The sequence below is a fragment of the Methylobacterium brachiatum genome (assembly GCF_900113845.1).
Classification (GTDB): Bacteria; Pseudomonadota; Alphaproteobacteria; order Rhizobiales; family Beijerinckiaceae; genus Methylobacterium; species Methylobacterium brachiatum.
The window spans coordinates 1-55,319 of the sequence record NZ_FOQW01000016.1 but is presented as its reverse complement, the minus strand read 5'-3'; the positions used below and the strand labels follow the sequence as shown (position 1 = coordinate 55,319).

The following is a 55,319-nucleotide window of genomic DNA, read 5'->3' as shown; positions in this document are numbered from 1 at the left end:
GGCCTTGTTGCCCGCCCAGTCGATCTTGGTCGGATCGACCTCGCCGCTGGGGCCGAGGATGCGGATGTGGTTCCGGGCGAGGTAGCCCGGGTTCTTGCGCATCTGCGGGATGATCTCGTTCTTCACCACGGAGGCCGGCACGGTCCAGGTCGGGTTGAAGTTGATGTCGGTGATCCGGGCCTCCACCGTGGGTGTCGCCTTGTCGGGGGAGCCGACCACCGCGACGTAGCGGCGCGCCACCGCGCCGTTCTCCACCGCCTCGACATTCGCCGAGGGGATGTTGACCACGACGTAGCGCTCGCCGAACGGGAATTTCGAGCCCATCAGCCGGGAAGCGGAAGCCGCGAGCTGGCGCTGGCGGGTGGCGGCCGGCACGTTCAGGGCGTTGATCGTGAGCCGGCCCAGGATGCCGCTGTCGGGCAGGCCGTGGCGCGCCTGGAACGCCGCGATCGCGGCGATGAGCGGCGGGTCGAGCCGGTCGCTGGGCGGCGCGTCCACCGGCAGGTCGCCGGTCAGCGTCAGGTGGTGGCGCAGCGACGGGATCGCCGGGCTGCGCTCCCCGGGCTTCAGGCGGATGAGGTCGTCGGGCAGCCGCTCCCAGCCCCCGGCCTCCGCGAAGGCGGCGTAGCGGTCGGCGACCTTGAGCGTGTCCAGGAAGGTGCGGGCGGTGAGCGTCGGGGTCGGGTCGGTGGAGACCTTGGCGTAGACCAGCGGCGCCGGCTCCCGCGATTTCTTCGGCGTTTCCGGCGGCTTGGCCTCGGAACTCTTCGCCTCAATCGGACGGGGTTCGGGATTCTTCGCCGAATCCTGGGGCTTGGGCTCGGCATTCTTCGACGGATCGGGCGCCGGCGGCACCGCCACCGGGACGGCGAGCGGCGGGGCCGGTGCAGCCGCGGGTCCGGCCGGCGCTGCCGGAGCCCCCTGCGCCAGTGCGCCGACGGGGCCGCCGAGCAGCGCCAGCACCGAGAGACCCGCGCCGAGGCGGGCGGACAGGCGGAAACGGGCCGGGACCATACGCAACACTCCCGACGGCGCCCGGGGCGGCGCGGTCGGGCGGGATGATGGGGCGGTACGGTTACCAATCTCCTCCGATGGATCGCGCTGGCCGGGACCGGTATTCACCATCCGGCGAGGGGCGCTGCGCCCGGAGCCGTCCGCCGATATCGGTTGGCGCGGAAAGGGCGCACCCTGCGGGGCCGTGCCGTGAAGGACGATCAGCCGCCGCCATGCCGGATTCCGGATCCCAGCGCACCGGGGACGTCCCGAGTGCGATGCCGTACCTGCCGCAGCTCGACGGGGTGCGGGCGCTCGCCATCCTGATCGTGTTCGCGGCCCATTGCGGCTACAGCCACGTGGTGCCGGGCGGCTTCGGCGTCACGGTGTTCTTCTTCCTCAGCGGCTACCTGATCACGACGCTGCTGCGGATCGAGCGCGGGCGCACCGGCACGGTCTCGCTCGCCGCCTTCTACCTGCGGCGCAGCCTCCGGATCCTGCCGCCGCTCTACCTGACGCTCGCGGCCACCGGGGCGCTCTACGCGGCGGGGCTGCTCGACTGGATGCGGGTCGAGCCGGCGGCCGTGCTCGGCCAGGTCCTGTTCCTGACCAACTATCCCGGCCTGTTCGGCACCGAGGCGGTGCTGCCGGTGCCGCTGTGGAGCCTCGCCATCGAGGAGCATTTCTACATGGTCTTCCCCCTGGCCTACCTCCTGTGGCTGGGGCGCTTGCAGCCGCGCCGGGCGGCGCTGGCCTGCCTGGGGATCTGCGCGGCGGTGCTGGCGATCCGCTGCGTCAACGTCTGGCGGCTCCCCGATTACAGCCTGAACTATTCCTGGACCCACACCCGCATCGACGCGATCCTGTTCGGCTGCTGCCTCGGCCTGTGGAAAAACCCGGTGATCCCGGCCGACCGGGCCTGGCGCCCGACGCTCTGGCCTGTCGCCGCGAGCCTCGCGGTGATCCTGCTGACCCTGGCCGTGCGCGATCCCGCCTTCCGCGAGACCCTGCGCTACACGCTCCAGAGCGCGGCCCTGTTCGTGCCCTTCGCCTATCTGCTGCATGGGGAGGGCTGGGCGGTGCGGTGGCTCTCCGCCCGGCCGATGCGCCAGCTCGGCCTCTGGTCCTACAGCTTCTACCTCGCCCACATGGCCGTGGTGGCTTTGGTGCTGCACCTGGCGCCGGGCCTGCACGGGCTGACGCTGATGCTGGCGGCCTTCCCGCTGACCCTGCTCTGGTGCTGGGGGATGTTCACCTGGGTCGAGCACCCCTGCGCCCGCCTGCGCCGCCGGCTGCTGGCGGACCGCCCGCCGGAGCCCGTTCTCGGGACCGTGGGGCGCTCACACGATCCTGTGCGGAGCGCGACACGGCCCCCTCTCCCGAGCGGGAGAGGGCTGGGGTGAGGGATCAGGGTCTTCCGGAAAGGGCGCGCCCCTCACCCTGTCCGTCTCCCGCACGGGAGAGGGGACCCGCGCCTCGTCCGGCGCCGCCGGGTGGTCCATTGGCCTCTGAAGACCGGCACAACCGAACCGGCATCACCCCCGCCTGAGTCTTTCGCGCGCGGCCGTATGGTCCGGCGCCGCCCGGAAGCAGGCCTGCATCGCGTGCCAGAGCGGCTTGCGCCGGAACTGCGCGTCGAGCGGCAGCGCCCGCTGGGGCAGCCCGTCCGGCCGCTTGCGGTAGACGTGATCGTTCAGCCAAGTGTCGGGGTCGTAGATGTCCCAGGTGAGCACGTCGAGCAGGGCGGGCTCGGCCAGGACCACGTCGAGGTAGCGGCGGGCGAAATCGGCCACCATCCGGTCCCGGGTCGGCACGTCGGACGGGAAGGCCCGGTCGTCGATGTCGAGCTCGGTGACCGCGATCCCCAGACCCATCTGGCCGATCTCGTGCAGGAAGCGCCGGAGCTGGCCCTGGTCGATCGGCACCGTGCTGGTCAGGTGCGATTGCAGCCCGAACCGCCGGATCGGGACGCCGCGCGACCGCATCGCCTCGAGCTGGCGCAGCACCTTGGTGCGCTTGGCCTCCATCCAGGGGGCACCCTGCTCGACCGCGTCCTCGTTCCAGGTGCCGGCGGCCGCCGGGTCGGTCTCGTGCAGGATCCGGAAGGCGCGGTCGACGTAGCCCGGCCCCATCGCGGCGAGCCAGGGCGAATCGCGCAGGCCCCCGCCGCGGTCGGGATCGGCCTCGTTGCCCAAAATCTCATTGACCACGTCCCAGGCGACGATCTGCCCGCGGTAATGGCCGGCCACGGTCTCGATCCAGCGCCGCATGAAATCCTCGGCCTGGACCGGGCTCGCCCGGCCGAGCAGCGGCGCGACCCAGGGGGGCAGGGCGGCGTGCCAGATCAGCGTGTGCCCGCGCATCCGCTGGCCGTTGGCCCGCGCGAAGCGCAGGATCGCGTCGCCCCGGGCGAAATCGGTGCGGCCGGGGGCGGGCAGCACCTCCTCCATCTTCATCTCGGTGCCGCAGACTAGGATCCCGCATTCCCGGGCCACGGCCTGCCGGTAGGCCGGCGTCGCGTCGAACCGATGGAACGGCACCTCGCAGCCGTAGAGCAACCCCTTGGCGGCCGCAGTGGCCTGGAGGCTGTCGGCCGACCAGGACGGCTTGCCGAGGGGCCCGAAGCCGGAGGCCGCAGCCCCCGCAGCCGTGGCGAGGCCGGCGCAGGCCGCCCCGGCGAGGAGAGCCCGGCGGCTCGGCAGGCCGGGGGATGGGGTCATGCCAGGTTCTCGGTTCGAGGGCTTCGAGGGAGCGTTTGCCGCGGGCGTTATCAACGCCCGGAGGAATACCATTTCCTTATGCGATCGCCCCAGTTGCCAATGGCGCTGGCGGCGAGCCGATCGCATCGGTTCCAACTCGCCTTCGGCCCCGACGCGCCCCATCTTCGGGACGCCATCCAGCCGAGGACCGACCCATGAGCCAGCATCCCGCCATCAGCCCAGGCCGCAGCGCGGTCGTCACCGGGGCGGCGAGCGGCATCGGGCTCGCCGCGGCGAAAGCCTTCGCGCGGGCCGGCATGAATGTCTGGCTCGCCGACCTGCCCGGCCAAGCCCTCGAGGAGGCCCACGGCGCGGTGGCCGAGCTCGCCGCCGTCGAGGTCCGGGCTTTACCCACCGACGTCTCGGACCGGGAGGCCGTGGAGGCGCTCGCGGCCCATGTCGCCAAGGCCGGCCCTCCGGCGGTGGTGATGTTGAATGCCGGGATCGAGGCCGGCGGAAAACTCTTCTCCGATGCCGAGACCTGGACCCGGATCCTCGCCACCAATCTCGGGGGCGTGGTCAACGGCATCCACGCCTTCGCGCCCGGGATGATCGCGGGGGGCAAGCCCGGCGCGGTGATCGTCACCGGCTCGAAGCAGGGCATCACCACGCCGCCCGGCAACGCGCCCTACAACGTCTCGAAGGCGGCCGTGAAGGCGGCCACCGAGGCGCTCGCCCACGAGCTGCGCACCCGCGAGGGCTGCCGGACCACCGCGCACCTGCTGATCCCGGGCTTCGTCTATACCGGCCTGACCAAGGCCCGGGGCGTCGCCGAGAAACCGGCCGGCGCCTGGACGCCGGAGGAGACGGTAACCTTCATGCTGGAGCGGCTGGAGGCGGGCGATTTCTACATCCTCTGCCCCGACAACGAGACCACCCGGGCGCAGGACGAGAAACGCATCGCCTGGGCCGCCGGCGACATCATCGAGAACCGGCCCGCCCTGTCGCGCTGGCACCCGGACTTTTCCGAGGCGTTCCAGCGGTTCATGGCGGAGTAAGCGCCATCGTCCTTGCGAGCGGAGCGAAGCAACCCAGGGCTTCGCGAGGGAAGATGTTTCGAGCGAGGATGGAAGACGGTTTGTGCCGAAATTCCGCTCCGGGCAGCGTCACTGTAGGTGGGCCCCTCTCGACCCGCATCTCTCCGGATCCGTTCCGTCGAGCGGAACCATGTGCCGCGCGGAGCCCTGGGTTGCTTCGCTGCGCTCGCAATGACGGTGGATGCTCTCACGCCACCAGGAAATTCCTGAACGCCCCCGTGCCGAACCCAACCCACCAGCGTGGCGCAATCCAGCGGCGGCAAGCTCGCGCAGCAGCGCAAGCCTGAAACGCCTCGCGCGACGCATATTGACGCCCACCCCGTCATTGCGAGCGCAGCGAAGCAACCCAGGGCTCCGCGCGGCCGATCGTTCTGCTGGACGGGACTGCCACCATGCGCGCGCCGGCCGTCTACATCATGGCCAGCCGCCGCAACGGGACGCTCTATACCGGCGTCACCGCGGACCTGTCCCGGCGCGTCTACGAGCACCGCGAATCCCTCCATCCCGGCTTCACGCGCCGCTACGGATGCAAGCTCCTGGTCTGGTACGAGGGCTACCCGACGATGAACGAGGCCATCGCCCGCGAGAAGCAGATCAAGGGCGGCTCCCGGAAGAAGAAGCTCGCCCTGATCGAGGCGATGAACCCGGATTGGTGCGATCTGTATCCCGGCCTTGCGTGAAGTTCTCATGCGCAGCGGTTCCCTGGGTTGCTTCGCTGCGCTCGCAATGACGGGGCGCGGTTCACGGCCGGTGCATCGAGCCGCGACCGTTCCACAAAGGCATGCGCCGCGGGCCTTGCTGACGGCCGCCCCTCGTCTGGCGAAGCGTTTGCACCCAGGTTAGGTCAGTGCGGCGCGCCGCGCTGCAACCGCGCACGACACCAGGGAGCCGCTCTTTTGGCCACGATCATCCCCGTTGCCTCGTTCGACTGCGTCGTGTTCGGCGCTACCGGCGATCTCACGGCGCGCAAGCTGCTGCCGGCCCTGTTCTACCGGTTCCGGGACGGGCAGATCCCGGAGACCAGCCGAATCATCGGCGCCTCGCGCTCGGACCTGTCGGCCGACGCGTTCCGGGAGCACGCCCGGGACGCGCTCAAGCGCTTCGTGCCCGCCTCCGACCTGACGGAGGACGTGCTCCACAAATTCCTCGACCACGTGGATTACGTGGCGGTGGACGGCGCCGGCGAGAGCGGCTGGGCCGACCTCGCGGCCAAGCTCGGCGAGCGGCCCGACCAGGTGCGGCCCTACTACCTGGCGACCTCGCCGGACCTCTACGGCTCGATCTGCCGCAACCTCGCCGACCACGGCCTGATCGGGCCGAAATCCCGGGTCGTGCTCGAGAAGCCGATCGGCAAGGATCTGAAATCCGCCCAGGCGATCAACGACGCGGTCGGCGAGGTCTTCCCCGAATCGCAGATCTTCCGGATCGACCACTATCTCGGCAAGGAGACGGTGCAGAACCTGCTCTCCCTGCGGTTTGCCAACACCATCTTCGAGCGGCTCTGGACCTCGGACGTGATCGACCACGTCCAGATCACCGTGGCCGAGACGGTCGGGGTCGAGGGCCGGGCCGGCTATTACGACACGTCGGGCGCCATGCGCGACATGCTGCAGAACCACATGCTGCAGCTCCTGTGCCTGACCGCCATGGAGAGCCCGCTCAACCTCGAAGCGAACTCCGTGCGCGACGAGAAGCTGAAGGTGCTGCGCGCCCTCAAGCCGATCACCGCCCACGACATCCAGACCGTGACCGTGCGCGGCCAGTACGTGGCGGGCGCCGTCGACGGCAAGCCGGTGGAGGGCTACCTGACCGAGCTCGGCCACGAGAGCCGGACCGAGACCTTCGTGGCGATGAAGCTCGAGGTGCAGTCCGGGCGCTGGGCCGGGGTGCCGTTCTACCTGCGCACCGGCAAGCGCCTGCCCCAGAAGCTGTCCGAGATCGTGGTCCAGTTCCGGGCCTCGCCCTTCTCGATTTTCCCCGAGGAGGCGTTCGGGCGCGAGCCCAACCGCCTCGTCATCCGCCTGCAGCCGCAGGAGGGCATGAAGCTCGAGGTGATGACCAAGGATCCGGGCCCCGGCGGCCTGCGCCTGCGCCCGACCGACCTCGACATCTCCTTCGAGGAGACCTTCAAGCAGCGCTACCCGGATGCCTACGAGCGCCTGCTGATGGACGTGGTCCGGGGCAACGCCACGCTGTTCATGCGCCGCGACGAGGTCGAGGCCGCCTGGGCCTGGGCCGACGGCGTGCTCAAGGCCTGGGCCGACCGCCCGGAGGCGCCGCGGCCCTATCCGGCCGGGAGCTGGGGGCCGACCGCCGCCATCGCGCTGATCGAGCGCGACGGCCGGACCTGGCACGAGGAGCTGCGGTAACACCGCGCCCCGGCTTACGGCCAAGCTGCCTTGATGCGGTCAAGCCGGATGCCGAAGCTGCCCCATGCCGCCGGTCACCGCCCCGCGAGAGGGCGGGCCCGGCCTCGCACGAGGGATCATCGCATGCTGGACTCGAAGCAGGATTTCGCCGTCTCGGCCGAACGCCGCCTGGAGCGCTCGGTCGACTCCGCGTTGCGCGTCATCGCGGCCGCCCATGTCGAGCGGCAGGCGCCGCCGGTCTACGCCGCCCGCCGCCGCCTGAGCGAGGTCTACGGCGCCACCCGCCTGGCCAAGCGCCTGGAGCGCGAGCGGCGCAGCGCCTGAGGGGTGTTAGGCCCCGCGCCGGCGGATCGTTCGCGAGATTGGCGCGGGTCCCCTCTCCTGGAGGGAGAGGGACAGGGTGAGGGGTGTAACCTCTCCGGATAGGTCTCGACCCTCACCCCAACCCTCTCCCGCACGGGAGAGGGGGCGCGTCGCGATCGGAACGGACCGATACGCGAACGCTGTAGGTCACACCACCGCGTCCCAGGTCTCGCTCAACGGGGTCGTCCCGCGCACCAGCCGCGCCCGCAGGACGATATCCCCCGCCGGCATCGGCTGCGGCGGGCGCCACTCCACGTAGATGCGCCAGCCGCCGGTCTGCGGCACGAAGTTGGCCACCGGCTCGTGGAGCGTGCCGGCGCTGGCCGAGACCTCGGCGGCGACGGTCTCGTCCGCACCCTTCGGCAGGGACGGCCCCTCGAAATCGATCACGCAGAGCCGCCGGGCCGGGTTCGGCGGGTCGGTCGGGCGCAGGCGCTCGGCCGAGCCGAACCGGGTTTCGGTGACCCGGGCCAGCGCCGGTTGCGGGATCGCCTCCGTCGGTTCCGCCCCCACGGTGGTCAGCGTGTAGCCGAGGCGCAGGGCGGCGCCGGGCTGGACCGGTGCCGCCGGCACGTAGGCCGCCACGATGTTGTCCATGTACTCTTCGGCCGAGGGGATCTCGTAGAGCTGCACGGCGCCCTCCGCGAAGGCGCCGCCCGGCTCGGGCGCGATCCACAGGCCCGGCCGGGCCTCCTGGCGCGCCTCGACGTCGAGATAGGCGGCAAAGCGCCGCTCCCGCTGCAGCAGCCCGAACCCCCCGAGGGGCTTCGCCGCGAAGGCCGAGACCTGCGGCTGCTTGCGGCCGTTGATGAGGGGCCGCCACAGCCGGTCGGCCGCGGTGGCGACGCAGAGCCCGTCGGAATCGTGCACCTGCGGGCGGAAATCGTCGAACGGCTTGGCGTCCCGGGCGCCGGGCCCGTTCTGGCCGTACAGGAACATGCTGGTGAGCGGCGCGAGCCCCAGCCGCGGGATCGGCTTGCGGGGATAGAGCGCCGCCGTGACGGCGATCCGGGCCGGGTCGCCGGGGGTGATCACGAACCGGTAGGCGCCGGAGACGCTCGGGCTGTCGAGGAGCGACAGCACCGTGAGGCTGCGCGCCTCCGGCTCGGGCTCGCACAGCCAATGGGCGGTGAAATCGGGAAACTCCTCCCCCACCGGTGCGCCCGTGCCGATGGCGAGGCCCCGGGCCGAGAGCCCGTATTCCTGGCCCGCGGCGCGCAGCCGGAAATAGGAGGCGCCGAGGAACACCAGAAACTCCTCCTGGAAGCCCTTGGGCCGCCAGGCCGGCGTCTCCGGGAAGGCGTAGTGCAGGCGGAAGCCCGCGAAGCCGAGATCGGCCGGAAAACTCTGGCCGGCGAGCCGCCCGCCGAAATCGAACAGCCGGCTCTCGTAGGGGATCGGCCGGGCCGGGCCGCCGCGCGGCTGCAGGTAGAGCGCCACGCGCTTGCGCTGCAGGAAGCCGCGGTGGAACAGCTGCGCGCTGAAATGGCGGCCGAGATGGAGGCTCTCGGCGGGCCGGAAGACGATGTGGCGATAGCCGTCGTAGTCGAGGCCCGCGAGCGCCGGGGGCAGGTCGGTGGGCGGGGCCGCGTAGGGCGCAGACGCGCGGCGCTCGGCCTCGGCCGACAGGGTCTCGAAGGTCATCGCACCGTCCTGCGCGGCCCCGGGCGCAGGGCCCTGCGGCTGAAGCGCCGCCCCGGCCCATGTTCGGGCGCCATTCAGATCTATAGCGCTAGGTACAATACTGCCGGCAGCCGCGGTCAGGACGGTTCTGAGGACGCGGCGCCGGGAGGGGGGATCGATCCGTTCGGCCTCCGGCTGCCTGTGCGGCCGGGTCGGCTGCGTGTCCTCGCCCCGCATATCGGTGTCCACGCTCATCGGTTCCCGCCCGCCCGCGGCGAGGCAGCCGGCAGCCTTCCACGGTCGAGTTCCTCGCGCCATGTCCTCACGGGTCACCTCCTCCGCCGAGCGGCCGCACCGGAACGCCCATCCGGGCGCTCCCGATCCCGAAATCGTGACGAGTCCGGCCACGGCGCTCGAACCCGAGGCCTGGGCCGGCGGCAGCCGGGCCCTGCTGGCCCGGCGTCTCGCCCTGGCGATCCCGAGCCTCGCCGCCGCCGGCGGTCTCGCATGGCTGGCCGATCGTGCCTACCCGGCCGGCGCCAGCCCCCTGGCCTGGACCATCCTGATCCTGTTCGCCCTGGTGATGGGCTGGCAGGCTTTCGTCGCCTGCCAATACGTCTACGGGCTCGTGGCCGCCCTCCTGGGCGACCGGGCGAAGTCGGTGCTGGAGCGCCGGTCCGAATCCGCCCTGCGACCCGCCGCCGGGGGCGGGCGCACCGCCGCCGTGGTGGCGATCCATGCCGAGGACGCGGTGGCGGTCTTCGCCCGGCTGCGGGTGATGGCCCGCTCGCTGGCCGATGCGCAGGCGCAGAGCATCGATATCTTCGTCCTGTCCGACACGCGGGACGGCGCGATCGCGGCGGTGGAGGAGCACGAATTCGCCCGCATCCAGGCCTGGGCTGAGGCCGACCCGGCCCTGCCGCGGATCCGCTACCGGCGCCGGACCGAGAATACGGGCCGCAAGGCCGGCAATATCGGCGAGTTCTGCCGCAGCTACGGTGCGGATTACGCCTACATGATCGTGCTGGATGCCGACAGCCTGATGACCGGCGCCGCCATGACCCGGCTCGTCCGCCTGATGGACGAGAGCCCCCGCACCGGCCTGATCCAGACCGTCTCCTACGCGGCCGGCCGGGACACCCTGTTCGCCCGCATCCAGCAATTCGCCGTGCGCCTCTACGCGCCCCTGGCGTTGCGCTGCCTGGAGACCTGGCAGGGCCCGGAGGGCAGCTACTGGGGCCACAACGCCATCCTGCGGATCGAGGCCTTCGCCGAGAACGCGCAGCTTCCGGTCCTGCCGGGCCGGGCGCCGCTGGGTGGCGAGATCCTCTGCCACGACATCGTCGAGGGCGCCCTGATGGTCCGCGCCGGCTGGGAGGTACGCCTGCTGCCCGAGATGGGCGGCACCTGGGAGGAGATGCCCACGAACCTGATCGATCTGCTCGGGCGCGAGCGCCGCTGGTGCCAGGGCAACCTGCAGCACCTGCGGGTGCTGCCCTGGGCCGGGCTGCATGGCGCGAGCCGCTGGCACCTCGCGGTCGGCATCCTGGCCTACGGCATGCTGCCGCTCTGGATCGCCTTCCTGGGCCTGGCCTCCTGGCAGGCGGCCCGGACCGGCGATCTCGGCCTGCTCGCCTACGGCTTGACCGGTCACGGCGCGGCCGCCCACTGCCTCGCCGTCCTCAGCCTCGCCGTGCTGGCCCTGCCCAAGGTCCTGAGCCTCGGCCATGTCCTGGTCTCGCCGGAGCGCCGGGCTTCCTTCGGCGGCGCTCGGTCGCTCCTGGCCAGCGCCGCCCTGGAGCAGGTCGTGTGGGTGTTCCTGTGGCCGGTCCTCACCCTGTTCACCGCCGGCGCCGTGGTCTCGACCTTCCTGGGCCGGGTGGTGCGCTGGGAGACCCAGGATCGCGACGACCGGCAGGTCTCCTGGGCCGAGGCGTTCCGGCTCCAGGCCGACGCCGTGGTGGTCGGGGCGCTGATCGTCTTCGCCCTGGTCTGGGCCGGCAATGCCTGGCTCGGCCTGTGGCTGGCCCCGCTGGCCCTCGCGCTGCTGGCGAGCCCGGCCCAGAGCGTCTGGACCAGCCGGGCCGATCTCGGCCGCGCCGCCCGGGCCAGGGGCCTGTTCCTCACCGCCGACGACACCGCGCAGGCTCCGGAACTGGCCGAGCTGGCGCAGATCCGCGGCCTGCCCGCCGTCCCCGCGCTCATCCGCACGGCACCGCTGGAACCGGCCATCTGGCTCGCCGCCGACGAGGCGTGAGGTCTCGGCGGCCGGGCAGGTCGGGACACGCCCGACCGCCCAGGCCGATCCCGCGGTTATGGCTAAGCTGCCACAGTGTTGCCATCCCGTCACGGAGGGGCGGAACCGGCTAAGCGTGGCGGTTTCCGGCTTGGATTTGGGGCGCGAGCGTTTACCCCTTGGCGAGGATCGGCACGGCATCGTGCCCCGGTAATTCGCCGCGTTCCCAACCCATTTCGCGCCTGCCCCGAGAGGCTTTGATGCGTCGTTTCCTTCCCGCCCTCGTAGGGCTCATCGGCGCGGCCGCCTGCGCCGCGCCGGCACTGGCCTACGAGATCGACCCACTGACCCGCCAGCCGCTGAACGATGCGCTCACCGTGCGGGTGCGCCCGCAGGCCGTCGAGACCGTCGCGGTGCCGGTGGCCAACGCCTCGCTCAACCCCGCCGACCCGCTCGACGCGGCCGTGCCGCAGATGTCGGCGATCCCGCGCGAGACGGTCGCCTATAACGGCCCCTACGGCGCCGGCACGATCGTCGTCTCCACCGCCGAGCGGCGGCTTTACTACGTGCTCGGCGGCGGCCAGGCCCTGCGCTACGGCGTCGGCGTCGGCCGCCCGGGCTTCACCTGGGGCGGCGTGCAGACCATCACGATGAAGCGCGAATGGCCGGATTGGCGCCCGCCGTCGACCATGCTGCGGCGCCGGCCCGACCTGCCGCGCTACATGAAGGGCGGCATCGAGAACCCGCTCGGCGCCCGCGCCATGTATCTCGGCGGCTCGATCTACCGGATCCACGGCTCCAACGAGCCGGAGACCATCGGCACCGCCGTGTCCTCGGGCTGCATCCGCATGACCAACGACGACGTCACCGACCTCTACACCCGCGCCAAGGTCGGCACGAAGGTCGTCGTCCAGCGCTGATTTCTTCGGACCGTTTCGGTGAGGGCCGGCCGCGAGGTCGGCCCTTTTGCGTTCAGGCTTCGGGCAGCGTCACCAGCGCGTCGGGGCGCTTCACCTCGATCTCGATGAACGCGATCGGGTGCTCCGACCCGTTCATCACATCGTGCCGGATGCCGGCCGGGCGCATGTAGGATTGCCCCGCTGCGAGCGCGGTCTCGCTGACCGCTGCCCCGTCATGGACGCGCAGCACGCCGGCCACCAGCATCACCACGAAATACGGCCAGCCATGCTCGTGCCAGCCGGTCACCGCCCCGGGCGGGAAGTCCCAGCGGGTGATCCGGACCGTGGCATCGTCCTGCTGGACCGTGGGCAGAGCGGGGATCGTGCAGGTGAAGGCCATGATGGCTCCGGGGCTGGTGCTGTTGATCAACAAAGATCCAAATCGCCCCCTCATCCTGAGGCGCCCGCGTCAGCGGGCCTCGAAGGAGCCCTCCGGAAACCTCGGCGAATCCTGGAGGGCTCCTTCGAGGCCTTCGCTACGCTTCGGCACCTCAGGATGAGGGGGAGGATGGGACGGCTACCGAGCCCTCAATGGCAGCCGCACGAGCCCGAGCCGCAACCGCCGCCCTGCTTGGCCGGGGCGGAACGCGCGGTCTCGCGGTCGAGCCCGCGTTCGGCCAGCTCGGAGAGATAGGTCTGCCAGCGGGATTCGTATTCGCGGCCCAGCGTGTGCAGGTATTCCCAGCCGTAGATCCCGGTGTCGTGCATGTCGTCGAAGCCGAGCTTGACGGCGTAGTTGCCGATCGGCTCCACGGCCAGGATCGCCACGGCGCGCTTGCCGCCGATCACCTTGCGCTCCAGGGGCGAATGGCCCTGCACCTCGGCCGACGGGCTCGATATCCGCAGATACTCCGCCGGCAGGGCGAAGCGGGACCCGTCCTCGAAGGCGACGTTGAGCACCCGCCGATCGGCCGACAGGCGGATCTCGGTGGGCCACAGATCCTCGTTCACAGGTCACACTCCTCAAGCATTCCGGGGTTGCGGCCCGGGGTCGGCTTGCCCACGACCGTATCGGGCATCATATGCTCAATCATGCTCGATGACATCTCCAGCACGCCGCAGGGGTTTACGGCCGAGGCGCCCCGCGCGCCGTCGCCCGCGCCGCTGATCGATCCGTTCCAGCGGGCGATCTCGTATCTGCGCATCTCGGTGACGGATCGCTGCGATCTGCGCTGCGCCTACTGCATGTCGGACAACATGCAGTTCCTGCCCAAGCGCGACCTGCTGACCCTGGAGGAGCTGGACCGGCTCTGCGGCGTGTTCATCGCCCGGGGCGTGCGCAAGCTCCGGATCACCGGCGGCGAGCCCCTGGTGCGCCGCGACATCATGCACCTGTTCCGCCGCCTGTCGCGCCACCTCGATTCGGGCGCGCTGGAGGAGCTGACGCTGACCACCAACGGCACGCAGCTCACGCGCTACGCCGACGAGCTGGCGAGCCTCGGCGTGCGCCGGATCAACGTCTCGCTGGACACGCTGGACGCAGGCAAATTCCGGGCGATCACCCGCCGGGGCGATTTGCCGGTGGTGCTCGACGGCATCGCGGCCGCGCGCAAGGCCGGCATGAAGGTCAAGATCAACGCGGTGGCGTTGCGGGACGTCAACGCCGACGAGATCCCCGACATGATCGCCTGGGCCCACGGGCTCGGCATGGACATGACCCTGATCGAGGTGATGCCGCTGGGCGAGATCGAGGCCGACCGCACCGACCAGTTCCTGCCCCTGTCGGTGGCGCGGCAGCGCCTGGAGAGCCGCTACACGCTGACACCGCTGTCCGACCGCACCGGCGGCCCGGCGCGCTACGTCCGTGTCGAGGAGACCGGCGGCAAGCTCGGCTTCATCACACCGCTGACCCACAATTTCTGCGAGAGCTGCAACCGTGTGCGCCTGACCTGCACCGGACAGCTCTACCTCTGCCTCGGCCAGGAGGATTCGGCGGACCTGCGCGCGGTGCTGCGTGCCTCCCCGGACGATGCCGTGCTGGCCGCTGCCGTGGTCGAGGCGATCACCCGCAAGCCCAAGGGCCACGACTTCGTCATCGAGCGCCAGCGCCCGGCCGCAGTGCCCCGGCACATGAGCGTGACCGGCGGGTAGCGCGACGCGTTCTCCTCCCCTTGGGAGCCACGGGCGCAACAGGGTTCGATCGTCGTTGCGATCGTACCGTTGAAGCGGAAAGCGCGGGTCCCCTCTCCCGCACGGGAGAGGGGGCATGTCGCGGCCTTCACAAGCCGCCGCGCGCTTCAAACTGCGTCGTCCGTCGCCGCGAGCAAAGCGACAGCCTAAACCTCCTCGTCGGCGTAGCGCGATTGCGCCCGCCCGCGCTGCCCGGAGCCCTTCCGCGGCGCCCCGGCGCTGATCCCGGCCACCAAGTCGGCGATGTGGCGCAGAGTCTCCACCGCGAGCGCCTTGTCGCCCTCGCCGCGGCCCTGCGGGATCAGCGCCTTGGCGAAGCCGAGCTTCTGGGCCTCCTTCAGCCGGGATCCCGCCTGAGCCACGGGGCGGATCGCTCCCGACAGGCCGATCTCGCCGAAATAGACGGTCTCCGGCGGCAGCACCGCCCCCGACAGGGACGAGACCAGGGCGGCGGCGACCGCGAGGTCGGCCGCCGGCTCGGTGATGCGCAGGCCGCCAGCGACATTCAGATAGACGTCGTGGGTGCCGAGCCGGATGCCGCCATGGGCCTCCAGCACGGCCAGCACCATGGACAGCCGGTTCGGGTCCCAGCCGACCACGGCGCGCCGGGGCATGCCCAGCGAGGAGGGCGCCACCAGCGCCTGGATCTCCACCAGCAGGGGGCGCGTCCCCTCCATCCCGGCGAAGACCGCGGTGCCGGCGGCCTGATGGTCGCGCCCGGCCAGGAACAGGGCCGAGGGGTTGGGCACCTCGGCCAGCCCCGCATCGGTCATCTCGAACACGCCGATCTCGTCGGTGGGCCCGAACCGGTTCTTCACCGCGCGCAGGATGCGGAAATGGTGGCCCTGGTCGCCCTCGAACGAGGCGACCGCGTCGACCATGTGCTCCACCACCCGGGGGCCGGCGATCTGCCCGTCCTTGGTGACGTGGCCGACCAGGATCACCGCCGTGCCGGTGGTCTTGGCGAAGCGGATCAGGGCCTGAGCCGAGGAACGCACCTGCGTGACCGTGCCGGGGGCCGATTCCACGGTCTCGGTCCACATGGTCTGGATCGAATCGATGATCGCCAGAGCCGGCGGGCGGCCCTGGCTCAGGGTCTCGATGATGTCCTCGACATTGGTCTCAGCGGCGAGATCCACCGGGCGGGAACTCAAGCCCAGCCGCTCGGCCCGCAGGCGTACCTGCCCCACCGCCTCCTCGCCGGAGATGTAGGCGACCCGCTCGCCCGTCCCCGCCATGGCGGCGGAGGCCTGCATCAGCAGGGTCGACTTGCCGATGCCGGGATCGCCGCCGAGCAGGATCACCGAGCCGCGCACGAAGCCGCCGCCGGTGACCCGGTCAAGCTCGCCGATTCCCGAGGGAATGCGCGGCGCCTCCTTGGTCTCGCCGGTCAGACCCTCGAGGGGGAAGACCCGGCCGCGGGCGCGGGACGGCCGGGTCGCCACCGGGCCGGACTGGCCGGGCGCGGCGGCCGCCTCCTCGACGATCGTGTTCCAGCCGTTACACGCCTCGCAGCGGCCGCGCCAGCGGTTGTAGACCGCCCCGCAGGATTGGCAGACGAAGGTCTGGTGGATCTTGGCCATTCGGGTCCGCGCGCCGCCGGTCCGGCATTCGAAGAAGGGGCCGGATCACCCTACATAGGTTCGAACATAACGCGAACCCAGCCCCGTCAGGATCTCGTAGCCGATCGTCCCGGCGGCGCGGCCGACCGTGTCGATGTCGAGCTCGTCGCCGATCAGCACGGCTTTGGCGCCGCGCCGAGCCGCGGGGGCCGCGGTGACGTCCAGGATGATCAGGTCCATGGAGACGAGGCCCAGGATCGGGCAGGGCACGCCCCCGACCAGGGCCTGCCCGCGCCCGCTGATCGACCGGGGGAAGCCGTCGGCATAGCCGAGCGACAGCGTCGCCAGACGGCTCGGGGCGGGCGCGGTCCAGCGGCCGTTATAGCCGACGCTGGTTCCGGCCTCGACATGCCTCACCTGGGCGATCTGGGCCTCCAGCCGCACCACCGGGCGCATCGGGTTGGCGGATTCGGGGGTCGGATTGCCGCCGAACAGGGCGTAGCCCGGCCGCAGCAGGTCGTGCCGGGCGCCGTCGAGAAAGACCCCCGAGGAATTGGCGAGCGAGGCAAGCAGGCCCGGATAGGCCGCACGGACCCGGGCGAAATCGGCGATCTGCCGGGCATTGACCGGATCCTCCGGCTTCTCGGCGCTGACGAAGTGGCTGAGCAGCAGGTCGATGCCGGCGGCCGCGATGCCCGGATCGCCGGCAAGCTCCAGCGCCTCCGGCACCGGCAGCCCGAGTCGGTTCATGCCGGTATCGACATGGAGCGCCGCCGGCCGGCCCCCGCCCGAGAAGGCGGCCCACTCGGCGATCTCCTCGCGGCTGCCGAGCACCGGGCGCAGGTCGTGCGCCGCGAAAGTCTCGCAGGCGCCGGGCGGCAGGCCGTTCAGGATGTAGATCGCGGCCTCCGGCAGGGCGGCCCGGGCCGCGACGCCCTCGGACAGGTGCGCGACGAAGAAGGTCCGGCACCCGGCGGTCCACAGGGCCGGCCCGACCTGCCCGATACCGCAGCCATAGGCATCGGCCTTCACCACGGCGGCGCAATCGGCCCCCCGGGCGGCCAGCATCCGCCAATTCTCCGCGATCGCCCCGAGATCGATGGTCAGCCGGGCGCCGTGGGCGCCGATATCTGTTCCGGATTCCGTCACCGATCGCCTACCTGCCACCGAAGCGCCCCCGATCCTCGATTCCCGCGAACGGATGCACGATGCGGACCCGTGAGGCGAGTCGGTTCGCGGCATTGCTCTCAGGGGTCGACGAGACTGGCAACCCGCGCGGCGATCTCGCCCACGGTGTCCGGATCCGCGATACCGGCGAGGCTCGCACTGCCATCGGCGAGGCGCGCCCGGAGATCGAAGCTGCGGACCTGCGTGCAGACCGCCACGCCGGTCACGCCATCCGCCTTGACGGGGACTGTGAGGCCCGCGGCGCGGGCGCCCGCCGCCACCGTGGAGATCACCACGGCGATTGCCGTGCCGTGAACGTTCACGGCCTCCGGCGTCAGGACAATCCAGTAATGTCGATCGCGCATTTCCCGGCCGATGACCGGGTTGGGGTTGATCGAGTAGATCTCGCCACGCTTCGGGACTTTCGGCCGCGGGCCCATCACCCGATCTCATTGCCCACTGGAGGGCCTTCCAGAGCCTCGGCCGTATCCGCGTACAAGGCCGGCAGATGCTCGGCCCCTTCCAGAAGCTCCGCCAGGGTATAGCGACGTTTTCGTTTCGCGACCGGTGTCGCGACCAGAGCGCCGTCCTGTACGGCGAGTGCGAGGTCGGTGCCCGTATCGGCTCCGATCGCGGCCAGAACGGCGGGGGGGAGCGTCATCACGCGGGCTCCGCCTTGGCGCCGAACGGTCACAACCGCCGTGGGTGACGCTTGAGTCGGCGGTTTGGCGCTCTTCGTCACGCCAGGCGTTCGCTTGGCTGCCGGCATGGTCACGCTCCTCCGGAAAGTGCTACAAAGGTAGCACCTTTCCGTTGCCGTAACATCCCTCACCCCCGCAAGCGGAACGGGTTGAAATCCGTGTCCGTATCGAAGGTGTCGCGGCCTTCGGCGCGCTTCAGGAAGCCGATCAGCGGCACGCTGAGAGGAAGCGCAAGAATCTCCCAGGCGACCTTCAGCGCCCAGATCGAGAGCGCGAGGCGGACGAGATCCGCGACGGGATAGAGCCCGCCGAAGCCGAGCCCGATGAACAGGGCCGAATCGATGCCCTGGCCGACCAGCGTCGAGGCGACGAGCCGCGCGGGCAGTCCCCGGCCGCGAAAGCGCAGCTTCAGCTTGGCGAGCAGGTAGGCGTTCAGGAACTCGCCGGTGAGATAGGCCGCGAGCCCGGCCAGCGCGAGCCGCGGGGTGGCGCCGAGGACCGCCTCGAATGCCGCCTGGTGCGGCCAGAACGGCGCGGGCGGCAAAGCCGCCGCGATCCCGTAGGCCAGGATCCAGAGCGCCTGCGCCAGGAAGCCGGTCCAGACCACGGCCCGGGTGCTGGAATAGCCGTAGACCTCGGTCAGCACGTCGCCGAACAGGTAGGAGGCGGGAAACACGATCACCGCCGCCGTGAAGGTCAGGCCGCCCACCGAGACGATCTTGCCCGCCAGCACCAGCGAGATCATCAGCACCGCCCCGAACAGGCCGGCGATCGGAACGAGGTAAACGGGGCCGGTGGAAGCCCTCTCCGCACTCACGATCGGCGCGGGCTGATGCACGGACGGCACAGGCCGCACGCGCAGTCCGCGCCCGAGGGTGACGGCCGAGTTTCGGCTTGGTATACTTCGGCCCCGGTCCCGGGGAGCCGCATGGCCGCCGCGGCATCCCCTCTGGTTCCTAAAAGCTCACAGATGCCGTTTACCGTTCTGGATCTCGTCGTGCTCGGCATCGTCGCGGTCTCCGCGCTGCTCGCGGCCGTGCGTGGCGTCACCCGCGAGGTGCTGGCGATCATCGCCTGGGTGGCCGCCGCCGCCGTCGCCTGGTCGTTCTATCCGATGCTGCTTCCGCTGGTGAAGCAGCACGTCAACAGCGATACCGTGGCGCTGGTCGCCTCCATCGCGGCGATCTTCCTCGGCACGCTGATCATCGTCTCGATCATCACCGTGAAGATCTCGGACGTGGTGCTCGACTCGCGCATCGGCGCGGTCGACCGGTCGCTGGGCTTCCTGTTCGGGGCGGGCCGCGGCTTCCTGATCTGCGTGATCGGCTGGGTGTTCCTGTCCTGGCTGGTGCAGGGCAAGGTGCCGGATTGGGCGGCTCAGGCGCGCACGCGCCCGATGCTGGAGAAGTCCGGCGACGCCCTGGTGGCCCAGCTCCCCGAGAACCCGGAGGGCTTCCTGAAGCAGTTCAAGAAGCCGAAGGCCGGCCCACCGCCCAACGAGGCGGCCGACGCCCCCGCCGAGACCGATGTGGCGCCTCAGCGCCGCACAGAGACCGCGCCGACGCCGACGCGACGCTGACCTGCGGCGCGCGCCGTTGGTCGCTCTCCGTGGAACGCCTAGATAGCGGTTCCGGAGACGATCGGATGATATCCGCGACGACCGGCGCGCCGGCCCGTCGCCGCCGGGACTCGTGAAGTGATCGATCGCAGCATGTCCCAATCCGACGCTTACGCCTCCGATTTCGACCTCGACGGCGATACGCTGCGCGAGGAATGCGGCGTCTTCGGCATATTCGGGCACCCGGAGGCCTCGGCCATCGTGGCGCTCGGGCTGCACGCCCTGCAGCACCGGGGCCAGGAGGCGGCCGGGATCGTCTCCTTCGACGGCGCGGTGTTCCACTCCGAGCGGCGCCCCGGCCTCGTGGGCGATTCCTTCTCGGATGGCGACACCATCGCCCGGCTGAAAGGTCGCGCCGCGATCGGGCATGTGCGCTACTCGACCACCGGCGGGACGATCCTGCGCAACGTGCAGCCGCTCTTCGCCGAACTCGCCAGCGGCGGCCTCGCGGTCGCCCATAACGGCAACCTCACCAACGCCTTGTCGATCCGCCGCGACCTCGTGCGCGACGGCGCGATCACGCAATCGACCTCCGACACCGAGGTGATCCTCCACCTCGCGGCCCGCTCGCGGAAGCCGCGGATCGTCGAGCGGTTCATCGACGCCCTGCAGGCGATCCAGGGTGCCTACGCGATCGTGGCGCTGACCAACAAGAAGCTGATCGGCGCCCGCGACCCGCTGGGCATCCGCCCGCTGGTGCTGGGCGAGCTCGACGGCCGCTACATGCTGGCCTCCGAGACCTGTGCCCTCGACATCATCGGCGCGCGCTACGTCCGCGACGTCGAGAACGGTGAGGTCGTGGTGATCTCCGAGGAGGGGATCGAGTCGATCCGCTTCGCCGACGCGGTGCCGATGCGGCCCTGCATCTTCGAGTACATCTACTTCGCCCGGCCGGATTCGGTGGTGAACGGCAAGAGCGTCTACGCGGTGCGCAAGGCGATCGGCCGGGAACTGGCCCGCGAGGCCTCCGTCGCGGCCGACGTCGTCGTGCCGGTGCCGGATTCCGGCGTGCCGGCGGCGCTCGGCTTCGCGCAGGAGACCGGAATCCCGTTCGAGATGGGGATCATCCGCAACCACTATGTCGGGCGGACCTTCATCCAGCCGACCCAGTCGGTGCGCGAGCTCGGCGTGCGGATGAAGCACTCGGCCAACCGCGCGGCGATCGAGGGCAAGAGCATCGTGCTGGTCGACGACAGCCTGGTGCGCGGCACGACCTCGGTGAAGATCGTCCGGATGATGCGCGAGGCCGGCGCCGCCGAGGTGCATTTCCGGATCGCCTCGCCGCCGATCACCTACCCGGACTTCTACGGCATCGACACGCCGGAGCGGGAGAAGCTGCTGGCCGCGACCCACGACCTCGAGGCGATGCGCAAATATATCGGCGCGGACTCGCTGGCCTTCCTGTCGATCCCCGGCCTCTACCGGGCGATGGGCGAGGAGGAGCGCAATGCGGCCTGCCCACAATACACCGACCATTGCTTCACGGGTGAGTACCCGACCGGCCTGACCGACCTCTCCATCGCCGGCCCGAAGCGCTTCGCGATGCTGGCGGAAGCGGACTGAGCGGGGGATCCCAAAGGGCAAGCCCTTTGGCGGGGTCCAGGGGCGGCGCCCCTGGGATCTTCGCCGGGCTCCGCCCTGCACCCGCAAAAGGTCACGGACCTTTTGAAACCGGAATTTTTGGATCCCCCTGGCGCCGAAATGCGCTAGGTCCTGGGCATGGCTGATCCTCAGAGAAAGCTCGAAGGCCGCGTCGCGGTCGTCACCGGGGCGTCCCGCGGCATCGGGCGCGCCGCCGCCCTGGCCCTGGCCGGGGCCGGGGCCCATGTGGTCGCGGTGGCCCGCACGGTCGGCGCCCTGGAGGAGCTGGACGATGCCATCCGGGCGGCCGGATCCAGCGCCACGCTCGTGCCGTTCGACCTCGCCGATTACGACGCCATCGACCGGCTGGGCGCGGCGATCAACGAGCGCTGGAAGCGGCTCGACATCCTGGTCGGCAACGCCGGCATCCTCGGCGCGCTCATGCCGATCGGCCACATCACCCCGAAGGTCTGGGACCAAGTGATGCAGGTCAACGTCACCGCCAACTGGCGCCTGCTCCGCTCGCTGGACCCGCTGCTGCGCATGTCCGATGCCGGCCGGGCGATCTTCGTCTCGTCGGGCGCAGCGTCGAAATGCCGGGCCTATTGGGGACCGTACTCGGTCTCGAAGGCGGCGCTCGAAGCGATGGTGCGGACCTACGCGGCCGAGAACGAGACCACCGCGATCCGGGCGATGCTGCTCAATCCGGGGCCGCTGCGCACCGGCATGCGCCGCTCGGCCATGCCGGGCGAGGATCCCCAGACCCTCAAGACCCCCGAGGATCTCGCCCCCCACTTCGTGCGGCTCGCCGCGCCGGACTGGACCGAGACTGGCAAGCTCTACGATTTCCCCACCGACCGGGTGCTGCAGTTCCGCGCGCCCGAGTGACGGACAGCGCCCTTTTACGACCGGGCGAATCCATCCAATCCCCCTCATCCTGAGGTGCTGCGCAGCAGCCTCGAAGGAGGCCTCCAGGGATCGCAGAGGCCTCTGGAGGGCTCCTTCGAGGCCCAGCGACCTGCGATCGCCGGGCACCTCAGGATGAGGGGATGGGTGGGATCGGCCGGATGATTCCCGTCTCTCACATCTGGTGCCCTCATGATCGACGTCCGCTGCATCTGTGCGATCGGCCTGCGCGGCCAGCTCGGCCTGAACGGGCACCTGCCCTGGGAGGGCAACACCGACCCGCTGTTCGTGGAGGACGTGACGCGGTTCTTCGCGCTCACCATGGGCCACGTGCTGATCGCCGGGCCGAAGACCGTGGCCTCGGTCCCGGACTTCGCCTTCAAGGACCGCACCATCGACGTGATCCGCAGCCACGAGGATCCGGAGCAGGTGCTTAAGCGCTACCCGGGCCGCCGGATCTTCGTCGGCGGCGGCATCGCGGTGTGGAACGTCTACGCCAAGTACATCCAGAACTGGGACATCACACGCCTGCCCTATGACGGTGGGGCCGACCGCTGGTTCGACCCGGCCTGGCTGGTGGGCGGGGCGCTGCGGACGCCGTGACTCGCTGGACAGGGCGCCGGCGCCCTTCCTATCATCGGGTATGAGCGAGCACAGCGTTCAAGACGCGGAGCGAAACCTCACCGACCTGATCGACCGCGCGCTCGCGGGGGAGGGCGTCGTGATCACGCGCGACGGGCGACCGGTGGCGACGCTGAACCCGATCCGGCGGGCCGGACGCCCGATCACCGCCGAAGATCTCGATTGGCTCGCGCAGCGGCGTGTGCCGATGCAGGTGCCCACGCAGGATGCCGGCCAGCTGGTCCGCGCCCTCCGCGACGACGAGTGGTGAGGGTCTATCTCGACGCCAGTGTTCTGGTCGCCCTGCTGACGGACGACCCCTTGACGGCCCGCGCCGACGCGCTCTTCAGAGCCTTGGCACCCGTCCCCATCGTCAGCGACTTCGCGGCGGCGGAATTCGCCTCCGCGCTCGGGCGCCGGGTGCGAACCGGCGAGATCGCGGTCGCGCATGCCCGGATGGCCTTCGCAGATCTGGACCGCTGGAGCGAGGCGGTGGCCGAGCGTATCGACCTCGGCCCCGGGGATGTTGCCGCCGCCGCGGGTTTCCTGCGCCGGCTCGACATCACGCTCCGGACGCCCGACGCCCTCAACATCGCCCTGTGCCGGCGCGTTTCGGCAACCTTGGCGACCTTCGATGACAAGATGGCCGCCGTGGCCAGCACCCTCGGCCTTCCGGTCGTTTCCGGATAGGTCGTCGCGCCACCGTCGAAACCCCGCGTATCGCGTCTATCTGAAGGCGCATTGGCCCGCCGGAGACGCAGATGAGCGCCCACAGCTACCGCTTCGGCATCGAGGAAGAGTATTTCCTCGCCGATGCCGAGACCCGCGGCACGCCCCGGGGGGACCTCGCCGGGTTTCATGCCCGGGTGAAGGCGGAGCTGCCCGAGACCGGGCGCGAGCTGGTCGCCGCGCAGGTCGAGGTCTGCACGCCGCCGCTCGACGATGCGCAGGCCGCCCGCGAGAATCTCGGTGGCCAGCGGGCGCAGCTCGCCAGCATCGCGGCCGAGAGCGGGCTGAGCCTGCTCGCCTGCGGCACCCATCCGCTCGCGCATTGGTCCCGCCAGACCGCCACCGACGGCGCGCGCTACAAGGGCATCCTGTCGGATGTCGGCATCGCGGCGAGGCGGGCGCTGATCTGCGGCATGCATGTCCATGTCGAGGTGCCGGACCCGGAGGCGCGGATCGACCTCATGAACCGGCTGCTGCCGTTCCAGCCGCTGCTGCTGGCGCTCTCGGCCTCCTCGCCGTTCTGGCAGGGGGAAGCGACCGGGCTGATGGCCTACCGGCTCAGCGTCTTCGGCGAATTGCCCCGCACCGGCCTCCCCGAGCTCTTTTTCGATGCAGCTGCCCATGCCCGGTTCGTGGACATCATGACCCGCTCCGGCGCCATCGCCGATGCGAGCTTCCTGTGGTGGTCCCTGCGGCCCTCGATCAAGTTCCCGACCCTGGAACTGCGCATCGCCGATGCCTGCACCCGGCTCGACGATTCGCTCTGCGTCGCCGCCCTGTACCGCTGCCTGGTGCGGCTCTGCGTGCGCCGGCCCGACCTCCATGCCGGGCTCGACGGCGTCTCGCGGGCGCTGGCTTCGGAGAACCTGTGGCGGGCCCAGCACAGCGGCGTGCGCGCGACGCTGATCGACGAGGCGAAGGCCGAGGCGGTGCCGTTCGCCGCGGCGCTGGAGGCGGTCCTCGCCCTGGTGGCGGAGGATGCGGATGCGCTGGGCTGTACCGCGGATGTCGCCCGCGCCCGGGCGATCGTCGCCGAGGGCACCAGCGCGGACGGGCAGGTCGGGGCGTTCGAGGCGGCGCTCACTGAGGGAAAGGACGAGCGCGCCGCCTTGGCCTCTGCGGTGGACTGGATCGCCGACGCGGCCCGGTGACCGCTCCACTCGCCCCCATTTCGTCATCGCGAGCGGAGCGAAGCGACCCAGCGATGCACCACATCCGAGGATCGCGCGCTGCCCTGGGCTGCTTCGCTGCGCTCGCGATGACGGCGCGATCGTTTGGCTGGAAACGCCTCAGCCCTTGTCGAACGGGTTCTGCGAGGTCCGCAAGCTCAGCCGGATCGGCGTGCCAGGCAGCTCGAACGCCTCGCGCAGGCCGTTCACCAGGTAGCGGGTGTAGGATTTCGGCAGGGCGTTGAGCTGGTTGCCGAACAGCGCGAAATGCGGCGGCCGGCTCTTCACCTGGGTGGCGTAGCGGATCTTGATCCGCCGGCCAGACACCGCCGGGGGCGGATTGCGGGAGGTCGCCTCGCTCAGCCAGTCGTTGATGCGCGAGGTCGAGATCCGCTTGTCCCAGACTTCGGCGGCCTGGACCACCGCCTGCATCAGCTTGTCGAGGCCCTCGCCGGCGAGCCCCGAGAGCGGCACCACCGCGACGCCGCGCACCTGCGGCAGCAGGCGGGTGCAATCCTCGCGCAGCTGCTTCAGCAGGCCGGGCTGGTCGGCGACGAGGTCCCACTTGTTGAGGCCGATCACCACGGCCCGGCCCTCGCTCTCGACCAGGTCGATGATGGTGAGGTCCTGCTTCTCGAACGGGATCGTGGCGTCGAGGAGCACCACCACCACCTCGGCGAAGCGGACCGCGCGCAACCCGTCCGAAACCGCGAGCTTCTCCAGCTTGTCGTCGATCCGGGCGCGGCGGCGCATGCCGGCGGTGTCGTGGAGCTTGATCTTGCGGCCGCGCCACTCCCAGTCCAGCGAGATCGAATCGCGGGTGATGCCGGCCTCGGGGCCGACCAGCAGCCGGTCCTCGCCGAGCATGCGGTTGATCAGCGTGGACTTGCCGGCATTGGGGCGGCCCACGATGGCGACCTTCAGGGAGCGGCCGCCGGGGGCGTCCTCGTCCTCCTCGTCGTCCTCCGGGTCTGGCTTGGGCAGGACGCCCTTCAGCGCCTCATGCAGCTCGCCCAGGCCCTCGCCGTGCTCGGCCGAGAACGGGATCGGGTCGCCGAGCCCGAGGGTAAAGGCCTCGTAGGCGCCGGAGAGGCCGGTGCCGCCCTCGGCCTTGTTGGCGATCAGGATGACCGGGCAGCCGGCCCGGCGCACGAGTTCCGCGAAGGGCTGGTCGGCCGGCAGCACACCGGCGCGGGCGTCGATCACGAACAGCACCACGTCGGCGGCGAGGATCGCCGCCTCGGTCTGCATCCGCATCCGGCCCATGAGGGTGGCGGCGTCCGATTCCTCCAGACCGGCGGTGTCGATCACCCGGAAGTGGAGGCCGCCGAATCTGACATCGCCCTCGCGCCGGTCGCGGGTCACCCCCGGCCGATCGTCCACGAGCGCGAGCTTCTTGCCCACGAGGCGGTTGAACAGGGTCGACTTGCCGACGTTCGGCCTCCCGACGATCGCGACGGTCGGCATGTCCATGGTATGTCTCGAAGTGGTCGAAGAAAAATCAGCGCGTGATCGGCGGGGGCGGGGCGGCGACCTCGGGCTTGGCCTCGGTCACGGTGACCGGGCCGCCCGCCACGAGGGCCGCGTAGACCTCGATCCGCTCACGCAGGTTCCGGGGTGTCTCGGGATCGGCGACCAGCTGGTCGAACCAGCGGCCGGCCTCCTCGAAATCGCCCTTCTTCAGGGCAGCGAGGCCGAGCATCTCGCGGGCGGTGTGGCGGAACGGCGTGCCGGCCGCGAGCCCCTGGAGATTGGCCAGAGCCGGGTCCGGGTTCGCGCTGTCGAGGCGCAGCAGGGCGGCGCGCAGCCGCGCAAGATCGCGCAGGCCGTCGCCGAGGCCGGTGTCGCCGGCGAGCGTGTCGAATTCCTTCGCGCCCGCCTCCGCGTCGCGCTTGCCGGCCTCCGCGGCCGAGCGGAACCGGGCGAGCAGGCGGTAGCCGGCCGGGCCCTGGACCTCCAGCGCGTCGAAGACCTTGTCGGCCTCCGCGACCTTGCCGTCGCGGGCGAGGCGGTTGGCCTCGTCAAACTGCACCGAGGCGGCCTCGGCGGCCATGCGCTGCTGGTTCTGCCAGTAGCGCCAGCCCGCCACGCCCACGACCAGGAGCACGGCGAGCGCGATGATCACGCCGCTGTAGCGCTTCCAGATCTGGAGGATCCGGTCGCGGCGATAATCCTCGTCGACCTCGCGAATGAACTCGTTGTTCTCGGCCATCATTTCCCGGCCCGCGTCTATCCGCGGGCCACCTTGCACAGCGATCGAGCCCCGCGCCTAACACACGGGCGCCGGGTTGGCGACAGCGGGCGTGGGACGGCGGGGGTTCTCAGGCGGTTCCGGGCCAGACCGGCACGCCGATCAGCGGGTAGTGCAGGTAGCGGGCGAACACGAACCAGACGGCCGTCCCGATCACCACGGCCAGGATGTCGTTGCGCCAGCCATGCGGGGCTACGGCCGGGCCGCCGTGCTGGGCGACCACCGCCCCGGGGGCGAGCGCCCGGCGCTTGGCGCTGATCCGCGCCGCCACCGCCCAGGCCAGGAAGCCGCCGAACAGCAGGATCGAGCCGAGATCGCCGTTCGCGAGCAAGTGGGCGGTCGCCCAGATCTTCACGGCGAGCAGCATCGGGTGCTTGGCCTTGGCCCGGATATGGCCGGGCAGATAGGCGGCGGCGAGGCACACGAAGGCCAGCCACACCAGCGTCAGGGCGAGGTGGCGGGTCCAGACCGGCGGATCCCAGACCGGGATGTAGCCGGCGAGCCGGTAATCGTGGAAGCCGACCGCGATCAGCACCAGCCCGAGCAGCGACAGCGCGGTGTAGCCGAGCTTGAACCGGCCCTCGCCGATCCGGCCCACGATCGCGGCGCGCTGCGAGCGGACCATGGAGAAGGCGTGCGTGCCGAGGAACAGCACGAGCCCGAGGATCAGGAGGAGCATGTAAGACTTTCGGGCGACGGCCGGGCGGCAAGTACTCTGTAACGGTTCTCAAGCGAATCTGGCGCGCTTTGTCCAGGCGTAGCCGGGACGCACCCGGATCTCCGCGATGGGCTTGGCGTATAGGATGGCTGGAACAGGGCGTGGGCCGACGCCGCGTTTCCCTTCCCCCTCCGTGGGGGCGGGTGTTCGCCGATCTCAAGACGGGGCGCGGGTCCCCTCTCCCGTGCGGGAGAGGGACAGGGTGAGGGGTGCGACCTCTCCGGAAGATGCTGGTCCCTCACCCCAGCCCTCTCCCGAACGGGAGAGGGGGCGTGTCGCGGCCGTCACCGGCCAATCTGTAAATTTGAGACCCTATGTGCGGCGAGGAATCCGGCAGCGTTTCGCCCTGCTCGCAGCCGCCCTCGTGCCGCTCCTCCTCATCCCCCCGAAGGCCGAAGCCGCCGCCGAGCCGCCGCTCTCGGCCCTGACCCTGGTCGGGCCGCCCGCCATCGTGTTCAAGGCCGGGCGCGATGCCTGCGACGGGGCCGATGTGCCGGATGCGCCGGCCCGGGCGTTTCGGGATGCCGCCGGGGCGGTGGCCCTGTTCGGGATGCATTACCGCAACCGCGCCCTGCGCGGGCCCGACCTCGACCACCTCAAGCTCGACTGCGCCGTGGTGCTCGATTCGGGCGAGAAGCCCGATCCGGCATCCTATGACGACCGGTCCTGGATCACCGCCACCTGGACCGAGGACGGCCGGCACGTCGCCGCGCTGCTGCACCACGAATACCAGGCCAACGAGCATCCCGGCCGCTGCCCGGCCGGCTCCTACATGGCGTGCTGGTACAACACGATCACGGCCGCGGCTTCCGCAGATGGCGGGCGCAGCTTCGCGCGCCGGAACCCACCCGTGGTGGTCGCCGGAGCCCCGTTCCGCCAGGAGGTCGATCAGGGCCGGCATCGCGGCTTCTTCAACCCGTCGAACATCGTGGCGGAGGGGCGCTGGCGCTACGTCCTGGTCTCGACCACCGGCTGGGACCGCCCCGGCAGCGACCAGTCGGCCGGACTCTGCCTGTTCCGCAGCGACGACCCGGCCGACCCCGCCCGTTGGCGCGCCTGGACCGGCACCGGCTTCACCGCCGCCTTCCCGGACCCCTACCGCAAGCCCGTCCCGCCCGCGGCCACCTGCCGGCCGGTGGGGCCGTTCCCGGGGCCGGTGGGAGCCGTGGTCCGCCACCGCGGCACGGGCGCCTGGATCGCGGTGTTCATGGCCAAGGCCGGCGATGGCTTCGCCCGGTCCGGCTTCTACTGGTCCAGTTCGCGCGACCTGATCGCCTGGGACACGCCCCGCCTGCTCCTCGACGGCGCGACCCTATACGACGACCCGTGCAAGGCGACCGCGCCGCTGATCGCCTACCCGTCGCTGATCGATCCGGCGGCGCAGGGGCGCAATTTCGACGATGTCGGCGACCGGGCGCTCCTGACCTACGCGAGTCTGCGGGTCGAGGGCTGCACGATCACCTCCGACCGGGACCTGCTGCGCCGCCCGGTGGCGATTCGCGTCTGGCCCTGACCCGGGCGTTCCGAAAGCCTCAAGCCATCCTGCCCGCCGATGCTGCGGCTCGACGGGCGAGATTCCGCCGCCTCGGGCATCACCGCCGCAGCGAGGATCGCATGGACGCAGACACCGGGGTTTCCGCGACGATCCGGGATGGGGCGGAGCTGCGTGCGCAGTTCGGCGCGGTCGGCCCGCTCGCCGCCGCCAAGGTGCTCGACCACCTCGACGATTACGTCCGCCGGTTCATCGCGCTCGCGCCGTTCCTGGTGCTGGCGAGCGCCGACGCGGCCGGCCAGGCCGATGCGAGCCCCCGGGGCGACGCGCCGGGCTTCGTGGCCGTTCCCGATAGCCGCACCCTGGTGATCCCCGACCGGCGCGGCAACAACCGGATCGACAGCTTCCGCAACGTCATCGAGAACCCCGGTGTCGGGCTGATCTTCTTCGTGCCGGGCATGGACGAGACCCTGCGGGTGAACGGCACCGCGGCGGTCACGCGGGACCGCGCCCTGCTCGAGCCGCTGGGCGCCCGGGGCAGCGTGCCGACCATCGGGCTGATCGTGCGGGTGCGGGAGGCGTTCTTCCATTGCGGCAAGGCGCTGATGCGCGCGCAGCTCTGGGACCCGTCGCGCCACGTCGCCCGCGACACCTTTCCCAGCCTCGGGCGCATCCTGGCCGAGCAGACCGCCGCGTCCGAAGTCGCGGAGGCCGAGGGGCGGATCGCGGAATCCTACCGCACCCGGCTGTACTGAGAGGGCGCATCGGCCGGCATGGATCGGCCGACCCTGCCGCCGTGATGCCGCGCTCGCCGTTCGGTCCACGCGCATCCGGACCCGATCCGGCCCTGACGCGTTCCGGAGGGAGGACGATGCCCGAGGCTCCGCAACGAGACGGTCCCGCATGCGCGACTCCCACAGACCCGAGGCAGTGCGCCGCCGCCTGGCCGAGCCCGGAGCCGCCCGCGCCAGCGAGGCGGCCGCGCTCGGGGCCGGGGCCGTCGGAGCCGGGGCCGTCGGCGCCTCGGCGCTGGGAGCGCTGGCGATCGGGGCCGTGGCCTTCGGCGCGGTGGCGCTCGGCGCCTTCGCCATCGGCCGGCTCTCGGTCGGCCGCGCCCGGGTCGGCGTGCTGGAGGTGGGGTCCCTGAAGGTCGGATCCCTGGAGATCGATACGCTGACGGTCCGGACGCTGCGCCGGCCGGACGGGACGCGCTGAAGCGTCATCGGGTGGCGGTCGTCGGCGCCCGAGACTGGCCGGGTGGCGCCCGATGGCGTAGCCTTCCGCATCATACCGGACATGCCCGCGAGGACAGCCCGCGATGAGCGACAAGACCAAGCCCTTCCGCCCCGGCGAGGCGGTCGATGCCCTCGGCGAGCGGGAGGGCGATTTCGTGCTGCCGCTCTGCCTGCCGAAGCCCAGCCTGCTGATCGGCGAGGACCTCGCCATGATCGTCCTCGACACGATCCACGGCCAGCGGGTCGGCCTGCCGCTCAGCCCGCAGGGGGCGGCGGACCTCCACGCGGTGCTGGAAGAGGCCCTGCGGCTGCTTCAGGCGCGGAACGGCGGCTCGCTCCAGTAACCGCACGACCCCCCTTCACCGCTCCGGCTCGGCCTCCGTCTCGGGCCCGTCCGCACGGGGACCTCGGGCCACCTCCCGCATCGCCGCATCCGGCAAGGGACGCTGCAGCTTGAGCGCCTCCGGGGTCGGCGCCTCCAGCCAGGCCGCCCATTCCTCCGGCTCGGTGAGCAGGACCGGCATCGCCTTGGGATGGACCGGGCCGACGACGCCGTTCGCCTCCGTGGTGAGGAACGAGAACAGGCGGTGCTCCTCCGCCACGCGGTCCGGGTTCTCCCGCTTCGTCCCGCGCACGCCGGTCCAGGGCCGCCAGATGCCCGCGAAGGCGAAGAGCGATCGGTCGTCGTCGCGGGCGAACCACACGGGCGTCTTGCGCGGCTTGGTGTCGGCATACTCGCTGAAGGCGGTCGCCGGGACGAGGCAGCGATGGGCCGGTCCGAGCCAGGGGCGCCAATGCGGGCTCGCGGCGTTGCGGACATTGGTGATCGGATGCTCTCCGAACGCCTTCGGGCCCGGGATGCCCCAGCGCATCATGGCGAGTTCCCGGCCATCCGGCCCGTTCCAGACCACCGGTGCCATCTGGTCCGGGAAGATCGCCGGCAGCAGGGGCAGGTTGCCGGTGCGGTCCTGGACGATCCCGAAGGCCCGGCGCAGCTGCGCCGGGCCGGTGCGCAGGCTGTAGAGGTTGCACATGGCGGTCTCGTGAGGGCTCGATTGGGACGGCGGGGCGACGAAACGACCAGCGCCGCTTCGTCGCAGCGCCGGGCTCTTTTCTCAACATCACAAGTACGGCATGCAGATATCGACGAGTCTAAACTGATATAGATTAGCAAGTTCCGGCGAGCGGTCGATCGGTTGTGTGGATGCGCGCGTGCGTCCCGACCGAGGACTTACCTACGACCGCGGCTCGAACCGAAGAAGCCTTCCGCGGGACGCGCCATGCCGCAGCTGCCGGATATCCGCTCCGACGCCGACGCGCAGCACCCTCGTGTCGTCGAACGGTCGCCCCTGCGCGCCGCGCAGGCGGGTCTCTGGCGCTACGATGGCGCGCATCTGCGGTTCTCCCGCGAAGCGGCCCGGATCCTGGGGATTCCCGCGGCGGATCGCAGGCCGGGACTGCCGCTCGGGCACGCCGCGGCGTTCGTGCATTCGGAGGATCGCCACGCCGTCCTCGCGGCGATCCGGCTGTTCCGTGAGGCGGGCGGGACTTTGCGCACGACCTTCCGGACCGCGCCGGTGGCCGGAACGGTCCGGACGGTCCTGATGCAGGGGCGTTTCGAGGCGGGGGAGGGGGGACGTCCCCGCTTCGGCCACGGCCTCGTCCTCACCCTCGCCGACGATGCGGAATCGGCACCGGACGGCACCGCTCTCCTCACCAGCATCGAGCTGGTCCTGGCCGCCCGCCGAGCCCTGCAGGCGGCCGGCCCCGCACCGTCGGCGGCGCTTCTGGCGGTGGATTCGCTCCTGATGATGCTCGGCCGGGAGGTGGCGGCGACCCTGGCGGCCGACACCGTGGCCTGAGCGGCTGCAATCCGCGCTGCGAGGTCCGAGGCGAGCGCCCTAGGCGGCATCCCGCGCGGCGGTGCGCAGCTGCTGCGTGGCGCTGTCGGCCTGCTCGGCCGATTGGGCGATCCGTTCGAGGTTGGTGGTGATCGCGCCGACACCCTGAGCGGCCGTCTGCATGCTGGCCGACATCTCGCGCGTGACCGCCGATTGCTGCTCGACGGCGCTCGAGATCGCGGTCGCGACCTCGTTGAGCCTCACGATCGTGCCCTGGATCGAGCCGATCGCCTCGACGGCCCCCCGGGTCGCGTCCTGGCTCCCGGTGATCTGCGTGCCGATCTGCTCGGTGGCCCGGGCAGTCTGGTTGGCGTTTTTTTTCACCTCCGCGGCGACCACCGCGAAACCGCGACCGGCCTCGCCGGCGCGGGCGGCCTCGATCGTGGCGTTCAGGGCCAGCAGGTTGGTCTGCGCCGCGATGCTCTGGATCAGCGCGACGACCTCGCCGATCTGGGCCGCCGAGGCGCTGAGGCCCGCGATGATCCGGTGCGTCTCCCGGGCCTGCCCCACGGCCTGCCCGGAGATCTCCGATGCCTGCGTGACCTGCGCGCTGATCTCCGCGACCGAGGCGGCGAGCTCCTCGGCGCCCGAGGCCACCGTCTGGATGTCGCCGGAGACATGGGCCGACGCCTGGACCGCCTGCCCGGCCTGCTGCGAGACGCCGGAGGCGGCGTCCGCGATGGCGTTCAGATCGTGGGCGATCGTGTCCTGCAACGCCGCCCGGCGCCGGCGCTCCAGCACCGCGGCGGTGACGTCGGTGGCGAACTTGACGATCCGGAGCGGGCGTCCGTCCCGGTCGAAGATCGGGTTGTAGCTGCCCTGGATGAAGACCTCGCGCCCGCCTTTGGCCAGCCGCCTGTACTCGGCCATCTGGTACTCGCCGTGGCCCAGACTGTCCCAGAAGCGCCGGTATTCGGCACTGTCGCGCTCGGTCGGGTCGATGAACAGGCTGTGGTGGCGGCCCTGGACCTCCTCCAGGCGATACCCCAGCGTGGTCAGGAAGTTGTCGTTCGCGGTCAGGACCGTGCCGTCGAGCGCGAACTCGACCACCGCCTGCGACCGGTTGATCGCGGCGATCTGGCCCTCATACCCGATGGTGCGCATGACCTGCTCGGTCACGTCGCTCGCAAACTTGACGACCTTGATCGGCTTGCCGCCCCGGCCGAGGATCGGGGTGTAGGTCGCCTGGAGCCAGATCTCGCGGCCCCCCTTGCCGATGCGCTTGAACTCGCCCGCCTGGAAGTCGCCGTGCCGGAGTGCCGCCCAGAACGCGCGATAGGCGTCGCTCTCCCGATAGGCCGGGTCGACCAGGGTCGCGTGAGACCGGCCGCGGACCTCGTCGAGGCTGTAGCCGACCGCATCGAGGAAGTTCTTGTTGGCCGTGAGGATCGTGCCGTCGAGCGCGAATTCAATAACCGCCTGGGACCGGTCCAGCGCCTCCACCTTCGCGTGGAGATCCCTCGAAAACAGCATGCCCATGGGTCGGTCGGGTCTCTGGTGATGTCTCAACGGCAGTGGATCAGGTCTGGCGCGAGCCGGACGGGAATCTGCGAAAAGACGATGACATCTTGCCGTTAACGGAACGCTAAGGCCTTGAGTCAAGTGCCATCTGTATGGATCCGAAAATTTCTTGCTCTCATAAATAATCGATATGTATTGTATTTATGAGATCAAAATATTTCTGAAATCTGTTAAACGTAACTTAGAATCATTCTTATCGACGCATGCCGGCAGCCCCGGTAACCGACCGATAAGCCTGAGCCATATTGGTATTGGCACGTCCGGGACGAGCCCGATCGCACCCCCGGCCGATCGCGCGGACCGGGGATGCGCGTCGTCGGCGACCTCAGCGTGGCGCAGCCGCCGGCTTGAAGCTCCACAATTCGGTCGGCAGGGCGATCGGCGCGCCCTCCTTGTAGAAGGCCGAATCCTGGATGTGCGAGGTCGTGACGTAGAGGGTCCCGTCCGGGCCCTGGCTGAACGTGTCCGGCCAGCGCAACCGCGGATCCTGCACCAGCGTGGTCAGTCCGGCCTGCTTGGCGGCGAGGTCGCGCACCTTGATCGAATCATCCTGCGGCGAGGTCACGTAGAGGCGGCTGCCGTCGCGATCGATCAGCAGCCCGTCGGCCGGGCCGTTCTCGCCGACCGTGACGATCTTGCCGGCCAGGGTCTTGTCGGCCAGCGCCTCCGGCATCATCGGGGCCGTCAGCCAGCCGGTCAGCGTGTCGGTCGGCAGGCTGTACAGCGTCTTGCCCTTGATCGCCTGCCAGTAGAGCGTCTTGCCGTCCGGCGAGAGGGCGATGCCGTCGGCCGAGAACTCCACGCCGCGTCCGTCCGGCCGCCGGAGCGGCTTGCCGTCATAGGTCACGGTTACGGCCGGGTCGGGCATGGTCGCGGCCACGCCCGCCAGCAGCCGCTTGGCCTTGCCGGACTCGATATCGACCACGACCAGCGCGCCCTCGGCCCCGGAATCGGTGAGGTAGGCGGTCTTGCCGTCCGGCGCGATCCGCACGTCGTTCAGGTAGGATCCCTGCGGGGCTACCGATGGGTCGAACGCGATCGTCTTGGCGACCGCGTTGGTCTTCAGGTCGATCGCCACCAGCTTCGGGCCGTCCTTGACCACGGCCGCCATGGCGGGGGCGGCGGCATCGACCACCCAGAGCCGGCCCTGCTTGTCGGCGACCACGCTCTGCACGCAGACGAAATGGGTCTTGGGGTCGACCGCGTCCTTGCGGGCGTTGCGCCAGCTGTTCCACTCCCCATCAGGGTAGGGGACGGGCTTCCCGTCCTTCAGCTCCGCCACCGAGACCGGGGAATCCTCGGTCCAGCGCGGGAAGTTCACGAAGATCCGGCCGTCCTGCGCCACGGTCACGCCGGTGACCTGATGCTGGAACCGGGCGACCTGCGTCAGCGCCGATGAGCCGCCCGGCGGCGACGTCGCGGCGACGGGCTCCTGCGCCAGGGTCGGCCCGGCGACGGTGCAGAGGAGGAGAGGCAGCAGGGTACGGGCGGCCGGGTTGGTCATACGGGAGCAATCCTGGGATCGGGGCGATGGTCTCGAAGCCCCGGTCCGGGCGGACCGGGGTCGTGTCGGCGATATTGAGTGCGGCGCGCGGGCTCAGTTCGGGTGGAAGACCACCTTCACGCAGCCATCGGCCTTGTCCCGGAAGGTCTTGTAGAGGTCCGGTCCATCGGCGAGGTCGGTGGAGCGGTGGGTGATCATCGACGTCATGTCGAACTTGCCCGCCTGGATCAGCTTGGTGAGCGTCTCCAGGTAGCGCTTCACGTGGGTCTGCCCGCTCTTTAGGGTCAGGCCCTTTTGGACGATCGAGCCCATGTTGACCGGCACCGGGCCGCCATAGACGCCCGGCACCGATACGATCCCGCAGGGCCGCACCGCCTTGATCGCCTCGGCCAGCGCGTAGGGTCGCTCGGTGGAGGTCAGCTTCTCCTGGAGGGTCGAGAGGACGCCGGTGAGGCCGCCATGGCCGGCGCTCGCCTCCATGCCGACGCAGTCGATCACGCCGTCGGCACCCTGGCCCTTGCTGATCTCCTGGATTCGCTGGAACACGTCCTCGTTCATGAAGTCGATGACGTCGGTGGCGCCCGATGTCTTCGCCAGGGCGAGCCGCTCGGGCACGGTGTCGATGGCGATGATGCGCCCGGCGCCCATGATCTTGGCGGATTGGATCGCGAACAGGCCGACCGGGCCGGCGCCCCAGATCGCGATGATCTCGCCACCCTGGATCTCGCAATGCTCGGCGCCCTGCCAGCCGGTGGGCAGGATGTCGGTGAGGAACAGGACCGACTCGTCATCCATGCCGTCCGGCACCTTCATGGGCGCCACGTCGGCCATGGGGACGCGCACGTATTCGGCCTGGCCGCCGGCATAGCCGCCGGTGAGGTGCGAGTAGCCGAACAGGCCCGCGGTCGGGTAGCCGAACTGCGCGGCCGCCATCTCGCCGTTGCGGTTCGAGCGCTCGCAGACCGACCAGTTGCCGAGCTTGCATTGGCGGCAGGCGCCGCAATTGATGTTGAACGGGACGACGATCCGATCGCCCTTCCGGAACTTGGTGAAGCCCTGGCCGACCTCGACCACCTCGCCCATGAATTCGTGGCCGAGCACGTCGCCGGATTTCATGGTCGGCATCTGGCCGTCCATCAGGTGGAGATCCGAGCCGCAGATCGCGCAGCTCGTCACCTTGATGATCACGTCGCGGGAATCCTCGATCACCGGATCCGGGACCGTGTCGCAGCGGATGTCGTTCTTGCCGTGCCAGCAGAGTGCCTTCATGGCGTCGGTTCTCCAGATCGCGGGGGAGCGTAGAAGCGGGACGCGGCCTCGCCGGGCCAAATCCCGGGCGATGCGGTTGGATTCCGCGCAGCCGCACGGGGCGTCCTGCCGCTCGTGGTGTCGCTGGGGAGCCAAGACACGCGCCGGAATCCGGTTCCCGCGGCATTCCGCGCCGCGACCGCCGCCCGGCCGGGCTCGGACGGATCAGAACGTGTCCGTGGAACCGGGGCGGGACCTCGGCCTGTTAACGACCATCCCTCTTGCGCGTGCCAGCTCCGCGAGGCCTGCCCTTCGCCGGGGCCGTTCCGTCGCCCACGACGTCCCAACCGAGGTTTCATGCCGAACAGCCCGATCCTGCAGCCGGTCACCATCGGCGACCTGACCCTCAAAAACCGCGTGGTGATGGCGCCGCTCACCCGCAGCCGCTCCAACAACGAGGGCGTGCCGCCGGATTTCGCGGCCGATTACTACGGACAGCGCTCCAATGCGGGCCTGATCATCTCGGAGGCGACCAACATCTCACCGCAGGGTGTCGGCTACGCCTACACACCGGGCATCTGGTCGGACGCGCAGGTCGAGGCCTGGTCGCGGATCGTGAAGACGGTCCATGCCAATGACGGGCTGATCTTCCTGCAGCTCTGGCATACCGGCCGGATCTCGCATCCCGAGCTCCAGCCCGGCGGTGAGCTCCCGGTCTCGGCCTCCGCGATCAAGCCGGAGGGTACCGCCTTCACGCAGGACGGCATGAAGCCCCACGTGACGCCGCGGGCGCTCGAGACCGACGAGATCCCGGGGATCGTCGCCGATTACCGGCGGGCTGCGGAGAACGCCAAGCGGGCGGGCTTCGACGGCGTCGAGATCCACTCGGCCAACAATTACCTGCTCGAGCAATTCGTCCGGGATTCCACCAACACGCGCACCGACCGCTACGGTGGCTCGATCGAGAACCGCCTGCGCTTTCCCCTGGAGGTGGTCCGGGCGGTCACCGATGTCTGGGGCGGCGGCGCCCGGGTCGGCATCCGACTCTCGCCGGCGACCACGCAGCCCGGCGAGACGCCGCTCGATTCCGATCCGCACGCCACCTACGGCGCCTATGTCGATGCGCTGAACGGCTTCGGCCTGCTCTACGTCCACACGATCGAGGGCGTGACCCAGCAGACCCGCGACGTGCCGGACGGGATCGACTTCCTCGACCTGCGCCGCCGGTTCAAGGGCGCCTATATCGGCAACAACCAGCTGACCCTGGATCTCGCCGAGAAGGAGCTGGCCGAAGGCCGGGCCGACCTGTTCAGCTTCGGCCGGCCCTACATCGCCAATCCCGATCTCGTCGGGCGTCTCGCCAGCGGCGCGCCCTTGGCCGAGGCCCCCAAGCCCTACTGGTATGGCGGCGGCACCAACGGCTACTCGGATTGGCCGGGGATGAACGGCCCGGTGCCGGTGCGCCGCTGACGAAGCCGGAAGGACGCTCCGGCGGGACGCTTCCGCCCGCCGGAGCCGGGTTACCTGTCCGAAAATGTTTCACGGGAAACATTTTGGGGTTCACGGTTTCGCAATCAGTTCGGCGACCCACCCGGATCGCCGAAGACGGTCAAGGCCCGACCGGTCAGGCCGACTTCGCCCGGGACACCGCGGCGCCCGTCCCGGCGCGGCGCACGGGCCCGGAGCGGGCGAGGTCGTCGATCGCGCCCAGGATCCCGCTCATCGCGTCCCGCGCCGCGAAGGCGGCCTGCAGGGCGCCGGCCCGCTGCTGGAAGCTCGGCTCGTCGAGCACCCGCGTCACCGCCTCGCTCAAAGCGTCCACGCTCGGCGTATTGGTGGCGAGATTGATGCCGACGCCCGACCAGCCGATGCGGGCATTCACCTCCGCCTTGTCCTCGGTCAGGCCGGCCGAGACGATCGGCACGCCGTTCGACAGCGCGAGCGAGACGCTGCCATAGCCGCCATTGGTGACGAGCACGCTCACCCGCGGCAGCAACTCGCGGAACGGCAGGAAGCGTGCGACCCGCGTGTTCGCCGGGATCGGCCCGCGCAGGGCCTCGACCGGACGGCCGCCCGTGGTGGCCAGGACCAGGAGATCGTCCCGGTCGGCGAGGGCGGCGAGCGCCGGCTCGACCAAGGTGCCGAAATCCGCGTTGGCGAGGGTGCCCTGGGTGACCAGGGCCACGGGCTTGCCCGCCTCGTTGGCCCGCTCCAGCTCCGGCCACCAATCCGGCAAGGGGGCCGGCGGGGCCGGGGGCTGCAGCAGGCCGATGAAGCGCACGCCCGGAGGCAGCGTTCCGTAATCGTACTCGAAGCCCGGCACGGTCGGCTGCAGGAACAGGTCGGGCAGCACGACGATGGAGTGCGGCAGCGAGGCCGGCAGCGGGGACACGCCCAGCCGGGCGAGTTGCGCGTCCGCGTAGGCCCGGACCGGGTTGGCGAAGGCTGCATCCATCCCGACCTTGAGCGCGGCGTAGCGCGCGAGCTCGGCTTGGTCGCGGGCCGGCGGGAGGCCCAGCCCGACCGGGGCGTGATCGGGCCGGTCGAGGAACAGGATGCTGATATTGGCGGTGACGATCGGCGGCCGTGGCGCGGTGTCGAGGAGCAGCGGCAGCACGCCGAGGAACATGCTGCCCGCGACGATCACGTCCGGCGCATCCGCGGCGATGAGCGCCTTCAAGGCCGCCGTCTGGTCCGGCATCGGATCGATGAAGCGGCGCTGGAACTCGTGCCGGAAGCGCTCCGGCCCGGCGGGCAGCTCCGTCTCGAGATATCCGGCGGATTCGTTGTCCGCGTAGGGCGTGAAGCGCAGGCCGGCCTCCTCGACCTTCGCCTGGAAGGCCGGATCGGTGAGCACAAGCACCTCGTCGCCCCGGGCCGCCGCGGCGCGGCCGATGGCGAGCATCGGGTTCACATGGCCGGTGAGCGGCGTTGCCGCGATCAGGATCTTCATGACGGCCTCCTTGGGCGAGGCCGAAATGGCGGCCTCGCGCCTCGTCTCGATCTCGGTGCCGCGCGCGAACGCGGCCCGGCCCCGAGTCCCATGCGGTCAAATCGCGAGCGGGCCCCTCGGGTTACCGGTCTCGGACCGGGATCGTGCGGCAGCGCACAAAGTCCGTCACCGCGCTCGATCGATGGATCGGCGCTGCAGGCCCTGATGTATTCCGTCCTGGGACGCGGCGCTAATCCGCGACGATCACCCGGTTCGGCAATTCGTCCGGATCGTGCGGGCCGGCCGGGAGATGCTCCGCCAGGATGGCGCCGATCCGCTCGACCGCGACGGTCAGCCCGCCCTCGATGTCGCCGCCCGCCAGGGCACGGCCGAGCTCGGCCAGGATCCCGTCCCAGGACTCGGCCGGGATGCGCTGCAGCACGCCGAGATCCGTGACGATCTCGGCATGGCGCTCGGCCAGCGACAGGTAGAGCAGCACGCCGGTGCGGGACCGGGTGCGGCTCAGGCCGCGGGACCAGAAGGCCCGCTGCCCGGCCTCGCGGGCCCGGGCGCTGCGCAGCCGGCGCGGCACCAGGGCAAGCCGCAGCCGCGCATTCTGGCTGGTCGCCAGGATGGCCGCGACCAGGGCCGCCTGCGCCAGCAGGATCGTGGTCGCGCTCCAGCCGGTCAGCACGATCAGCGGCCAGGGCAGGATCAGCGCGGCGATCAGCGCCGTGAGCAGCACCACCGAGCGGTAGGCGCCCGCACGCCGGCTGATCATCACGACGATCTCGCCGGACGTGCCGGCCTCGGCCCGGGACACTGCCGCAGCCAGGCGCTCGCAGGCCGCGGGCGGGAGAATGTCGGCGATCCTACCAGTCACCCGAGGATCCCCCTCCGCCCGACGAGCCGCCTCCGCCGAAAAATCCGCCGCCGAAGCCGCCCGACGAGCTGCCATCCGAGAAGCCGCCGCTCCACCCGCCTGAGCCGGGGCCCGGCAGGAACACGATGCCGCCGCCGCGCCCGCCGCGGCCGCCCCCGCCGCCGCGGCTCATGCGCCAGGCCACGAACAGCACGACCAGGAACAGGATGACGAAGACCGCGACCTGCCGGGGATCCACCTCGTCGGCCCGGACCTGCGGCTTGCGCTGCCAGTCCTCGGCATCGCCCGACAGGATCCCCAGGATCCCGTCGATACCGGCGTTGATCCCGCCGTAATAGTCACCGGTCTTGAAGCGCGGCGTGATCGCGCTGGCGATGATGACCCGCGTGAGCGCGTCGGTCAGCGCCCCTTCGAGGCCGTAGCCGACCTCGATCCGCACCTTGCGCTCGCTCGGCGCCACCAGCAGCAGCGCGCCGTTGTTGGTCTTGGCCTGCCCGAGCTTCCAGTCCCGGAACAGGCGGTTGGCGAAGTCCTCGATGGTCGTGCCCTGGAGGTTGGGCACTGTCGCCACCACCACCTGGTCCGAGGTCTTGTCCTCGTGCGCCTTCAGCTTGGCCCCCAGGGCCGCGCGCTGGTCGGGCGTCAGGATACCCGCGCCGTCGACCACGCGTCCGGTGAGCGGCGGGAAGGTCAGGTCGGCGGCGAGCGCCCCGACCGCGTAGACCGCCAGGCACCCGAACAGGACGACCAGCGCCAGGAACAGCCGCACCAGCGTCCCGGTGCTCAGGCCCATGAGCCGCATTTAATGGTGCCGCTTCTAGAACTTCACGTTCGGCGGCCGGTCGGCGTTCGGGGTTGCCGAGAAGGTCTCCATCGGCTTGGCCTCGGGATACAGGATCGCGGCGATCCAGCGGCCCGGGATGGTGCGCAGCTCGGTGTTGTAGGCCTGGACCGCGCCGATATAGTCGCGCCGCGCCACGGCGATGCGGTTCTCGGTGCCTTCGAGCTGCGATTGCAGGGCCAAGAAGTTCTGGTTGGACTTCAGGTCGGGGTATTTCTCCACCGTGACCAGCAGGCGCCCGAGCGCGCCGGAGAGCTGGTTCTGCGCGTCCTGGAACTCCTTGAATTTCTGTGGATCGCTCACCGTCGAGGCGTCGACCTTCACGCTCGATGCTTTCGCCCGGGCCTCGGTGACGCCGATCAGCACGTCCTTCTCCTGCTGGGCATAGCCCTTCACGGTCTCGACCAGGTTGGGAATCAGGTCGGCGCGGCGCTGGTACTGGTTCTGCACCTCGCTCCAGGACGACTTGGCCTGCTCCTCGAGGGTCGGCACGCGGTTGACCGCCCCGCAGCCGGACAGGCCGGTGGCGACCAGGAGGATCGTGAGCGCGCTCAGCAGGCGCGCCGCCGCGGATGTCGGGCGCAGCGCGCCGGCGTTCAGCATCGAGACCATTCAGGGTAGCTCCCTTCCGAGCGGGGCCCGGTACACGGATCACACTTCCGAGAGATAAGGCCTCGCATTGTCAAGGTAAGGCCTTCGCGCGATTCCGGTTTGGAAGGCTCGGGCTGCGACCCGATCGGCCGCCCGGCAACGGGCCTGGCGGGCGCGCGTTCGAGACAGCATGTGCGGGCATCGGCCCAACCCGAACCCGAGACCCCACGGAGAGACCCGGATGGATGCAGAACTCGCCGATCACGTCAGGGCGGCCGCCGCGGCGGCGCGGCGCCACGCGCTGGCCTTCCGGGCGCCGGTCGACAAGGACGCGCTGCCCTGGTCAGTGATCGAGGCCTTCGACGCCCGCGTCCGCGGCCATGTCGAGCGCGACCGGCGGATTGAGGAGGAGCGCGACCGGGTGCTGATCGCCGCGGTGAACCTCGCCGAGACCCCGGTCGAGGAGGGCGAGGACGCGATCGCGGCGGCCCGCGCCCATCTGGTCGACGCGATCGATTATCTGGAGCAGGCGGTCCTGCGCTTCGGCCTGGTCAACCGGCAGGGCGCCAAGCTCGGCCACGGCGCGTATGGCCAACCGGTCGGCGCGCGGGACTGGCGCGGGCCGCAGGAGGCCGCGAAGAAAGGATCCTGAGCATTCGCGAGACGCTTCCCACCGCGGCGACCGTCAGCCGCCTCGACCTCAAGACGCTGCGCCTGTTCGCGGCGATCTGCGAGGCGGGGACGCTCAACGGCGCGGCCCGGCGGGCTTCCATCGCACCCTCGGCGGTGAGCAAGCGGCTGGCCGAGCTGGAGCACGCCCTGGGCTGCACGCTGCTCACCCGCGAGCCGCGGGGGATGCGCCTGACGCCGGCCGGCGAGACCCTGCTGCACCACACCCGCCGGATGCTGGCCAGCGCCGAGCAGATGGCGCTCGAACTCGCCGAGCACGCCCACGGGGTGCGCGGCTTCGTCCGGATGCTCGCCAACCTCTCGGCCATCGTCCAGTTCCTGCCCGAGGACCTCCAGACCTTCCTGGCCGCGCAGGAGCGGATCCGCGTCGACCTGGCGGAGCGGCCGAGCGGCGGCGTGGTGCTGGGCGTCGAGGAGGGCGCGGCCGATCTCGGGATCTGCGCCGGCGGCACCGACACCCGCTCGCTCGCGGCCTATCCGTATCGCGGCGACCGCCTGGTCCTGGTGATGCCGGCCGATCATCCGCTGAGCGGGCGAACCGCCATCGCCCTCGCCGAGACCCTCGATTACGACCATGTCGGCCTGCACGTCGAGAGCTCGATCCACGCCGCCCTGCGGGACGAGGCCCGGCGGCTCGGGCGGCCTCTGCGCCTGCGGATCCACGTGCCGAGCTTCGACGGGATCTGCCGGATGGCGCAGGCCGGGATGGGGCTCGGCACGATTCCGGAGGGGGTCTTCGCCCTGCTCGGTCCGCAGTTGCATCTCGCCGCGGTGCCGCTGACCGATCCCTGGGCCACGCGGACGCTCACCCTCGTGGTCCGGCCCGGCGCCCTGCCGCCCGCTGCCGCCTTGCTGCTGGATCACCTGCGCATGACGGGCGGGTAGAGAGCCCTCTGCGTTCGCGGCCGGAGAACGCAGGCTGGCGCATCGCGTTTGGACATCGCCCGGAAGCCGGTCGTATCCTCCGGGCAAAGACAGGGAGAGAACGACGGTGTCAGGTCCGCTCAGCGGGATCCGTGTGCTGGAACTCGGCCAGCTCATCGCCGCCCCCTTCGCCACCAAGCTCCTGGCCGAGTTCGGTGCCGAGGTGATCAAGGTCGAGGCGCCGGAAGGCGGCGACCCCCTGCGCACCTGGCGCAAGATGCACGGCGACACCTCGCTGTGGTGGTATCTCCAGTCGCGCAACAAGAAGTCGATCGCGGTCAACCTCAAGACGCCGGAGGGGCTCGACATCGTCAAGCGCCTCGCCACCAGCGCCGATGTTGTGGTCGAGAATTTCCGGCCCGGCGGCCTGGAGAAGCTCGGGCTCGGCTGGGACGTGCTCTCGTCCCTCAACCCGAAGCTCACGATGGTGCGGATCTCCGGCTACGGCCAGACCGGGCCCTATCGCGACCGGCCGGGCTTCGGCGCCATCGGCGAGGCCATGGGCGGGCTGCGCTACACCACCGGCTCCCCCGACAGCCCGCCGGCCCGGGTCGGGGTCAGCATCGGCGACACCCTCGCCTCGCTCCACGGCGTGATCGGCGCGCTGATGTCGATCCTCAACGTCAAGGTCAATGGCGGCGCCGGGCAGGTCGTGGACGTCTCGCTGGTCGAGAGCGTCTTCAACGTGATGGAGAGCCTGGTCCCCGAATACGACCTGCTCGGCGAGATCCGCACCCGCACCGGCGGCGCGCTGCCCGGCATCACCCCGTCCAACACCTACCCGACGCAGGATGGCGGCTACGTCGTCATCGCGGGCAACAGCGATCCGATCTTCCGCCGGTTGATGACGGCCATTGGCCGCCCCGACCTCGCCGAGGATCCCCGCATGCGCTCGAACGAGGGCCGCTCGCAGCACGCCGCCATGCTGGACGGCGTGATCGGCGACTGGTCGAAGGCCCGCAGCGTCGCCGACGCCCTGGCCGCCCTCGACGCCGCGGACGTGCCGGCCGGGCGGATCTACTCGGTGGCCGACATCGTCGCCGACCCGCATTACCAGGCCCGGGACATGATCCTCGAGGCGGAACTGCCCGGCGGCACCCAGGTGAAGATGCCCGGCATCGTGCCGAAGCTCTCGGGCACCCCCGGGGCGGTGCGCTGGCAAGGCCCGGCGCTCGGCGCCCATACCGACGCGGTCCTGGCCGATCTCGGCCTCGACCCGGCCGCGATCCGGACGCTGCGCGACGCGGGAGCCGTGAAATGAGCGACGCCACGATGCTGGTCCAGGAGGTCGCGCCCCGCGACGGCCTCCAGATCGAGGCCGCCTGGGTCGAGACCGCCGACAAGATCGCTCTGGTGGACGCGCTCTCGGATGCGGGCTTCTCCCGCATCGAGGTCTCGTCCTTCGTCTCGCCCAAGGCGGTACCGGCCCTGCGCGACGCCGCCGAGCTGTTCGCCGGGATCCGCCGCCGGCCCGGTACCGTCTACGTGGCGCTCGTCCCGAACCCCAAGGGGGCCGAGCGGGCGCTCGCCGCCAAGGTCGACGAGATCAACCTCGTCGCCTCGGTGAGCGAGACCCACAACCGCGCCAATATGGGCATGAGCCCGGACGACTCGATCGCGGGATTCGCCCGGATTATGGAGACCGTGACGGGCGCGTCGGTCCTGACCAACGCCACGGTCGCCACCGCCTTCGGCTGCCCGTTCGAGGGCGATCAGCCGATCCACAAGGTGATCGCGCAGGTGGAGCGCTACCGCTCGCTCGGCATCACCGGCGTGACGCTCGCCGACACAACCGGCATGGCCAACCCGCGCCAGGTCGAGCGGCTCGTCGCCCGGGTCCTGGCGATCGTCCCGGCCGAGCATCTGACCCTGCACTTCCACAACACCCGCGGGGTCGGCCTCGCCAACGTGCTGGCCGCCTGGCAGGCGGGCGCCCGCCGCTTCGACGCGGCGCTCGGCGGTCTCGGCGGCTGCCCGTTCGCGCCGGGCGCCACCGGCAACATCTGCACCGAGGATCTGGTCAGCATGGCCCACGAGATGGGGATCCGGACCGGCCTCGACCTGCCGGCCCTGATCGCCCTGTCCCGGGACCTGCCGCGGCTCGTCGGCCACGAGGTGCCCGGCCAGGTCGCCAAGGCCGGCCGGCCCTGCGACCTGCACCCGGTCCCCCGGGCCGCCTGACGTCTCGACGAACGCCGCGCGACAAAGCCGCCCATCGAAGGCGGCTCCGCGCATCCGGCCCTTCCGCGACGGGGCGGCCGGACTTCTCCAGGGAGGAACACGATGGCCATCGCGGTGACCGGCGCGCCCGCGCGCCCAGAGGACGTGACCGAGACCGGAATCGTCCGGAAGGTCGCGTGGCGGCTGATGCCGCTGATCATGGTCTGCTACCTGTTCGCGTTCTTCGACCGGATCAACATCAGCTTCGCCAAGTTCCAGCTGCAGAGCGACCTCGGCTTCAGCAACGTCGCCTACGGGCTCGGCGCCAGCATGTTCGTGGTCGGCTACGTCATCTTCGAGGTGCCGTCGAACCTGTTCCTCTACCGGGTCGGCGCGCGCCGCTGGATCGCCCGGATCATGATCTCCTGGGGGATCGCCACCGCGCTGATGATCTTCATCCGCACCGAGTGGCACTTCTACACCCTGCGCTTCCTCATCGGCGCCATGGAGGCGGGCTTCGCGCCCGGCATCCTGTACTACCTGACCCTGTGGTTCCCGGCCTCCCATCGCGGGCGGATCACCTCGTTCCTGTTCGTGGCCTCGGCCTTCTCCGGCATCGTCGGGGCGCCGGTGGCCGGCCTGATCCTCGGCGGCCTCAACGGCGTCGCCGGGCTCGCCGGCTGGCAATGGCTGTTCCTGGCCGGCGGCCTGCCCTGCCTCCTGCTCGGCGCCCTGGTGCTGATGCGCCTCGACGACCGGATCTCCGACGCGCGCTGGCTCTCGCAGCCGGAGAAGGACCTGCTGTCGGCCCGGATCGCCCACCACAACCGGGAGATCGGCGATCATTCGCTCCTCGGCGCGCTCCGCCAGCCGGGCTTCCTGATGATCGGGCTGGTCTACTTCCTCCTCCAGATCGGCTCCTACGGCCTGAACTTCTGGGGGCCGGACCTGATCAAGACCGCGAGCGGCAGCAGCGCCGCCTATGTCGGGTTCCTGACCGCAATCCCCTACATCTGTGGCGCGATCAGCATGGTGGTGGTCGGGCGCCTGTCCGACGCCTCGGGCGAGCGGCCGAAATTCGTCGCCGCCCTGGCGATCGCCGCGGCCATCGGCTTCTTCACCGCGGGCCTGTTCGATCGGCAGATCGTGCCCCTGATGATCGCGCTGGCGCTGCTGGGTTCCGGGATCGTCGCCTCGATCCCGACCTTCTGGACCCTGCCGGCCAAGCTCGTCACCGGCGTCGGCGCGGCCGGCGGCATCGCGCTGATCAACACGCTCGGCCAGCTCGGCGGCATCGTCAGCCCGGTGATGGTCGGCTGGGTCAAGGACCTGACCGGGTCCACGACGCCGGCTCTCTACGTCATCGGCTCGCTCTGCCTGGTGGCGGCCGGCCTCCTGCTGTTTGCCATGCCGGCGAGCCTGCGCCGGAGCGACCGCGGCCCCTGAGCGGGGCGCGCCGGACCGTTATTGCAGACCCAGCCCGACGGCGCGCCGGAAGTCGCTGGGCGCCAGGCCGAACCGGCCCTTGAACCGGCGGGAGAAATGGGCCCGGCTGGCGAAGCCGCAGCCGCCGGCCAGGGTGTCGATCGTCAGGTGGGTGCAGGTCGGGTCCGCCAGGCGATCGGCCGCGACTTCCAGACGGCGCTGCCAGATCCAGTCGGAGACGTGCTGGCCGCGCTCGTCGAACAGCGCCTGGAGCCGGCGCAGCGAGACGCCGACCGCCGCCGCGAGCCGGGGCGGATCGAGAGCGGGGTCGCCGAGATGCGCTTCGACATGCGCCTTGGCCCGCTGGACCAGGATGTCGCCGCTGGCCGGCAGGGGCGCATCCAGGGCGATCCGCTCGGCGATGCTGGCCACGATCAGGTCGACGCCGATCGAACCCATCCGGGCGCCCGTGACGGGATCGAGCCGGTGATGCATGCGGCTCAGCTCCTCGAAGAAGCTCATCGCCAGGGTCGCGGTGGCCAGCTCGGCGCCCACGGTCAGGGCCGCGTAGCGGCGGGCCGGCCCGAGCACGCTCTCCAGGCGCTCGCGCGGCATCTTCAGGTAGAGTGATTGATTGCCCGGGCTCGTCGTGATCACCGTCGGTTGATGCTCAATCACGACCAGGTCGCCCTGGCGTTGCTTCGATGTCCGATCCCGCTGCCCGACCGTCGTCGCGCCGGCGAGGGTGAAAGCCACGCTGATCCAGCCCTCGTCGCCCAGGCGACGGATCGCGCGCGGTGTCGCCTCGCTGCGGAGGGGGCCCTCCGAGACCCGCGTCATCGTCAGAGGGCCGAGGGTGGCGCTCTCCAGCTTGGCCTCGAACGGACCGGAGCCGAGCCGCTCCTGCTCGAGGGGCAGGCGCTGCTCTTCCAGTGTCTCCAGCCAACGTTTGAATCTGGTATTGACAGGAAGATTGTCGGTTGAAAACAATAATCTCATAAATATAATTCCGTTTTCACAAATATGATGTGCGGGGTCATCGCGTTATGGGGTTCTGAAGTATTGTTTTGGAACTTTGATTGCTTGGCAGCATTTATATTGATCTAGATCAAATATCGACCGGTCTTGCGGCCACCTGAGCAAGGTGTTGCAGGGGCCTATATCAAAATTTCCCCTGCCGATGCAAATGCCGCTCTGCTTTTTCCCGGGCCGCCGAGCATGCCACGGGCGGGACAACACCTGCCGTGGCCGCCCTGCAGCACGCCCGGGCATCGTGTGGTCATGCGGGGCGTCCGTTGCGGTCTCGTGCCCCGCCGCGATGGGGCGGACGCCCCTACGGCGTGCCCAGGAGGGCCGCGATCCGGTACTCGCGCGGGGACATGCCGTGGCGTTCCTTGAAGCGGCGGGAGAAATGGGCCTGGCTCGCGAAGCCGCAGCCGAAGGCCACGGCTCCGATCTGGATATGGGCGCCGCTCGGATCGGCCAGCTGCTTGGCGGCGGCCTCGAGCCGGCGGTGCCAGATCCAGTCGGAAATGTGCTGGCCGCGCGCGTGGAACAATTCCTGGAGCCGGCGCAACGAGACGCCGACCGCGGCGGCCAGATGCGGTGGGTCCAGGGTCGGGTCGCCGAGATGAGCCTCGACATACGCCTTGGCGCGCTGGACCACGACGGTCGCGTGCAGCGGCTGCGGCACCTCCTTGGCCATCCGCTCGGCGATGCAGGCCACGATCAGGTCGACGCCGATCGCCGACATCCGTTCGGCCGCGTCGGCGTCGAGCCGGTGGCGCACCTGAACCAACTCGCGGAAGAAGCTCGCGGCGAGGCTGGTCGAGGCCAGTTCCGCCCCCATTGCCAGCGCGGTGTAGAGCCGGGTGGGCCCGAGCATGTTCTCCAGGCGCTCACGCGGCAGTTCCAGGAACACGGACTGGCTGCCCGCGCTCGTCGTCACCACGGCCGGCCGGTGATCGAGCACGACGATGTCGCCGGGCTTCTGCACCGAATCCCGGCCGTCCTGAAGGCAGGTCGAGGTGCCGGCGAGCTTGAACAGCACGACGGCCATGCCGGCCCTGTCGTGATGGCGCGCGGCGTTGGGCGTCGTCTCGCTGCGCAGGGCGCCCTGCGTGACGCGGCTCATGTTGAGGGAGCCGACGCTGGCGACCTCCATCTTGCCGGCGAACGGCCTGTCGTCGAGGCGCTCGATCTCGATCGGCACGAGCCGCTCGAACAGCACCTCGCGCCAGATCTGGAAGCTGTTCTTCGGATGGAGGCCGTCAGTCGTGAATACGGGCTGCACGGGTGCTGTTCCCTGGCGGGGCCGGGTGGCGCGATGGCCTACGGGGTGCTGACGAGGGCCGCCTGGCGATACTCGCGGGGAGTCATGCCGTGGCGTTCCTTGAAGCGGCGGGAGAAATGGGCCTGGTTGGCGAAGCCGCAGCCGAAGGCCAGCGGGCCGATCGACAGGTGGACGCAGCCCGGGTCGGTCAGGCGCTTGGTCGCGACCTCGAGCCGGCGGTGCCAGATCCAGTCGGAAATGTGCTGGCCGCGCGCGTGGAACAATTCCTGGAGCCGCCGCAACGAGACGCCGACCGCGGCCGCCAGATGCGGCGGGTCCAGGGTCGGGTCGCCGAGATGGGCTTCGACATACGCCTTGGCGCGCTGGACCACGACGGTCCCCTGCATCGGCCGGGACACTTCGAGCGCCAGGCGCTCGGCGATGCTGGCGACGATCAGGTCGACGCCGATCGACGCCATCCGGGCGGCCGATTCGGGATCGAGCTGGGCGCGCAGGCGGACCAGCTCGTGGACGAATTTGACTGTCACCGCCGTGGAGGCGACGTCCGCGCCCATCGCCATGGCCGTATAGAGGCGCGTGGATCCCAGAACGCTCTCCAGGCGCTCGCGCGGCAGTTCCAGGAGCAGCGCCTGGCTGCCCGCATGGGATTCGTGGGTGGCCGGACGATGATCGATCACCACCATGTCGCCGGGCCGCTGCACGGCCGACCGGTCATCCTGGCCGAGCATCGACACGCCGGCGAGCTTGAAGATCACCACGACCGTACCGTCCTTGCCGGTGCGCTGGATCTGCTCGCGCGTCGCCTCGCTGCGGATGGCGCTGTTGGTGATCCGCATCAACGACAGGGGCCCGAGGCGGGCGGCCTCGAGCTTGCCGGTGAACGGCCCGTCGTCGAGGCGCGACTGTTCGAGGGGCACGCCCCACCCAGAGATTGCATCCCGCCACTGCCGAAAGCTGTGCAACGGGTTAAGGCCCTCGGTCGAAAACAGTGCTTCCATTAGTAAATTTTTTTATCGACCGGCATTTCGCGCGGCGAGGACAAGGGATCCGCGTCTTCAGACAAGCGCCATCGGGCACATATTGTATATTGTTTCTCACCTCAAGAGATGCACTCAAGCAACTTGAGGTTCGCGTGGCAACTCACCGTCGGTGGGGTGTCCGGCGGATGTCGATCACTGGGGCGGATCTTCGGGCCGTCGGTCGGCAACGCGGGCCATTAGTAACGAAATGTTGAACAGCGACACCTGACATGATCAATCAAACCGAACCCCGCTCTTCCTTCCTGATCGAGAAAGTCGGCGCGATCGTCGCCGCTTATGTGTCGCGGAACCCCGTGGGGGCGGGAGACCTGCCGGTGCTGATCGACCAGGTCCACACGGCCATCGCGGTGCTTCAGAAGAACCCCACCGGCCGCGCCGCGGGCTGGACCGGCCCGTCCGCCGAGCAGATCGAGGCCTCGATCGGCCGGGACGGCCTGATCAGCTTCATCGACGGCCGGTCCTACAAGACGCTCAAGCGGCACCTCACCGCCAATGGCCTGACGCCCGAGCGCTACCGGGCCAAGTTCGGCCTGCCCGCCGATTACCCGATGGTTGCCCCCGGCTACGCCGCGCGGCGCTCCGAGATCGCCCGGGCGATCCAGCTCGGTCATCAGGTGGATTGAATGGCGGCCCGCGCCATGACCCAGCCGGTTTGCCGGCATCCGGAGGCGGATCGCTCTGCGGCGATCCTGGAACGCATCGCCGACACGCTCCATCTGCCGGTCGACGCGTTCTTCCCGGACGAGCGCGCACCGGGCGAGACGGTCGCTCAGGCCGCGGATCTCGTGACGGCCTTCATGGCGATCGAGACCGTCGCCGCGCGCCGCACCTGCCTGGCCTTCGTGCGCGCCATGGCGCGCCCGTAACCACCCGAGACATCGGGACCAGAACGGACAGGGCCGTTTCCGTCGACCACGGAAACGGCCCTGTCCGTCTCGACAGCGCGCTGCGTGCTTCCGGGCCCGCGGCGCAGGATCCTGCACCGCGGGGCCCGGGCCCGTCAGAAGACGTGGCGCAGCAGGAAATACAGGCTCGCCGCCAGCGTGATGGCGGCCGGCAGGGTCAGCACCCAGGCGAGCGCCATGTTGCGCACCGTCGACATCTGCAGGCCCGAGCCGTTGGCCGCCATCGTCCCGGCCACGCCCGAGGACAGGATGTGCGTGGTCGAGACCGGCAGGCCGTAGAGCTCGGCGAGCCCGATCGTGCCCGCGGCCACGATCTCGGCCGAGGCGCCCTGGGCATAGGTGAGGTGGGTCTTGCCGATCTTCTCGCCCACCGTGACGACGATGCGCTTCCAGCCGACCATCGTGCCGAGCCCGAGCGCCAGGGCGACGCAGATCTTCACCCAGCCCGGGATGTAGCGGGTGCCGTTGTTGAGCAGCCCGGTATAGGTCTTCAGGGTCGCCTTCTCGGGGTCCGAGAACTCCACCCCGGCGCCCGGCAGCAGCCGCACCGCGTCGGCGGCGAGGTACATGTCGCTGCGCATGTTCTCGGTCTGGGCGGCCGGCACGCTGCGGATCGCGCCGTAATTCTTCACGCTGGCGGCGATGTCGGTCGCGAGCGCCGAGAGGGCGGCGTAGACCGGCGGCTGGTTCAGGTTCTTGGTCTTCAGGGCGTCCGTCACCGTCCGGCGCGCCTGCACGGCGTCCGGCTGGGGGGCGCCGGCGGCGCGGGCGGCGAAGACCTGGCTCGCCGACGTGGAGGCCTCGATGAAGGCCGGGGTCGTGTCGTCCGACATGGTCCGGTTCAGCGCGTAGGCGGTGGGCGCGGCGCCGATCAGGATCAGCATGATCAGGCCCATGCCCTTCTGGCCGTCATTGCCGCCGTGGAAGAACGACACCAGCGTGCAGGTCAGGATCAGCATGCCGCGAATCCAGATCGGCGGCGGCGCCTCACCCTTGGGGGCCTCGTAGAGGTCCTTGCGGCGCACCAGGAATTTCAGGACGAGCAGCAGCGCCGCGGCCAGGACGAACCCGCAGACCGGCGAGAACAGCAGCGCCTTGAACACGTTGAGCGCCTGGCCCCAATCGACCCCGGCGGTGCCCGTGCCGCCGCTCATGAGCTGGTTGCCCAGCCCGACGCCCAGGACCGAGCCGATCAGCGCGTGCGACGACGAGTTCGGCAGGCCGAAGGCCCAGGTCCCGAGATTCCAGATGATGGCGGCCAGCAGCAGCGCGAAGATCATCGCGTAGCCGGCCCCCGAGCCGACATGGAGGATCAGCTCCACCGGCAGGAGGGTGACGATGGCGTAGGCCACCGCGCCGGAGGACAGCATCACCCCCAGGAAATTGAAGAAGCCCGACCAGACCACCGCCACCAGCGGCGGCATCGAGTGGGTGTAGATCACGGTCGCCACCGCGTTGGCGGTGTCGTGGAACCCGTTCACGAATTCGAAGGCGAGGGCGATCAGCAGGGCGAGCCCGAGCAGCGCGAAGGCCCCGTAGGCCAGCGGCGCCTCGCCGACCGCGTTCATGTCGGTGATCAGGCTCACCACCGCGTAGCCGAGCCCGGCCACCAGAACAGCCAGGAAGGCGACCACGCCACCCAAATGCATCCCGTGGTCGAGGCGCGGACCGCTCGCTGGCCTGCCTCCCGCCACCGGCTGCGGCATTACGGCGGAATCGGACATGGGCCCTCGCGTTGAATCGTCTTCGGAAGCGGGGCGGGATTAGGATTACGCGATGACGGTTCAGTGACGTTTTACCGGGCCGATTCACGGCAGCATTATATTCGCGCGTCTATGGACGATAATACGAAGCTATCAATTGGAACCAAGTTCAGTCGGTCCTCCTATAGTCCAGGGCCGGTGTGTTTACTGATACGGCGGCACCCACTGCGGATGCCGAGGACTGGCATCTGTCCGCAGATAACGCGAGCCGTCCGCTGGGCGATGCCACGGACTCGACCAGTCGTGGGAAGATTTGGTCATCGGCGGCTGGCATGCATGAAGCAACGTGCAAGCAACGCGACCGGAAAATTTATGCCGGCTAAGATAAGCGCCTGTTGCGCGGGAGATACAGCCCGTGATTCAGCGCAATGTGAATGGATTATGACGCATTCGCATCTGTAGAATTCGTTAAATCTCCCGCCGCGGGCCGAATGGTCGCAGGCTTGGGGGCCGGAAATGACGTTTCGCTACGGGGTCTCGATCGCGGCGTTGATGGTCGCCGCATGCGGTTCGGGTGTGCAGGCGCAAACTCCCAACGTAAACGTATCGACAGTAAATGCTGTCAACTTGCTGGGACCTTTTCTAGCGTTGAATGGTACAACGATCGGTCGGCAGACCCTCGATTTAAACCTTTCGCAGTCGTCGGCGATCAACGCCATCGCCGATCTCGCGCGGCAACAGCGCGCGATTAGCGACAAGAGCTACCTCTATCTGGAGCGCAACGATCTCACATCAGTCGGCTTGGGCGTTGTTCCGATCGCCGCGAATCTGGCGGGCGGGCTGCCGGCTCAGACGCCGGTCAACGGCATCGTCCCGCAGCAACTTGTTGGCGGCCTCGGCGCCCAGCTCGGCCCGATCTACCAGCGTGGCGCCGCGCAGGGGACGAAAGGGCCGCTCGGCAGCGTGATCAATCTACTGATCAGCGGAGATGCCCTTACCGGCGACGACAATGCGATCGCCAAAAACTACTTCGCCAATGGCGCGGCGAGAAACCCGAGCGTGACCCCGGCCAATTACGTAGCGGTGCCGGCCGTGGCGCCGGCTGGCTACAGCCTACCGACGTATAATGGACTGCCCAACACCCGAGACAGCGTCTACGACCTCGCTTACGGCGTGTCTAACAAGCAGCGGGGCCAGGACGTCTACGGTTCATCGCGTCCCGTTCAAGCAGCGCCGGGCCGGTTCAACATCTTCGATCGGTCCGCGCTTAACGGTCTTGAAACCAACCCGTCTTTCCCGAGCGGGCACACAACCTTGGCCTATACGCATAGCCTGCTGCTGGCGATGCTGGTGCCGCAACAGTACCAAAGCATGCTTCTGCGCGCCTCCGAATACGCTGAGAGTCGCATCGTGCTCGGCGTGCACTACCCGCTGGACATCATCGGAGGTCGGGCCTTGGCCTTCTACGACCTCGCCCAGGCCTTCACCAACCCGGCCTATATCAACAACGCCGCGGTGACCGGCGTCGCGCTCAACCTGCCCAACCAGTTCGTCCAGGCCCAGGGCCAGATCCAGGCCTATCTCGCCGCCCAGTGCGGCAACACCGTCGCGGCCTGCGCGGCCGGGGCGCCCAACATCACGGGCAACCCCTACATCCCCTCCGCCGCCAACCAGGCGGCCTACCAGGCCCGCATGACCTACGGCCTGCCGACCCTGTCCTTCGCCCAGGCCCCGCGCGAGGCCGCCCCCGCGGGCGGGCCCGACGCCTCGATCCTGCTGGCCCCGCTCTACGGCGGATCGACCGCGGCCGCCCGCACCCTCGCCCCCCAGGGCGGCCTCTACGGCCAGCTCTCGACGGACACGATCAACCAGGTCGTCGTCAACACCGAGACCAACGCGCTGGCCGCCTTCTACGGCAGCCCGCTGAGCTACTGGAGCCGCATCGACCTCTACGCCGCCGCCGGCTATTTCGGGAACGTCACCGGCACCCTGCGCATGGACGCCACCGACCGCCTCGGCATCGATGTCGGCATCGGCAATGGCGGCGCGCTCTACGCCAACGGCACCATCGCGGGCACCGTCTCGGTCAATGCCGGCGGCCTGCTGGGCGGCTCGGGCAGCGTCGGGGGCGTCAACGCCCTGTCGGGCGGCACGGTGGCGCCGGGCAACTCGATCGGCACGCTCACCGTCGCCGGCGCGGTCGCCTTCGCCCCGGGCTCGACCTACCGGGTCGAGGCCAACGCCGCCGGACAGGCCGACAGGATCGCCGCCGGCGGCGCCGCGACGCTGGCCGGCGGCACCGTGCAGGTGCAGGCGGCCTCGGGCGCCTACAGCCCGCGCACCACCTACGCGATCCTCACCGCCGCCGGCGGCGTCTCCGGCCGGTTCGACGGGGTCAGCGCCAACCTCGCCTTCCTGTCCCCGGGCCTGCGCTACCGCCCCAACGAGGTCGACCTGACCCTCACCCGCAACGACGTGCCGCTCGCCGCCGGCGCCACCGGCCGCAACGGCATCGCCGCCGCCAACGCGATCCAGGCGG

54 protein-coding genes (1 of these 54 running past the window's edge) are annotated in these 55,319 nt (G+C 70.2%); 29 read left to right on the top strand and 25 right to left on the bottom strand.

What is annotated here, in order from left to right; all coding sequences use genetic code 11:
• Window positions 1-1,014, bottom strand: partial view of a L,D-transpeptidase family protein gene (locus tag BMZ47_RS20555; protein ID WP_091864006.1) — the 5' portion only. The gene continues 600 nt to the left of window position 1, outside the view; 1,014 of the gene's 1,614 nt are visible here — the first part of the coding sequence; the start codon lies at window positions 1,012-1,014; its stop codon lies beyond the left edge, outside the window.
• A gap of 257 nt (window positions 1,015-1,271) precedes the next feature.
• On the opposite strand from BMZ47_RS20555, the gene BMZ47_RS20550 reads away from it, so the two are divergent.
• Window positions 1,272-2,396, top strand: a complete 1,125-nt coding sequence (locus tag BMZ47_RS20550) for an acyltransferase family protein (protein ID WP_244536890.1) — start codon at window positions 1,272-1,274, stop codon at window positions 2,394-2,396.
• Between the two features lie 132 nt (window positions 2,397-2,528).
• On the opposite strand, the gene BMZ47_RS20545 is transcribed toward BMZ47_RS20550, so the two are convergent.
• Window positions 2,529-3,713 carry an endo-1,4-beta-xylanase gene (locus BMZ47_RS20545; protein WP_091864004.1) on the bottom strand — a complete coding sequence of 395 codons (1,185 nt, stop codon included), beginning with the start codon at window positions 3,711-3,713 and terminating at the stop codon, window positions 2,529-2,531.
• Window positions 3,714-3,907: 194 nt separating this feature from the next.
• On the opposite strand from BMZ47_RS20545, the gene BMZ47_RS20540 reads away from it, so the two are divergent.
• The 4 genes from BMZ47_RS20540 (at window position 3,908) to BMZ47_RS20525 (ending at window position 7,482) form a co-directional block, all read left to right on the top strand.
• On the top strand, window positions 3,908-4,750 hold the full coding sequence (locus BMZ47_RS20540) for an SDR family NAD(P)-dependent oxidoreductase (protein ID WP_091864003.1): 843 nt from the start codon (window positions 3,908-3,910) through the stop codon (window positions 4,748-4,750).
• A 431-nt stretch (window positions 4,751-5,181) separates the two neighbouring features.
• Window positions 5,182-5,469 (top strand): GIY-YIG nuclease family protein, encoded by a 288-nt coding sequence (locus BMZ47_RS20535; protein ID WP_091864002.1) that lies wholly within the window; start codon window positions 5,182-5,184, stop codon window positions 5,467-5,469.
• Between the two features lie 216 nt (window positions 5,470-5,685).
• Entirely contained in the window at window positions 5,686-7,158 is a 1,473-nt protein-coding gene (zwf, locus tag BMZ47_RS20530; protein ID WP_091864001.1) for a glucose-6-phosphate dehydrogenase, read from the top strand.
• Window positions 7,159-7,281: 123 nt separating this feature from the next.
• A complete protein-coding gene (locus tag BMZ47_RS20525; RefSeq protein WP_007560314.1) occupies window positions 7,282-7,482 on the top strand; it encodes a hypothetical protein in 201 nt (66 codons plus the stop codon).
• Window positions 7,483-7,668: 186 nt separating this feature from the next.
• Here the strand turns inward: BMZ47_RS20525 and BMZ47_RS20520 are convergent, their stop codons facing one another.
• Complete coding sequence (locus BMZ47_RS20520) at window positions 7,669-9,165, bottom strand: OpgD/OpgG family glucan biosynthesis protein (protein ID WP_091864000.1); 1,497 nt, start codon at window positions 9,163-9,165, stop codon at window positions 7,669-7,671.
• Between the two features lie 295 nt (window positions 9,166-9,460).
• Here BMZ47_RS20520 and mdoH point away from each other — a divergent pair, with 295 nt between their 5' ends.
• Together mdoH and BMZ47_RS20510 are read left to right on the top strand one after the other, a co-directional pair.
• Window positions 9,461-11,401, top strand: a complete 1,941-nt coding sequence (mdoH, locus tag BMZ47_RS20515; RefSeq protein ID WP_091863999.1) for a glucans biosynthesis glucosyltransferase MdoH — start codon at window positions 9,461-9,463, stop codon at window positions 11,399-11,401.
• A 239-nt stretch (window positions 11,402-11,640) separates the two neighbouring features.
• Window positions 11,641-12,300 (top strand): L,D-transpeptidase, encoded by a 660-nt coding sequence (locus tag BMZ47_RS20510; protein ID WP_007560308.1) that lies wholly within the window; start codon window positions 11,641-11,643, stop codon window positions 12,298-12,300.
• Between the two features lie 52 nt (window positions 12,301-12,352).
• Here BMZ47_RS20510 and BMZ47_RS20505 read toward each other — a convergent pair whose 3' ends face one another.
• Together BMZ47_RS20505 and BMZ47_RS20500 are read right to left on the bottom strand one after the other, a co-directional pair.
• Complete coding sequence (locus BMZ47_RS20505) at window positions 12,353-12,679, bottom strand: cupin domain-containing protein (RefSeq protein WP_007560307.1); 327 nt, start codon at window positions 12,677-12,679, stop codon at window positions 12,353-12,355.
• 188 nt (window positions 12,680-12,867) lie between these two features.
• Complete coding sequence (locus BMZ47_RS20500) at window positions 12,868-13,290, bottom strand: gamma-butyrobetaine hydroxylase family protein (protein ID WP_091863998.1); 423 nt, start codon at window positions 13,288-13,290, stop codon at window positions 12,868-12,870.
• Window positions 13,291-13,371: 81 nt separating this feature from the next.
• On the opposite strand from BMZ47_RS20500, the gene moaA reads away from it, so the two are divergent.
• Window positions 13,372-14,430, top strand: a complete 1,059-nt coding sequence (gene moaA / locus BMZ47_RS20495; protein ID WP_230367672.1) for a GTP 3',8-cyclase MoaA — start codon at window positions 13,372-13,374, stop codon at window positions 14,428-14,430.
• 185 nt (window positions 14,431-14,615) lie between these two features.
• Here the strand turns inward: moaA and radA are convergent, their stop codons facing one another.
• The 5 genes from radA to BMZ47_RS20470 form a co-directional block, all read right to left on the bottom strand.
• Window positions 14,616-16,052, bottom strand: a complete 1,437-nt coding sequence (gene radA / locus BMZ47_RS20490) for a DNA repair protein RadA (protein ID WP_091863997.1) — start codon at window positions 16,050-16,052, stop codon at window positions 14,616-14,618.
• Window positions 16,053-16,097: 45 nt separating this feature from the next.
• Window positions 16,098-17,180 carry an alanine racemase gene (alr, locus tag BMZ47_RS20485; protein WP_091863996.1) on the bottom strand — a complete coding sequence of 361 codons (1,083 nt, stop codon included), beginning with the start codon at window positions 17,178-17,180 and terminating at the stop codon, window positions 16,098-16,100.
• A 98-nt stretch (window positions 17,181-17,278) separates the two neighbouring features.
• On the bottom strand, window positions 17,279-17,638 hold the full coding sequence (locus BMZ47_RS20480; protein WP_091863995.1) for a type II toxin-antitoxin system PemK/MazF family toxin: 360 nt from the start codon (window positions 17,636-17,638) through the stop codon (window positions 17,279-17,281).
• Window positions 17,638-17,859: an AbrB/MazE/SpoVT family DNA-binding domain-containing protein gene (locus BMZ47_RS20475; protein ID WP_091863994.1), complete on the bottom strand. Its 222-nt coding sequence runs from the start codon at window positions 17,857-17,859 to the stop codon at window positions 17,638-17,640. The genes BMZ47_RS20480 and BMZ47_RS20475 overlap by 1 nt, the downstream gene beginning before the upstream one ends.
• Window positions 17,860-18,026: 167 nt before the next feature.
• Window positions 18,027-18,716, bottom strand: coding sequence for a queuosine precursor transporter (locus tag BMZ47_RS20470; RefSeq protein WP_167369074.1), 690 nt, complete (start codon window positions 18,714-18,716; stop codon window positions 18,027-18,029).
• A 153-nt stretch (window positions 18,717-18,869) separates the two neighbouring features.
• On the opposite strand from BMZ47_RS20470, the gene BMZ47_RS20465 reads away from it, so the two are divergent.
• The 7 genes from BMZ47_RS20465 to BMZ47_RS20435 all read left to right on the top strand — a co-directional run bounded on the left by BMZ47_RS20465 (window position 18,870) and on the right by BMZ47_RS20435 (window position 24,505).
• Window positions 18,870-19,478, top strand: coding sequence for a CvpA family protein (locus BMZ47_RS20465; protein WP_039902383.1), 609 nt, complete (start codon window positions 18,870-18,872; stop codon window positions 19,476-19,478).
• Between the two features lie 132 nt (window positions 19,479-19,610).
• Window positions 19,611-21,080, top strand: a complete 1,470-nt coding sequence (gene purF / locus BMZ47_RS20460) for an amidophosphoribosyltransferase (protein WP_091863992.1) — start codon at window positions 19,611-19,613, stop codon at window positions 21,078-21,080.
• Between the two features lie 156 nt (window positions 21,081-21,236).
• On the top strand, window positions 21,237-21,986 hold the full coding sequence (locus tag BMZ47_RS20455) for an SDR family NAD(P)-dependent oxidoreductase (protein ID WP_091863991.1): 750 nt from the start codon (window positions 21,237-21,239) through the stop codon (window positions 21,984-21,986).
• 210 nt (window positions 21,987-22,196) lie between these two features.
• On the top strand, window positions 22,197-22,607 hold the full coding sequence (locus BMZ47_RS20450) for a dihydrofolate reductase (RefSeq protein WP_091863990.1): 411 nt from the start codon (window positions 22,197-22,199) through the stop codon (window positions 22,605-22,607).
• Between the two features lie 40 nt (window positions 22,608-22,647).
• Window positions 22,648-22,896: a type II toxin-antitoxin system Phd/YefM family antitoxin gene (locus BMZ47_RS20445; protein ID WP_007560276.1), complete on the top strand. Its 249-nt coding sequence runs from the start codon at window positions 22,648-22,650 to the stop codon at window positions 22,894-22,896.
• The gene (locus BMZ47_RS20440; protein ID WP_091864060.1) at window positions 22,893-23,315 is read left to right on the top strand and encodes a type II toxin-antitoxin system VapC family toxin; all 423 of its coding nucleotides are present in this window, start codon (window positions 22,893-22,895) and stop codon (window positions 23,313-23,315) included. Before BMZ47_RS20445 ends, BMZ47_RS20440 begins: the two co-directional genes overlap by 4 nt.
• A gap of 71 nt (window positions 23,316-23,386) precedes the next feature.
• Window positions 23,387-24,505, top strand: a complete 1,119-nt coding sequence (locus BMZ47_RS20435; RefSeq protein ID WP_091863988.1) for a carboxylate-amine ligase — start codon at window positions 23,387-23,389, stop codon at window positions 24,503-24,505.
• Between the two features lie 138 nt (window positions 24,506-24,643).
• Here the strand turns inward: BMZ47_RS20435 and der are convergent, their stop codons facing one another.
• The 3 genes from der to BMZ47_RS20420 form a co-directional block, all read right to left on the bottom strand.
• On the bottom strand, window positions 24,644-25,996 hold the full coding sequence (gene der / locus BMZ47_RS20430; protein ID WP_091863987.1) for a ribosome biogenesis GTPase Der: 1,353 nt from the start codon (window positions 25,994-25,996) through the stop codon (window positions 24,644-24,646).
• Between the two features lie 28 nt (window positions 25,997-26,024).
• Entirely contained in the window at window positions 26,025-26,735 is a 711-nt protein-coding gene (locus tag BMZ47_RS20425) for a tetratricopeptide repeat protein (RefSeq protein WP_091864059.1), read from the bottom strand.
• A 109-nt stretch (window positions 26,736-26,844) separates the two neighbouring features.
• Entirely contained in the window at window positions 26,845-27,453 is a 609-nt protein-coding gene (locus tag BMZ47_RS20420; protein ID WP_091863986.1) for an NnrU family protein, read from the bottom strand.
• Window positions 27,454-27,559: 106 nt separating this feature from the next.
• On the opposite strand from BMZ47_RS20420, the gene BMZ47_RS20415 reads away from it, so the two are divergent.
• The 4 genes from BMZ47_RS20415 (at window position 27,560) to BMZ47_RS20400 (ending at window position 30,563) form a co-directional block, all read left to right on the top strand.
• The gene (locus BMZ47_RS20415; RefSeq protein ID WP_244536889.1) at window positions 27,560-29,005 is read left to right on the top strand and encodes a hypothetical protein; all 1,446 of its coding nucleotides are present in this window, start codon (window positions 27,560-27,562) and stop codon (window positions 29,003-29,005) included.
• A 101-nt stretch (window positions 29,006-29,106) separates the two neighbouring features.
• Window positions 29,107-29,739 carry a pyridoxamine 5'-phosphate oxidase family protein gene (locus BMZ47_RS20410; protein WP_091863985.1) on the top strand — a complete coding sequence of 211 codons (633 nt, stop codon included), beginning with the start codon at window positions 29,107-29,109 and terminating at the stop codon, window positions 29,737-29,739.
• Between the two features lie 148 nt (window positions 29,740-29,887).
• Window positions 29,888-30,199: a hypothetical protein gene (locus BMZ47_RS20405; RefSeq protein WP_091863984.1), complete on the top strand. Its 312-nt coding sequence runs from the start codon at window positions 29,888-29,890 to the stop codon at window positions 30,197-30,199.
• 103 nt (window positions 30,200-30,302) lie between these two features.
• A complete protein-coding gene (locus BMZ47_RS20400) occupies window positions 30,303-30,563 on the top strand; it encodes a hypothetical protein (RefSeq protein WP_007560266.1) in 261 nt (86 codons plus the stop codon).
• A 15-nt stretch (window positions 30,564-30,578) separates the two neighbouring features.
• Here BMZ47_RS20400 and BMZ47_RS20395 read toward each other — a convergent pair whose 3' ends face one another.
• Window positions 30,579-31,253 carry an SOS response-associated peptidase gene (locus BMZ47_RS20395; RefSeq protein WP_091863983.1) on the bottom strand — a complete coding sequence of 225 codons (675 nt, stop codon included), beginning with the start codon at window positions 31,251-31,253 and terminating at the stop codon, window positions 30,579-30,581.
• A 246-nt stretch (window positions 31,254-31,499) separates the two neighbouring features.
• Between BMZ47_RS20395 and BMZ47_RS20390 the strand changes: the two genes are divergently transcribed.
• A complete protein-coding gene (locus BMZ47_RS20390) occupies window positions 31,500-32,081 on the top strand; it encodes a hypothetical protein (protein ID WP_091863982.1) in 582 nt (193 codons plus the stop codon).
• Window positions 32,082-32,120: 39 nt separating this feature from the next.
• On the opposite strand, the gene BMZ47_RS20385 is transcribed toward BMZ47_RS20390, so the two are convergent.
• From BMZ47_RS20385 to BMZ47_RS20375, 3 genes are all read right to left on the bottom strand, one after another.
• Window positions 32,121-33,599, bottom strand: a complete 1,479-nt coding sequence (locus tag BMZ47_RS20385) for a methyl-accepting chemotaxis protein (RefSeq protein ID WP_091863981.1) — start codon at window positions 33,597-33,599, stop codon at window positions 32,121-32,123.
• 367 nt (window positions 33,600-33,966) lie between these two features.
• On the bottom strand, window positions 33,967-35,145 hold the full coding sequence (locus BMZ47_RS20380) for an SMP-30/gluconolactonase/LRE family protein (protein WP_091863980.1): 1,179 nt from the start codon (window positions 35,143-35,145) through the stop codon (window positions 33,967-33,969).
• Window positions 35,146-35,238: 93 nt separating this feature from the next.
• Complete coding sequence (locus tag BMZ47_RS20375; RefSeq protein ID WP_091863979.1) at window positions 35,239-36,414, bottom strand: zinc-dependent alcohol dehydrogenase; 1,176 nt, start codon at window positions 36,412-36,414, stop codon at window positions 35,239-35,241.
• 336 nt (window positions 36,415-36,750) lie between these two features.
• Between BMZ47_RS20375 and BMZ47_RS20370 the strand changes: the two genes are divergently transcribed.
• On the top strand, window positions 36,751-37,863 hold the full coding sequence (locus tag BMZ47_RS20370) for an alkene reductase (protein ID WP_091863978.1): 1,113 nt from the start codon (window positions 36,751-36,753) through the stop codon (window positions 37,861-37,863).
• 154 nt (window positions 37,864-38,017) lie between these two features.
• On the opposite strand, the gene BMZ47_RS20365 is transcribed toward BMZ47_RS20370, so the two are convergent.
• The 4 genes from BMZ47_RS20365 to BMZ47_RS20350 all read right to left on the bottom strand — a co-directional run bounded on the left by BMZ47_RS20365 (window position 38,018) and on the right by BMZ47_RS20350 (window position 41,661).
• Window positions 38,018-39,346, bottom strand: a complete 1,329-nt coding sequence (locus tag BMZ47_RS20365) for a nucleotide disphospho-sugar-binding domain-containing protein (RefSeq protein WP_091863977.1) — start codon at window positions 39,344-39,346, stop codon at window positions 38,018-38,020.
• A gap of 229 nt (window positions 39,347-39,575) precedes the next feature.
• Window positions 39,576-40,208 (bottom strand): TPM domain-containing protein, encoded by a 633-nt coding sequence (locus tag BMZ47_RS20360; protein ID WP_091863976.1) that lies wholly within the window; start codon window positions 40,206-40,208, stop codon window positions 39,576-39,578.
• Window positions 40,198-41,010, bottom strand: coding sequence for a TPM domain-containing protein (locus BMZ47_RS20355; RefSeq protein WP_091863975.1), 813 nt, complete (start codon window positions 41,008-41,010; stop codon window positions 40,198-40,200). Before BMZ47_RS20355 ends, BMZ47_RS20360 begins: the two co-directional genes overlap by 11 nt.
• 15 nt (window positions 41,011-41,025) lie before the next feature.
• Window positions 41,026-41,661: a LemA family protein gene (locus BMZ47_RS20350; protein WP_007560245.1), complete on the bottom strand. Its 636-nt coding sequence runs from the start codon at window positions 41,659-41,661 to the stop codon at window positions 41,026-41,028.
• 220 nt (window positions 41,662-41,881) lie between these two features.
• Here BMZ47_RS20350 and BMZ47_RS20345 point away from each other — a divergent pair, with 220 nt between their 5' ends.
• The 5 genes from BMZ47_RS20345 to BMZ47_RS20325 all read left to right on the top strand — a co-directional run bounded on the left by BMZ47_RS20345 (window position 41,882) and on the right by BMZ47_RS20325 (window position 46,860).
• Window positions 41,882-42,292: a hypothetical protein gene (locus BMZ47_RS20345; RefSeq protein WP_050733977.1), complete on the top strand. Its 411-nt coding sequence runs from the start codon at window positions 41,882-41,884 to the stop codon at window positions 42,290-42,292.
• Between the two features lie 2 nt (window positions 42,293-42,294).
• Window positions 42,295-43,215 carry a LysR family transcriptional regulator gene (locus BMZ47_RS20340; protein WP_091863974.1) on the top strand — a complete coding sequence of 307 codons (921 nt, stop codon included), beginning with the start codon at window positions 42,295-42,297 and terminating at the stop codon, window positions 43,213-43,215.
• Between the two features lie 106 nt (window positions 43,216-43,321).
• Complete coding sequence (locus tag BMZ47_RS20335) at window positions 43,322-44,515, top strand: CaiB/BaiF CoA transferase family protein (RefSeq protein WP_007560239.1); 1,194 nt, start codon at window positions 43,322-43,324, stop codon at window positions 44,513-44,515.
• Window positions 44,512-45,435 carry a hydroxymethylglutaryl-CoA lyase gene (locus BMZ47_RS20330; RefSeq protein ID WP_091863973.1) on the top strand — a complete coding sequence of 308 codons (924 nt, stop codon included), beginning with the start codon at window positions 44,512-44,514 and terminating at the stop codon, window positions 45,433-45,435. The genes BMZ47_RS20335 and BMZ47_RS20330 overlap by 4 nt, the downstream gene beginning before the upstream one ends.
• Window positions 45,436-45,537: 102 nt before the next feature.
• Window positions 45,538-46,860: an MFS transporter gene (locus tag BMZ47_RS20325; RefSeq protein WP_007560234.1), complete on the top strand. Its 1,323-nt coding sequence runs from the start codon at window positions 45,538-45,540 to the stop codon at window positions 46,858-46,860.
• Window positions 46,861-46,878: 18 nt separating this feature from the next.
• Here BMZ47_RS20325 and BMZ47_RS20320 read toward each other — a convergent pair whose 3' ends face one another.
• From BMZ47_RS20320 to BMZ47_RS20310, 3 genes are all read right to left on the bottom strand, one after another.
• Window positions 46,879-47,838: a helix-turn-helix domain-containing protein gene (locus BMZ47_RS20320; RefSeq protein ID WP_007560232.1), complete on the bottom strand. Its 960-nt coding sequence runs from the start codon at window positions 47,836-47,838 to the stop codon at window positions 46,879-46,881.
• 334 nt (window positions 47,839-48,172) lie between these two features.
• Complete coding sequence (locus BMZ47_RS20315) at window positions 48,173-49,132, bottom strand: helix-turn-helix domain-containing protein (protein WP_091863972.1); 960 nt, start codon at window positions 49,130-49,132, stop codon at window positions 48,173-48,175.
• Between the two features lie 38 nt (window positions 49,133-49,170).
• Complete coding sequence (locus BMZ47_RS20310; protein ID WP_091863971.1) at window positions 49,171-50,130, bottom strand: helix-turn-helix domain-containing protein; 960 nt, start codon at window positions 50,128-50,130, stop codon at window positions 49,171-49,173.
• Between the two features lie 251 nt (window positions 50,131-50,381).
• Here BMZ47_RS20310 and BMZ47_RS20305 point away from each other — a divergent pair, with 251 nt between their 5' ends.
• Both BMZ47_RS20305 and BMZ47_RS20300 read left to right on the top strand, forming a co-directional pair.
• Window positions 50,382-50,795, top strand: coding sequence for a Ros/MucR family transcriptional regulator (locus BMZ47_RS20305; protein ID WP_091863970.1), 414 nt, complete (start codon window positions 50,382-50,384; stop codon window positions 50,793-50,795).
• Window positions 50,796-51,038, top strand: a complete 243-nt coding sequence (locus BMZ47_RS20300; protein ID WP_091863969.1) for a hypothetical protein — start codon at window positions 50,796-50,798, stop codon at window positions 51,036-51,038.
• A 134-nt stretch (window positions 51,039-51,172) separates the two neighbouring features.
• Here the strand turns inward: BMZ47_RS20300 and BMZ47_RS20295 are convergent, their stop codons facing one another.
• Window positions 51,173-52,801 (bottom strand): inorganic phosphate transporter, encoded by a 1,629-nt coding sequence (locus BMZ47_RS20295; RefSeq protein WP_091863968.1) that lies wholly within the window; start codon window positions 52,799-52,801, stop codon window positions 51,173-51,175.
• Window positions 52,802-53,428: 627 nt separating this feature from the next.
• On the opposite strand from BMZ47_RS20295, the gene BMZ47_RS29200 reads away from it, so the two are divergent.
• Window positions 53,429-55,319, top strand: a 1,891-nt coding sequence (locus BMZ47_RS29200; RefSeq protein WP_280142745.1) for a phosphatase PAP2 family protein, incomplete at its 3' end; no start/stop codon positions are given.

Excerpts from the sequence above, each read along its gene's own strand:
- BMZ47_RS20550 (WP_244536890.1), top strand. The coding sequence starts at position 1,272 with ATGCCGTACCTGCCGCAGCTCGACGGGGTGCGGGCGCTCGCCATCCTG.
- BMZ47_RS20545 (WP_091864004.1), bottom strand. The coding sequence starts at position 3,713 with ATGACCCCATCCCCCGGCCTGCCGAGCCGCCGGGCTCTCCTCGCCGGG.
- BMZ47_RS20540 (WP_091864003.1), top strand. The coding sequence starts at position 3,908 with ATGAGCCAGCATCCCGCCATCAGCCCAGGCCGCAGCGCGGTCGTCACC.
- BMZ47_RS20535 (WP_091864002.1), top strand. The coding sequence starts at position 5,182 with ATGCGCGCGCCGGCCGTCTACATCATGGCCAGCCGCCGCAACGGGACG.
- BMZ47_RS20525 (WP_007560314.1), top strand. The coding sequence starts at position 7,282 with ATGCTGGACTCGAAGCAGGATTTCGCCGTCTCGGCCGAACGCCGCCTG.
- BMZ47_RS20520 (WP_091864000.1), bottom strand. The coding sequence starts at position 9,165 with ATGACCTTCGAGACCCTGTCGGCCGAGGCCGAGCGCCGCGCGTCTGCG.
- mdoH (WP_091863999.1), top strand. The coding sequence starts at position 9,461 with ATGTCCTCACGGGTCACCTCCTCCGCCGAGCGGCCGCACCGGAACGCC.
- BMZ47_RS20510 (WP_007560308.1), top strand. The coding sequence starts at position 11,641 with ATGCGTCGTTTCCTTCCCGCCCTCGTAGGGCTCATCGGCGCGGCCGCC.
- BMZ47_RS20505 (WP_007560307.1), bottom strand. The coding sequence starts at position 12,679 with ATGGCCTTCACCTGCACGATCCCCGCTCTGCCCACGGTCCAGCAGGAC.
- moaA (WP_230367672.1), top strand. The coding sequence starts at position 13,372 with ATGCTCGATGACATCTCCAGCACGCCGCAGGGGTTTACGGCCGAGGCG.
- radA (WP_091863997.1), bottom strand. The coding sequence starts at position 16,052 with ATGGCCAAGATCCACCAGACCTTCGTCTGCCAATCCTGCGGGGCGGTC.
- BMZ47_RS20480 (WP_091863995.1), bottom strand. The coding sequence starts at position 17,638 with ATGGGCCCGCGGCCGAAAGTCCCGAAGCGTGGCGAGATCTACTCGATC.
- BMZ47_RS20475 (WP_091863994.1), bottom strand. The coding sequence starts at position 17,859 with ATGACGCTCCCCCCCGCCGTTCTGGCCGCGATCGGAGCCGATACGGGC.
- BMZ47_RS20465 (WP_039902383.1), top strand. The coding sequence starts at position 18,870 with ATGCCGTTTACCGTTCTGGATCTCGTCGTGCTCGGCATCGTCGCGGTC.
- purF (WP_091863992.1), top strand. The coding sequence starts at position 19,611 with ATGTCCCAATCCGACGCTTACGCCTCCGATTTCGACCTCGACGGCGAT.
- BMZ47_RS20455 (WP_091863991.1), top strand. The coding sequence starts at position 21,237 with ATGGCTGATCCTCAGAGAAAGCTCGAAGGCCGCGTCGCGGTCGTCACC.
- BMZ47_RS20450 (WP_091863990.1), top strand. The coding sequence starts at position 22,197 with ATGATCGACGTCCGCTGCATCTGTGCGATCGGCCTGCGCGGCCAGCTC.
- BMZ47_RS20445 (WP_007560276.1), top strand. The coding sequence starts at position 22,648 with ATGAGCGAGCACAGCGTTCAAGACGCGGAGCGAAACCTCACCGACCTG.
- BMZ47_RS20435 (WP_091863988.1), top strand. The coding sequence starts at position 23,387 with ATGAGCGCCCACAGCTACCGCTTCGGCATCGAGGAAGAGTATTTCCTC.
- der (WP_091863987.1), bottom strand. The coding sequence starts at position 25,996 with ATGGACATGCCGACCGTCGCGATCGTCGGGAGGCCGAACGTCGGCAAG.
- BMZ47_RS20425 (WP_091864059.1), bottom strand. The coding sequence starts at position 26,735 with ATGGCCGAGAACAACGAGTTCATTCGCGAGGTCGACGAGGATTATCGC.
- BMZ47_RS20420 (WP_091863986.1), bottom strand. The coding sequence starts at position 27,453 with ATGCTCCTCCTGATCCTCGGGCTCGTGCTGTTCCTCGGCACGCACGCC.
- BMZ47_RS20415 (WP_244536889.1), top strand. The coding sequence starts at position 27,560 with ATGGGCTTGGCGTATAGGATGGCTGGAACAGGGCGTGGGCCGACGCCG.
- BMZ47_RS20410 (WP_091863985.1), top strand. The coding sequence starts at position 29,107 with ATGGACGCAGACACCGGGGTTTCCGCGACGATCCGGGATGGGGCGGAG.
- BMZ47_RS20405 (WP_091863984.1), top strand. The coding sequence starts at position 29,888 with ATGCGCGACTCCCACAGACCCGAGGCAGTGCGCCGCCGCCTGGCCGAG.
- BMZ47_RS20400 (WP_007560266.1), top strand. The coding sequence starts at position 30,303 with ATGAGCGACAAGACCAAGCCCTTCCGCCCCGGCGAGGCGGTCGATGCC.
- BMZ47_RS20395 (WP_091863983.1), bottom strand. The coding sequence starts at position 31,253 with ATGTGCAACCTCTACAGCCTGCGCACCGGCCCGGCGCAGCTGCGCCGG.
- BMZ47_RS20390 (WP_091863982.1), top strand. The coding sequence starts at position 31,500 with ATGCCGCAGCTGCCGGATATCCGCTCCGACGCCGACGCGCAGCACCCT.
- BMZ47_RS20385 (WP_091863981.1), bottom strand. The coding sequence starts at position 33,599 with ATGGGCATGCTGTTTTCGAGGGATCTCCACGCGAAGGTGGAGGCGCTG.
- BMZ47_RS20380 (WP_091863980.1), bottom strand. The coding sequence starts at position 35,145 with ATGACCAACCCGGCCGCCCGTACCCTGCTGCCTCTCCTCCTCTGCACC.
- BMZ47_RS20375 (WP_091863979.1), bottom strand. The coding sequence starts at position 36,414 with ATGAAGGCACTCTGCTGGCACGGCAAGAACGACATCCGCTGCGACACG.
- BMZ47_RS20370 (WP_091863978.1), top strand. The coding sequence starts at position 36,751 with ATGCCGAACAGCCCGATCCTGCAGCCGGTCACCATCGGCGACCTGACC.
- BMZ47_RS20365 (WP_091863977.1), bottom strand. The coding sequence starts at position 39,346 with ATGAAGATCCTGATCGCGGCAACGCCGCTCACCGGCCATGTGAACCCG.
- BMZ47_RS20355 (WP_091863975.1), bottom strand. The coding sequence starts at position 41,010 with ATGCGGCTCATGGGCCTGAGCACCGGGACGCTGGTGCGGCTGTTCCTG.
- BMZ47_RS20350 (WP_007560245.1), bottom strand. The coding sequence starts at position 41,661 with ATGGTCTCGATGCTGAACGCCGGCGCGCTGCGCCCGACATCCGCGGCG.
- BMZ47_RS20345 (WP_050733977.1), top strand. The coding sequence starts at position 41,882 with ATGGATGCAGAACTCGCCGATCACGTCAGGGCGGCCGCCGCGGCGGCG.
- BMZ47_RS20330 (WP_091863973.1), top strand. The coding sequence starts at position 44,512 with ATGAGCGACGCCACGATGCTGGTCCAGGAGGTCGCGCCCCGCGACGGC.
- BMZ47_RS20325 (WP_007560234.1), top strand. The coding sequence starts at position 45,538 with ATGGCCATCGCGGTGACCGGCGCGCCCGCGCGCCCAGAGGACGTGACC.
- BMZ47_RS20320 (WP_007560232.1), bottom strand. The coding sequence starts at position 47,838 with ATGAGATTATTGTTTTCAACCGACAATCTTCCTGTCAATACCAGATTC.
- BMZ47_RS20310 (WP_091863971.1), bottom strand. The coding sequence starts at position 50,130 with ATGGAAGCACTGTTTTCGACCGAGGGCCTTAACCCGTTGCACAGCTTT.
- BMZ47_RS20305 (WP_091863970.1), top strand. The coding sequence starts at position 50,382 with ATGATCAATCAAACCGAACCCCGCTCTTCCTTCCTGATCGAGAAAGTC.
- BMZ47_RS20300 (WP_091863969.1), top strand. The coding sequence starts at position 50,796 with ATGGCGGCCCGCGCCATGACCCAGCCGGTTTGCCGGCATCCGGAGGCG.
- BMZ47_RS20295 (WP_091863968.1), bottom strand. The coding sequence starts at position 52,801 with ATGTCCGATTCCGCCGTAATGCCGCAGCCGGTGGCGGGAGGCAGGCCA.